Source organism: Alteromonas sp. 5NS40-0096, from assembly GCF_057544385.1.
This window is the reverse complement of the sequence record NZ_BAAJLQ010000011.1, coordinates 1-43,706: the sequence shown is the minus strand read 5'-3', so window position 1 is coordinate 43,706 and position 43,706 is coordinate 1. Positions and strand designations below refer to the sequence as shown.

Sequence of the window (43,706 nt, the reverse complement as noted above, 5' to 3'; positions counted from 1 at the left end):
TTCTATGTCCTCGACCGCAGTCGCACCGCCGGCGATAGTAAGTAATGACGAGGCCAAAAGGGATAAAGCGCCTCGTACTAAGATCCGTGAACTCATTGAAAGTTCTCCTTCTAGAAATGCGTTCATACAAATGCATGCGGAGAATAAAAGTGAAAGCTCAAATAGGTGATCAGCGCTTAAAACAGGAGCTCAAGAGGCTTAGCTGGCCCCCACCGCATGGGTTTTACTACGCTGTTAATGATTTAAGGAAACGGTAAAATCGACAACTGTACTCATTGCGGGAATTACTTCAAATTCTTAGTTATCCAAACGTAGGTCGATAGAAAACCTCCAAAACTAGGGCTAAGAAAAACAACAATTTCAGGTCAACGCGAGAAAGTGCACTTAGCCGCTTTAGATTTGTTTTTTGCTACGGATGAACTAGCATGGACGACTTGTTTTAAGTTTGGGCAAAGGAAAGGTATGAAACTCACTTTTTTGGATTTTCAGTTTGACTGTCAAAGCCAAGTATTGAGTAAAGGAGACACCATACAATCCATACCAGACAAAGCCACTCAATTGCTTGCAATGTTCCTAGCTCGTCCCAGTAAACTATTGAGTAAGGAAGATATTTTAGATGAAATCTGGCCAAACAAGGTTGTGTCAGAACAGGTGATTTTTCAAAACATCTCTCTGCTTCGAGGGCTTTTTGGCAAGGACGCTATACAAACATATTCTAAAAAAGGATATCAGTGGCAGATCCCAGTCTCGCAGTTGAATGATACGCAACCTTCTAGAGAAATAGTCCTTTCGGCAGCCCCGGCAGCTGACTCCACATCTATACGAAAAATCAAAAATTTACACTTTTTCCAAATGGCGCTACTTATCACTTTTGTTGCAGTCGTTTTGTGGCAGTTTGGAAAAACATTGCCGCAGAAAAAGGTCGTTCCCTCGACAAAGGTATCTGTCGTTTCGTATGACGAAGGCGGTGTAATACACTCTACTACAGAAACGCCAACGCAGAGCTTGTTCGACTCACCAGAATGGGCTTGGCAACATTTGAAGATTTCAGACGACACCATTTTAATGGGCTCTAAGTCCTACATATTAGAACAGGGTGTGGCTTTAAGGTTTCATTTTCAAAGTCAAAACCAAAGTTGGCAAGACTATATCTGGGCAAGCTCACTTACTGAAGCTCAGGCACTATTGCAAGCACTCACTCAACAGTTAATTGAACAGCAATACTTCCATGCGACCTCAGATTACCGCGCCTCTGCAATTTTGGCGAATGGCTCCGAGAATAAAACGCTATTGCCTGTAATCAATCGACAAAAGAGTCGTTTACACTTCGAGCTCAATCAATACGACCAAGCTAATGCACTTTTGGATACACAAACAAGAGAAACCAACAATCCAATTGACCACATACACGCACGACTTTTGCAGGTGAAAATCGCAATGTGGCAAGAACAATGGTCCAAAGCACGTACCCTTAGTCAGGACTTGCTAGTCAGAACCTCAAAGCTGGGTTTAAAACAAGTTTCTGCTGCTGCATTTATTGAATCAGCTTGGGTAGCGTTAGCTTTTCAACAATTTGAGCAAGGCATGCAGTATCTCAACAAAGCGGTAATCAATGCGCGGCTTACACAAGAACCATTACTTGAATATCAAAGCCACCTCATTCAGGCATTCATCGCTGACAAAATGGGAGAAAAAACGCTGGCTCGAGTGAAACTGGACATGGCAAGCGCAGTGATGAACTTACATAAACTGGACTCCAGTCATTCAGTTCATAAGTTGAGAGTTTCAGCTTGGATGGCAACGGACCAAAAAGAAAAGTTAAAATACAATGAGCAAATACTGGCGCAAACATACCGTCGCCAATATCGCTCGGACTTTTACAATGCGGCCAATTCGGTGCGTAACTACTATGTGGAACATCGTGACTGGGCCAAGGCCCTGGCTACAATTCAACCGTGGCAACCTGAATCTTTTAAATTACTGAGCCAAGCGAAGATAAGTTTTGGTGAACGGAAAGATGATGCCCCAGACTTAGCGTATCAAGCATTTTTACAGGCGCTTATTGAGCACAATAGCATTCAAGCACTGGACGCGGCTTTGTTTTCACTATTGCAATCACTGAACCGCACTAACACATCACGCGCTGGTGAACTTAAAGGCTATATTGAGCAACATGCCACGCCACGCTGGCTAAACCAAAACCGTGCAGGCGTGACGAAACTGTCAAAAACCGTGAGCTTACGTATCTCGGACAATACTACTTAGCGCCTGATAGATATTCGGTTTACCTCTAGTCAGCGGGTACAAACTCAATCCAATCGAGCGTCCATCTGTCAAATCCATTCCTCAGTGTGGTTAACTCAATGATGTGTTGACCTTGGGGAAGAAATACCATCTGCGCTGCCACATTTTTTTCGGCATCACTTTTATCATAAGCTAATGTCCCCAGGTGACGATTTCCCAACCACATTTCTAAAAAGTTAGGTTGCGTGAATAGACTCGAGCCCAAGAAGTTAACTCGATACCACCCCGAAGATGCCACCTCTGCGGCAATTTCCACTCTGACGAGATCATTGTTTTGTTCAATTTGGGTTTTATTTAGGTAATGGACTTGCTGTTTTTCGCTATAAAACAACTTTACGTTTTCTAGTGTCTCGAAGCTATCGGCAGTAATACGACCTGGGATCGGGTTCGCTTTGGTTACTGCCTGAGATATCACAATTTTACTGGGTAGGCTTTCATCGGTTTTTGATTTAGCGAGGACAATAAAACTGGTTGTCTCACTTGGGGCATCTATCTCAATGAACGACCGAGACTTGTCTACACTTTTGTAGATTCGATAGTGTTTTTTATAAAAGCCTCCGTAATGGTGGCTAAGAGAGGAAGTAGACCGCAGTACGTCGTAACTTGTAACTCGATTGTCATTACTTGGTTGCCAACTCAAAACCAGTAATTCAGGCTTGATTTGAACCAACTTTACCTGTTGTGGCGCTTTTAAAAGTCGTGCTCGTGCCGTTAAATACCGTTCTTGTGCTTGCTTCAGTTCGTGCTCAAACGCTACGCTACTGGGCGACGGTGATCTATGGTGTGCATCCAGTGCTAAACGAAAGCCGGTATTTGCACCAACATTCCACCCCTCACGCTTAAATCGTCCCCGGATATAATGTGGTGTTGAAGGATAATGCCACGTGCCTCCTCGATGACTAATAAATTCACATTGTTGGGCGGGAACACTCTGATCTGTATATCCTTTACTTGAGTAGCACCCATCGACGTAATCGCTGGTATTGCCTGCCATATCAAACAGACCAAAGGGGTTGGGCCGATACAAACCCACCATAGCCACATAAGCTTCACCGTCATCACAGTTCACTTTTCCTATCCAGCCAACATTAGTCAACCCATAGAGTTGGTTATTCGTGTGTTCTCCTGTGTCGTCGGCAAAGTTACCATAATGACAAGCTTGGCTGAGGTCGGCATCATGCCCCCAATAAAAACGGCTAGTCGAATTTCCTTTTGCGGCGTATTCATACTCTTCCTCCGTAGGCAATCGATAATGCTTACCCGTTTGTATGCTCAACCACTTAGCGTATGCTTTCGCATCTTGCCAAGAGATACAAGTAACTGGCTGGAAGTCACTATACGAGTGTTTGTGCTGTTTCCAATGCCCTTTTCCGATATGGGTAGGCCCCCTCAGTGCATTTTCATCAATATGATCATTACATGTCGAGGGCCGACTAAATCCGGTAGCTTCAGCAAATTTTTTAAACTCAGCCACTGTTACTGAGTATTTTCCAAGTTGAAACTCCGACAAAGCCACCTTTTTCACAGGCTGCGTTGTCAAAGTTTCGTCATTTCCCATAAAAAAGCTGCCAGCAGGTATGTTTTTCATCGGAGGTTCAATATAACCTCCAGCAATACAAGTCGAATTTATCGCACCGAGTAAAAGTAAAGCAACGGCTTGAACAAGCTTAGATTTTGGTTCTTGCATATTAAAAGAGACTCCCTGTTAAACGAGGGCCTAAGGTAATAGTATCGACGGGATTGCATCTTCAATTTATTCAAAAATTTTTCTATTGTTTTTCTTATGCGAGAAAAAACTACTTTTGCTGCTTGGCACAATCCGAAGCAGAGAATCACTTAATCGTGAAGTAGATGAAAATACCTCAGTTGGGAAAGCTATCTATTTGAACTCACGACATTTCATTGTGCAGGCAAGCAACCTGAGGTATCAAAAACCTACAAACAGTACTTTACATCAGCAAAATACTGTATATATTTACACGTACTGTATAAATATTGAGTATTACTATGTTAGTGCATCTGTCGGTTAAAAACTTTGCGGTGGTAAAACAAATTGATGTGAGCTTTGAAAAAGGGCTAACAGCGGTGACGGGTGAAACCGGTGCTGGTAAATCAATCGCAATCGATGCACTTAGTTTGTGTTTAGGTGAAAGAGCTGACGCAAATGCCGTAAGAAACGAGGCCAGCAAAGCCGAAATCATTGCACACTTTTCATTAGTGGATATCCCACTTGCAGCAAGTTGGTTGGCTAAGCATGAACTCACCCAAGATGACGATGAAGCTGCGTGTTTTATTCGAAGAGTTGTCTCTAAAGAGGGCCGTTCAAAAGCGTTCATTAATGGCACGCCTGTATCGCTGCAACAACTCAAAGACCTTGGGCAGTACCTATTGGCCATTCACGGCCAAAATACTCACTTGCAGCTACTGAAAGAGGATTATCAACGCCGTACGCTAGATACCGTTGCCAAACACCCGAAACTATTGAGCGATGTAAAAACAACCTTTGGCAATTGGAAAACGTTAACTTCAGAGCTACAAAGGCTAAAAGGTGAAGCACAACAAAGAGCCGACCGGCATCAGTTATTGTCTTATCAGGTCGCAGAACTGGATGAATTCGCTATTGCACAAGGGGAATTCGAGGAACTGGAAGCCGAACACAAGCGGTTGAGTCACGGGCAAACGCTGTTAGAGCAAGCACAAACCAGTTTCTATAATCTGTACGATAATGATGAATTTAACGCCGCTTCTGTAGTCAAGCAAAGTACGGATAGGTTGAGTGAACTGCAAGAGCATGATGAAAACCTGGCACCAATTGTCAGTATGCTCAGTGAAGCCGCTATTCAGATTGAAGAAGCAGCCCATGAACTCAGGAGCTATTGCGAGCAGTTGGAAATTGATCCATTACGGCTTCAACATGTTGAGCAGCGATATTCACAAGCCATGGACTTAGCCAGAAAGCATGGTGTGCAACCTGAATCATTGCATTTGCATCATCAAGAATTGGCAGACGAATTTGCATCATTGAATGCTGACGAAAGCAAATTAGAGACGTTAGAAGATGATGTGGCCTCAGCGTTGAACGATTACCGCGAAGCCAGTGAAAAACTGTCAAAATCGAGAATCAAAGCAGCGAACGTTCTCAGCCAGCAAATTGAAACCAAAGTACGCAAAATGAACCTACCCCATGCGCAAGTAAAAGTAATGGTAGCGTTTAATGAACAGTTACAACCTCAGTCTCTTGGACAAGATACCATCAGTATTTTAGTGTCGACTAACCCTGGGCAAACACCAGATAAACTCGATAAGGTGGTATCTGGTGGTGAACTCTCGCGTATAGGCCTTGCGGTTCAGGTAATCACCAAATCAGAAAGTGCCACGCCAACTATGATCTTTGACGAAGTAGATACGGGTATTAGTGGCCCAACTGCATCGGTAGTAGGCCAACTATTGCGGGAACTCGGCCAAGATAACCAAGTTATTTGTGTCACGCATTTGCCGCAAGTGGCTGCAAGAGCCCACAACCAGTTGTTTGTAACGAAACAAACCGATGGCAAGAGCACTGAAACTCAGATGTTAGCGTTGACTGAACAAGCTCGTGTGAATGAATTGGCAAGGTTACTTGCAGGTGATGAAATTACACATTCTGCTATTGCTAACGCTAAAGAATTATTGAAAAGCACGGAATCGAACTAATAAGCAGTTGATTGGTCATAGATGAGTAAGGTAGCATTCGCTGCCGATATAATAAAAATGTGAGCGTGTGGCTCACATAAGAAATACCGATCAACTGGATGTAAATTAGCTATGAAGCTGTACCAACTCTGTTTCCTTTTTGTATTTTCAATCACTGCCGCTGGCTGTTCAAACTGGATTTTCCGAATAGATGTGCCGCAAGGAAACTTTCTTGACGAGCGCGATGTAGAAAAATTGCGAATCGGTATGACAAAAGAACAAGTCATATTCGTACTTGGGCGCCCTGTTATCCAAGACTCTTTCGACCATGATACTTGGTATTATGTGTACAAAATGAAAAGAGGTATGGCAAAGCGTGGTCCAGATTTTGAGAAGCGCATGATCATTAATTTTGAAGAAGAGCAAATTGTCTCGATAGAAGGCGATTTTGAACTGTCTGAAGACTTTAACACTCCGTTAGATCAGTAATTCATCAAATTCAGCCCAATTCACTATTTTTTAGTGATTTGGGCTAACTCTCTATTTCCCCTTTCCTGACAAAAATAAAAATATCCATATTTTTCATATAGTTAAACTTTTGGCATAGTCTCTGCCTATTAAAGATAAGTTTTTTCCAACTTTGTTTTAAACCTTTCAGGGTTTAGTAACGACACAACTAATAACGATGAAAAAGGTCTCTTATGGATATCAACATGATTAAAAAAACAATTGTTCCACCTATGTTTATTGCAATGGCGTTAGGCTTATCGGGCTGTGTTATTCACGTTGGCGGTCACGCCGATGATGGCGATGTATCGAGTGTGTTTGGTGGCATCGATATTAGAGATGGTCGCAGTGTCGGCGAACTCTCCACCGTTAATGGCGGGATTGAACTGGGTAACAAGGTTACAGCAGAAGAAGTTTCTACTGTAAACGGTGGTATCGAGATGGGCGATGATGTCACCATCGATGAAGCAGAAGCGGTAAACGGTGATATCGAAGCTGGCAAAAACCTTTCCGTACGCGACAGCATTGAAACAGTGAACGGTGATATTAATCTTGGAAAAGGTGCAGACATTGGTGATGACGTAGAAACCGTTAATGGTGATATCTCGTTAGAGAGTGCCAAAGTCGGTGGCGACATTGAAACTATCAATGGCGATATAACCCTCGAAGATGATACCGAAGTAAATGGCAATATCGTCTACGAAGAACAGAGCAGTCGCTGGGGCGGTAAATCTAACCCACCGACTCTTCGCATTGAAGATGGCGTATCGGTAAACGGTAAAATCATTCTAAAACGTGAAGTCGAACTAGAAATCCCCAGCTACTTGGAAGAGAAAGTAGAGCGCGATTACGACAATTATTAATCGCGAGTTGCAATAAAAAAGGAGAGCGTCGCTCTCCTTTTTTCGTTCTACGCTTTAATGCGTTTGTACATTAAATCCAGCGCTTTTGGCACTGCATCAACATACATTTTCACATCTTCTATTTTCCCCATACTGACCCTAGACCACTGGTTATATGTTCTGTACTTACCTCTGATCATTACATTCTGTTCCGCCATGGCCTGCTGAAAGATATCCGTATCTGCGTCTTTTCCAAGGTTAACGTAAACAAAATTGGTACTACTTGGTAGTGCTGACAATCCGTTAGCTTTAACAGCATCCATAACCATCGATCGGGCCTCGACAATTTTATCTTTTGAGAACTGAATAAATGCCTCGTCATTGTAGCTCGCGATAGCCGCAGCTAACCCAGCTTGGTTCAGCGTATATGCTCCCATGCCAAAGCGGTTGATTTGTTCAATATTCGGCTCTGATGAGATTAAATAACCAACGCGCATTCCCGCCAGCCCGTATATTTTAGAAAACGTTCTCGCCACAACAATGTTGTGGCCCTGCTTCACCAACGGGATCATGCTGTGCTTAGGAGGATCGTCTGTTAGTTCATTGTATGCCTCGTCCACTAATACCAGCGTCTTTTTCGAAGCCTTAATACAAAATGCCTCCAACTTTTTGGGGTCCAGGATTTTACCAGTAGGGTTGTTCGGGTTGGTTACATGTACCATTGCTACAGAGTCATCAATCGCTCCGTACATGGCGTCGAGATCAATATCTAATTCGGCAGTGTTTGCCACCCTTACAATTTCACCTTTACCCTGTTTTTCTGGTGCTCTTGACGTGGTATCCCAAAACAAATCGGGGCCGAGGATTTTGCCTTTGTCGGAAGCAAACAATGCTGCATATGACAACACAGGGCTTGAGCCCGCACTGATCGCAATATTGGCTTTAGACAAGCCGTGCTTTTCAGCGATCATATCCCACAAATACATGGCCGCATTATAAGCGTAATAGGCTCCACCGTCGCTTGCCGCTTGAGCAACGGCTTTTAGCGCCAAGTCGCTCGGTCCGTAGGGGTTTTCATTGGCATTTAATTTGGCAATACCTGGTGCTGGACCAAATACAGGCATGGTTTTCATTGATGCTGCATTAGCAATACCAGCGTTAGCTAATATCCCTGAACCAGCAAGAGCAGATACCGCGACTCCGCCCTGCATAAAGTGCCTTCTTGAGACGTTTAGTGTCATTATTATTTCCTCATGTCGATTACGATGCAGCTTTGATGAACATTCCAATTGAAACGAGCACCAAATACATTCCGAATAAACGTTTAAGTTTGCGCTCGCTAAAGCTGTGCGCCATATTTGCGCCGATTGGCGCGGTGAAAATAGAGCCGATACTGATGGCGATGAGAGCGGGTAAATTGACATATCCTACGGTGCCAAACGGCAAGTTCGCTCCTTCCGTTTGGGTCATTACCAAAAAGCCTATTGCACCGGGTAGCCCTATCAAAAAACCGACACCTGCCGCAGTGGCTACGGCCTCTTGAATAGTGCGTCGGCACATTACCATCGCTATCACTGTTGGTGTACCGCCAGCAATACCGAGTAGAGCGGAGAAACCACCGAGAACAAAAGCCATGGTTGCTCTACCTGCTCCCGTTGGCATCGAAAAATACACTCCCGGACGAACTACTTTGTCAGGAAAAATAAAGTAAACGGAATAAACCAATACCCCAGCGGCAAATATTAAAATGAGGGAACTGCTGCTTGAATACTGGGCGATCAATACACCCACGATTGAGCCAGAAATCAGCCATATGGCCCAAGTTCTCAGCACATCAAAGTCCACCGCTCCTTTGGCGTTATGAGCAATAACAGAGCGAGTACTGGAGACAACAATAGAAGCTAGAGAAGTGCCTATCGCTACTCTAGCAAGTTCGTCAGAATACGGTGTGAAAATCGGAAAAACGGCCAGTAACGCAGGTACGACAACAAAGCCGCCACCATTGCCAAACAAGCCAGATGTAATACCAGCCGCCGCGCCGGCCAAACATAGTGTTATAACAAACAACACCAGTTCTAATTCCATGTGATACAACCTCTTTCTAGAAAATAAATACGCCATTACCCACTGTGCGATTCTTCACACAGTGGGTAAGGAAAAAGCAAAACGAGATTAGAACCGCGCGATGAACTTGGCGTAGTAGTAGCCACCTTGCCAACTCACAATAGAATCAGAGCGGTAGATACGGCCACAGCAGGTTTCACCTATCTCTCCAGGATCTGGGTAGTTATCGAATAAGTTGCGCACACCCGCTGTCAGTGAATAGGTTTCGCTGATGTGGTACGTGCCCTCGATGTCCACCATTACCTCGGGGTCGAACTCTTGAATTTGCGATACGCCGATGGCTTCCCCAGCATCATTGCGCTCGATACCATTTGAGTTTTCGTAGCCGCCGAAATAATTGAGCCTTAGTAGTACATCAAAGTCTTCAGCCGAGTGTTTGGCCGACAATACCGCTCGTAGGTTCGGGTCTTGATTTTCAAAATCAAACTGGTCTTCTAAATTGAAGAACTCGCTGGGATCTGAATCAAATTCATTGGTGTTGTAGTTGCCCGATGCAGTAAACGTCGTCACGCCGTAGTCACTTTTCAGTGTATACGTCGCCACCACGTCAACCCCTTCAGTAATGGTGTCGAACGCATTTTGGAAGAAGAAAACACCGCCAATCGACTCAGCGCCTACGACGCCAGCGCTCGATAACGCCAAGAAGTTTTGATAAGCCTGATAGCCAGACGCATCAGGGTCAGTAACCACCGTTGTCGACACATCCATTGTGGATACCGCATTCAGACGGTCTTCCAATGCAATGTGATAGTAATCCACCGTCAAATTGAAATCGCCATAACTGGCAGTTAAACCCAATGTAAAGTTAGTCGATTTTTCTGGTGCGAGTGGATTTGCCCCAAGCGCTTGTGCAATAGGCCCACCCGCCGGAAATAAGCCGGTAGCTACAGGGAAACCATTAGGCAATCGCGTCGATACATTCGTTGTACCTTGTTGCCCTGGCGTGGGTGCCCTGAAACCTGTACCAAACGAAGAACGAATACCCACATCGTCAGTGACTTGATAAAAACCCGCTACCTTGTAAACCAATTCTGAGCCAAAGTCAGAATAGTCCTCGTAGCGCAAAGCCGCTTGAGCAAATAACTCATCAGTGATGTCACCAGAGATATCAGTATAAAGTGCGTATGAATCACGGTTGTAGTCTTCAGAAAACGCAGGAGAAAACCCTGGGAAGCCATTGGAGCCTACACCTACAACTCTATAGACAGGGTCGCTTGAATCAGCGCAGTTTAGCGTAGAGCCGTTGGCGATAACCGTAGCACCTGCTGCGGTTGGCGTGTCACCATCGCAGAACCCCCATGGGTCTTGCGATGCGTAAGGGCCAGCGGTGTATGACGCAACATCACCTTCTTCAATTTCATAGGTTTCATCCATGTAACTTGCCCCCCAAGCGAGGGTGAAGTCATCAAAATCGTAAACAAAATCAGCTTGAAATTGCACTTCTTCGTTGGACAAGTCGCCTGGCTTAAACAACGTCGGTGACATGTTCCCCATTGAAGGGTTTATTGTGTTTTCAATGGTGTATGAAATTTCGTTGTAGCCATATCGGCCGCTAATGTCCCAAGACAGATCCCCAGACATGCCTTTCAAACCACCCACGAAAGAGTAATCGGTTACGTCACCTGAAAACCTGGGCGTGAAACCGCCAGGGAAAAACTCAAGGGGGCTCCAAATGGATCCATCCTCTAATCGCAAGTCTTCGATCGTGCCATTGCCGGGATAACGATAGAAGAATGAACCATCACCTTCGCTGTCTGAAAAGTTACCAAAACCATAGACTTCCAAGTCGTCGTTAATGTTGTAGCCCGCATTGAAAAATACCCGCGCGGCTTTAGCATTCGGTTGGCCCCAAGGTTGAACCACTTCGGAACCGTGGACGCTTCGAGACATGGCCAACGCGTCCGCAATAAATTGCTCTGATTGGTCGTCCACGCAGAACCAACTCTCGCAGTATTGTTCTCCACGGAACGTTGCCTCTGAATCAACATATTCTGCGGACAGGCTCAAAAAGCCATCATCCCCCAAAGCAAATCCCTTGTTGCCTGCTATGGTAAATTGTTCTCCGTCACCTTCGTAAAACTGGCCAACTTCCGCGGTAAAAATGCCGCCTTCCGTGTTTTCTTTAAGTTGAAAGTTCATTACACCCGCTATGGCATCCGAACCGTATTGAGCCGCCGCACCGTCTCTCAGTATTTCCACTGTACCAATCGCAACGATCGGAATTGTCGCTAAGTCGGGCCCCTGAGCACCGGAACCGCCAATTTGTACCAACGACGCTCTATGACGCCTTTTTGAGTTGACCAATACTAAGGTCTTGTCTGTTGGTAGGCCTCGCAATTGAGCCGGACGAATGAAGGTCGCGCCATCAGCAATCGGCTGACGGTTCAACGTGTAGGAAGGTACAAGAGTAGAAATTACATCGTTCATATCAGAAAAGGCCGTAGAGGTAATATCATCGGCTGACAGTACGTCCACTGGAACTGGTGAACTCGCCACAGAGCGTGGCGCGCCTCTAGCACCGACAACGGCAATTTTTTCTACCGTGTCTTCTTCTGTAAGTGCTTGTGCGTATACATTTTGAGTCGGTATGGATACGGCTGAGTAGCCTGCTAACGCCAAACAGACTGATTTACATAGTGTGCTAATTCTCATGTGTGGTTTCCCTGAATTTTTATTGATTGCTCAAACCTTAGAAATGGCTCTTTTTGGGAAGTCGTGTGCACTGCAATAAGGCAATGCATCAGGCGAAATGAAGAGTTATTGTTGTTTTCACGACTTCACCGATTCAAATTCAGGTTATTGAGAAGAAAATTGGCACGGAAGAAAAAAGAATATGGTGGGGTATAACAAAATCTTTTAACGCCTCTAAAGGCGTTGTGCTAAAAGGCTTTTTAAAATAAATAGCTGTCGAAAATTGTTTTTGCGATCCGGCCCGTTAACGTCAAATTAACCTACCTCCAGATGTCTTGGCTTGCATTGGCACAAGCCTTGCTCGATTTTAAATTAATTGTATTTAATTTCAGATGTTTACGTACGTTAATAATTTATTAACTCGCCCGTTTGGCATGACAAATTGTGTAGATTATGAACTCCAAGCAACTGTATTACTTCATCACTACCGTTAACAAAGGCAGCATCGCCGCTGCCGCACGTGAGCTTGATATCGCCCAGCCGGGTGTTAGCCAGCAATTGGCCAATCTTGAACGAGAAGTGGGAGTGACCTTGCTACAACGCAGTCATCAGGGCATCAAACTCACCCCAGCAGGAGACGTATTTTGGCCTCACGCTCTTGCGCTCGTTCAAAACATCAATCGCGCCAAAGAGGCAGTGCAAGAACATGTCTCCTTGCAACCCAAAATCGTGAAAATAGGTCTGTTGCCGTCTATCGGTAATGTGGTTTCATTACCACTGCTGGAGCTAGCGAGCGAAAAACACCCTCAAATCGAGGTCGTATTGAGTACCGGGCCGTCCTACTCTGTAAAAGGTTGGATTGAAAACGGCCAAGTGGATATTGGTTTGACCTATGAGCAGGGTGTAAACAGCAGAACCATGAGGCTCCAGCCGCTGTTGACTGAACAACTCTACCTGGTATCCAGTCCACAAAATCAAGCGCTCTTCAACCAAGACTCTGACACCATTCCGTTTTGGCAGCTTAGTCAATTTGAACTCTTGTCTCCTGGCGAAAAAGACGCATTGGGCCAACTCATTTTACAGTATGAAAAATTGACCGGTGTGGAGCTCAAGCACAGTAAGTCTTATTCCGGACAACTAATGACAGGCCTCAGACAAGTAATGAAAAACGAGGGGGTAATGATATTGCCATCGTCAGCGGTATTTCACTTAACGCTGCAGAACTTAGTCCGTGTGCACAAGATAACAATGCCAGACATGACGCGAACCGTATTTGCCGCCTACTCTAACTCAAGAACATTGAGTAGTGTTGAACTTGCGATTCTTCGTCTCATTCAACAAGTAGTGCGACAAGAAAACGAGTCAGGTCATTGGCAAGGCACACTGCCATAACCTCAGTACAAACTCCCACTTGACCAAAGTAATGATAATCATTATCATTTGCATAAAATTGTTATATTATCACGCACAGAGTTGAGTTATGAAACCAGGTATACATCCAGAATACAGAGACGTCGTTTTCCATGATACTAGCGTCGACGAATACATCATTGTTGGTTCTACTTTGAAAACCGACCGTACCATCGAATTAGAGGGTAAAACCTACCCTTACTACACGGTAGAAGTGTCGTCGAAGTCCCATCCGTTTTACACGGGTAAGCAACAAGTCGTTCAAGCTGAAGGACGCATTGCAAACTTTAACCGCCGATTTGGTCAATTATCAAAAGGCAAGAAATGAAAGTTGTCAGCTCTCTGAAAAGCGCCAAATGTCGCCACCCCGATTGCCAAATTGTTAGGCGTCGGGGACGTATCTACGTGATCAACAAAACCAACCCCAAATTCAAAGCGGTTCAGCGTTAAGAAATCGTGGCAGTGCTCTCACACTGCCCTATTCAAGCCAATAGCTAACGTGCGTGTAATTGTCTATCGACAAGCGATACCAGAATCTGAAGACGCTCATTCGTCAATTGCCGATAGTCGAAATATGGAGAGATAATAGTGCGACTAGATTGGCTTAGTGCAAAGTGAGCATCCAACCACACAAAGTCATTTGGCAACATGCCCTTTTCAACCAAATTCATGCCGTAGGTTTTACCCATGATGATGTTAACGCCACCTTCGTTTTGGCAGGGTAAAGAAAACAGTAGTGCATGTTCCGTATCACCCCAAAGGCATTGACGGTCCCTGAACATTTGCCATGTTTTACAATCTTTTGTACTAGTGACACGGGCACTTGTTAGCGAGAACATAAGTTTAGCCAAGAGGTTGAAAACTTTGCGCCAGCCATTTCCAAAGTCTTGCCCAATATCGTAAATCTCCCCTTGGTTTACCCCTCTTAACCTATCGAGTTGTAAATATTCTTCTCGGTTAGGTCTTTTATCAATGTAAACCCTTACAACGGCATTTTCCCCACCTAAACCGATATAGTCTTGCATAATATTCCGTCCAAAATTGTGCGAATTCACTCGCGTTCAGCACTCACTAGCCCTTTATTTTTGAAGGGATTTACTTGGCAAATGCTACTAATTTGTGCTTAGATACGTGACGCATTATATAGGGTCTGCGGTTTACGACCAGTAGCTCTAGATCTATCGAGTTTTGTTCTGGGGATGAGCATGGAATTCTCTTCGTGGATGAAATACCTGTCTGCGCTTGCCATTGTAGTGTCTAGCTACTGCACCGCTGCACCAAAATATACGGTTGGTGTAGAGGATGTTGCATACTACCCTTTTCACGATTTCTATCGCATCAAAAACAAAGGCATTTTGTTTGACGTACTCGACGCCTTCGCGAAACAACAGGATATAGAGTTTGAATATGTCATGCTGCCAGTCCAGCGCTTTGACATGTGGTATGAAGAAAATAACATCGACTTTCGCATTCCTGACAACCCGCTTTGGTCCTCAGACAACAACAAAAAGCTCGTCTATAGCGATACCCTGATTAGTGTGTGTCAAATGACAGTTGTGCTGGATAAAAACGCACAACTGCCTATGTCGGAATTTTCAAGCGTAGGTACTATCACAGGTTTTACTCCATCACAGAAATGGAAGCGCCAACTGTCGCGTAAGCAAGTCGAAATGACCTATCAGAATTCTGTGATGTCTCTGACCAAAATGTTGTTGTCAGGCATGGTGACAGGAGTAGATTTAGATATTGAGTCTATTCGTCATCAATTAGCGGTACTGGGCGAATCAAAAGATAAGGTGGCAATTGCCCAAAATGTCCCAGTTAGCGCGTTGGGAATGCGGTTGTCGACTCAAAAACATCGTGAACTCATCATGAAATTCAACACATTTTTGAACGACAACCCAGATTTGGTTGACTCGCTACTCGACAAGTATCAAGTCACCATTGAGGACTACTGTATCAGCCGCTAGGCGCAGTTACAGTTTTTTGCGGCGCTTGCTGGTATCTCTGCGCTGCTTGTGCTTTTTCACAGAACGTCGCATGCGGCTCAGTCTAGCGTGGTCAAGTTTGTTTTTACGCTCATCAACCAGACTTTCCGTCTCTGGCGGCAATTGAACATGTCCTCGAAGCTTATTAACGTCCTTTAACTCAAGTTCAACCCATGCGCCTTGTGGCAGACGCTTTTGCAATTCCAAAGGCCCGTACCGCACGCGCAGCAAGCGGCTCACTTGCACGTCTTGGCTTTCCCAAAGACGACGCACTTCTCGGTTTTTCCCCTCAGACAAGGTCACATTGTACCATTGGTTCATGGACTCATCTTCGTTTGCTCGCGCGCGAATTGTGGTGAATTTTGCCACGCCATCTTCAAGCTCAACGCCTTTCTTCAATACGTTGAGGGTTTGATTCGACACTTCACCGAATACGCGAACCGCATACTCTCTTTCCACTTCGCATCGAGGATGCATCAAGCGATTCGCCAACTCACCGTCATTGGTGAACAGCAATAAGCCACTCGTATTGATATCCAATCGGCCTACTGAAATCCAGCGACCTAAACTGATATTTGGCAGACGATCGAAAACGGTATCTCGCCCTTCTGGATCACTTCGGCTGCACAACTCCCCTTCGGGTTTATTGTACATCAACACTCGGCAAACAGGTTTTTCCTGCTTGCGTGTCAATAGCTTGCCGTCCACTCGAATTTGTGCGGTGTCACCAACGCGGTCTCCAATGGTAGCGACCGTCCCGTCGACTGATACTCGACCTTCTTCAATCCATCGCTCCATCTCTCGGCGAGAACCCAACCCTTGGTTAGCCAAGACTTTCTGTAGCTTTTCACTCATTAATGTAACTGCTCATTTTGTTCTGTGTTGTCATCACTGTCGCGCCCTTGCGGCTGAGCGTCATTGATAACGTCAATGGTTGTTTGTGTCGGCTCACTGATTTCAAGCATAGACGTAAACGCGTCTGTACTGGGCAGCTCAGCCAAAGATTTGAGAGAGAAGTAGTCTAAAAACTGTCTTGTCGTGGCATACAAAGCGGGCCTTCCCGGCACTTCTTTGTGGCCTACCACCCTCACCCATTCTCTCTCTGTTAGGGTTTTGATGATATTGCTACTCACTGCGACACCGCGGACTTGCTCAATTTCGCCCCGCGTAATTGGCTGGCGATAAGCGATTAACGCCAGTGTTTCGAGTAGTGCTCGTGAATAGCGAGGACTTTGTTCTCGCCACAACGCGCTTATCCACGGCCCCAAACTATCTAACGATTGAAAGCGGTAGCCACTCGCCACTTCAACGAGTTGGATACCTCTGGGCTGGTAGTCCAAGATCAACGCCTCAATGGTGTCGTTCAGCTTTTTGTCCGACACTTGAAATTCAGCCAGTACCGACTCTTTCATGTCCCTTTTAGACAGCGGTTTGTCCGCCACAAAAATGGCCGCCTCAACCAATTGTTTGAGCTGTTGGTCGTTAATCTTCTTCATGGTTTCCCAATTTTACATGAATTCTCTCATAAGGTCCTGCTTGGACCAACTTAAGTAACCCTTCTTTTATCAACTCTAACGTCGCCAGAAACGTTACCACAACACCGGCTTTGCCTTCTTCAACGGTAAACAACGCATCCAGAGGAGTAAACTCGTCACTTGATACGGCAGACAATATCATCGACATTCTCTCACGAGTACTGAGTGCTTCTGGCGCAATCTGATGGTGCTCGAATGCCTCTGCTCGTCGCATAGCATCGCAAAATGCCATGACCACATCCTGAAGGCTGACTTCGGGGTCAACCCTCACCGCTTGCACGTTGGGAGTGGTTTCCACACTCACTGGGAACACGTCTCGGTGTAATCTTGGCTGATTGTCCAAATCTTCAGCCGCTTGCTTAACGAGCTCGTATTCCTGTAAGCGACGAATCAATTCTGCTCGAGGATCTTCTTCTTCACCTTCATCGTTAACGCGTTTGGGCAGTAGTAACCGAGATTTGATCTCAGCTAATATTGCAGCCATCAAAAGGTATTCTGCCGCCAATTCGAGTTTGAGGTCCTTCATGACCTCCACATATTCCATGTATTGCGCAGTGATGGTCGCAATGGGCAAAGACGTAATATCGAATTTTTGCTTTCGAATTAGGTACAGTAACAGGTCGAGTGGACCTTCGAAACTTTCGAGGATGACTTCGAGTGCTTCAGGCGGTATGTACAAATCTTCCGGCCGCTCGATAACCGCTTCACCATTGACAAAAGCCAACGGAAGCGGCTGTTGAACCGGGTCCTGAGTTGTTGTATCAGGGGTTTTATCATTCATACGAATGGCGTCACATCCCCACTCCCTTCCCTGACGACGTTTGCCGTGCCTTCAGAGTAGTCTATGACTGATGTCGGGTGTTCGCCTAAGTAACCACCGTGTAAAATTACGCCCACCCTGTGCTCCAACTTATCGCGAATTTCGTCCGGATCCGATTCGGCAAACTCTTCACCCGGTAAAATCAACGTCGTTGACATCAGTGGCTCATCCAAGGTTTCAAGTAACTGCAATGCGATTACGTTGTTTGGAACCCGTATCCCGATGGTTTTCTTTTTAGGGTTTTGCAAGCGACGGGGCGTTTCTTTGGTCGCTTTAAAAATAAAAGTATAAGGCCCAGGCGTATTGTTTTTCACCTGTCGAAACGCGGCGTTGTCGACTTTGGCGTATATCGACAATTCCGACATGTCTCGGCACATCAATGTAAAATGATGGTCTTGTTCTATCTGACGAATACTGCACAGCTCATCGAGCGCGCGCTTATCTTCCATGCGGCAACCGATGGCATAGCCCGAGTCCGTCGGATACACGATGACTTCACCTCGTTTAATCATATCCACTGCTTGGTTAAGCAACCGCTGCTGAGGATTCTCTGGGTGTACATAAAAAAACTGGCTCATTATGGTGTCTCCATTTTACGCTGCGTGAAGATGGGACCATTGATGCCAAACTGGCGTCAAACGCGCATCGATATTGAGGTTTCGGCCTAGTTCTGTCCACCGGCTAGGAAAGTGAAAGTCAGAACCTGCCGAACCGAGTAAATCATTTTCTAGTGCGATATCAACCAATAATTGCCGTTTGGTCGGTTGTACGCCGGGAAAAGCAACCTCCATCGCATCGCCGCCTGCGGCAGAGAACTCACTCACCAATCGCCGAAGCCATTTTGTCGTCATGTCGTAATGGGCGGGATGCGCGAGTACCGCTTGGCCACCTGCCTTTTGAATCCATTCTATTGCTTCTTGAATCGCAGGCCATTGGGCCTTAACCTCGGCGCGCTTGCCTTTGCCCAAGTATTTGCGAAACGCCGCGTCCATATTGGTCACGCCGTGATGATTGATCAATACTCTTGCAAAATGAGCTCGGGTCACCTGCCCTACGCCCGCCAGCGCCTTTGCCTGCGCCAGCGTATCAGCGAAACCACACTTTTCGAGCTTTGCTGCAATTTTTTGTGCACGCTCAGCTCGCAACTCACTTTGTTGTTTAAGCATAGCTTGCAAAGTGTCAGATTGCCTATCGACATTCAATCCTACAATGTGGATATCGAATCCATGCCAACGCGTAGAAATTTCAACACCGTCAATTATTTGCAGTTTTCGTTTTTGTTGCGACTGGCATTGGTGAGCTTCTTCCAAGCCAGCGAGAGTATCGTGGTCAGTAATCGCCAATACATCGACTTGCATTTGATGCGCACGCAGTACCAATTCAGTTGGCGTTAGGTGTCCATCGGAGAATCGTGTGTGGCTGTGCAAATCAATTTTTAATGGATTTTGAGAGTTTTCAGTTGACACAGTAGCGTTTTTGTTTTCTTCTATAGGGCAAGTATACGGATTAATTAGTGACATGCCTACCGAATTGATAAGCATGTACATACAACAGACAGAAGCCAATGCAATTTACAACACACTCACAACTTAACACAGCTTGGTGGTGGCACTCCCTAACTTAACGGGCGGTGTGAGCGTTGGCGCGCATAATTTCGACAAAGGCCCGTTTATCAAACGGGCCTTTTTTTTATTTATTCGCAGGTGGAGACAGGCGATCATGAGTTTAGCGGAACTGGGGACTCTCCCAGGAAAAGTGGAAACCATAGAAAAAACAATTAGCTATATTACAGACCCCCTCGCGGCGTTTGTTGCGCTAAGAGAGGACAGTAAACATGCGTTGTTACTAGAGTCTGCGGAAATTGATAGTAAAGATCACTTGCAGAGCTTGCTGCTGGTTGATGCAGCCATCCGTTTCGAATGCAATGGCGACCAGATTGAATGTCACGCTTTAACTGGTAATGGGCAAGCGGTACTCAGCGTTATCGAACAAGCCATACCGCAAGGCGTGTCAGCCACCCTAACGTCCGCAAACCATCTGCATTTGCAATGTGCTCCGAGTGATAGCAATTTAGATGAAGACAGCCGTCTCAAATCAGCGAGCGTGTTTGACGTATTAAGAGTCGTCACACAAGCCGTGTCTCCTATACGTCAACATCCCCATGCTATTTTCCTGGGTGGCGTTTTCGCGTATGACTTATTAGCCACATTCGAAGCTTTGCCAGACGTTAATAATGGCGCAAATGACTGCCCCGATTATGTTTTCTATCTTGCCGAAACCATGCTAACGATAGATCATCAAACGCAACAAACGCAGCTATTGGGGAGCGTATTTAGTGGTGAGCAAGTAGCCAACAATTACTTTGCTGTTGCCCAACGGTTGGAGGCGTTAGAAAAGTCGCTCGCTAACCTCGAGCCTTTCCCCGTTGAGACATACGCGAATACGCAATTAGAAGTGAGTGTTGATAAAGACGACGCGACTTATATGCAAGACGTCGTCGACCTCAAAGAGAATATTCTGCAAGGGGATATTTTTCAGGTCGTACCTTCGCGCACGTTCTCTTTGCCTTGTGCTAATCCAATTCAGGCGTATGCCAACCTGAAAATTCAAAACCCCAGCCCTTATATGTTTTATATGCAGGATGAGAAGTTTGCGATTTTCGGTGCTTCGCCAGAGTCGGCATTAAAATACGATAGTCAAACCAACCAGGTGGAAATATACCCCATTGCAGGTACTCGCCCACGAGGCAAGCGACCAAATGGAGATATCGACCACGACTTAGACAGCCGTATCGAACTTAATTTACGAGAAGATACCAAGGAAAAGTCCGAGCATATCATGCTGGTCGATTTAGCTCGCAATGACGTAGCAAAAGTCAGTCGTCCTGGTACGCGACATGTGAAAGACTTGTTGAAAGTAGACCGCTATTCACACGTGATGCATTTGGTTTCTCGTGTTGTTGGTCAACTGCGCGATGACCTCGATGCCCTTCACGCATATCAAGCCTGTATGAACATGGGCACATTGGTCGGTGCACCAAAAGTCAGTGCAGCCAATTTAATTCGCAATGTCGAGAAACAACGTCGAGGAAGCTACGGTGGTGCGGTGGGCTATATCAATGGTCAAGGCGATATGGACACCTGTATCGTGATTCGCTCAGCTTATGTCAAAGATCAAACCGCCTACATACAAGCGGGTGCCGGTGTCGTTTATGATTCCGATCCCCTCTCTGAGGCAATGGAAACCAAGAGCAAAGCACAGGCAGTGATCAATGCTGTGAAATCCGCTCATATCGGCTCGGAGGGACAATAAATGAGTAACAAAACAACGGTATTCTTACTCGACAACGTTGACTCGTTTACCTACAACCTCGTTGATGAACTGCGCACGCTAGATTTGGATATTGTGGTGTATCGCAATACCGTGTCGCCAGAGTTACTGCTCGATAAGATGGTAGAAAAAGCGCAAACTCACCCTGTACTGTTGCTGCTGTCTCCGGGACCAGGTGCACCAGAAGATGCGGGTTGTATGCCGGCATTGCTAAAGTTAGTACAAGGCCAATTTCCCGTATTGGGGATTTGTTTGGGTCATCAGGCAATCGTTTCCCATTACGGCGGTGTTGTCGGCAAAGCGCCGCTTGTAATGCACGGCAAGTCATCGCCAGTCCATCACGATGGCACGGGTATTTTTGCCAACATTCAACAACCTTTGCACGTTGCCCGCTATCACTCGCTTGCCGCCACGACACTGCCAGCCTGTTTGAGTGTTCTGGCCAAAACCGACGATGCAACTATGGCGGTTTATCACAGCGAAGATAAAATGCTTGGCTTCCAGTTCCATCCTGAGTCAATACTCACGGAGTACGGTAGCCAACTATTAATACAAAGTATTGATTACCTCACTCGAGGGGAAAACGGACATGAATGATAAACAAGCGTTACTCGATATTGCATTTTCTGACAAACACTTGAGTCAACCGCAAGCCTATGCGCTATTCAATGGCGTAATGCGTGGCGAGTTATCAGAAGTTGAACTAACCGCGGTACTTATTGCGCTAAAAATGAAGCGGGAATCGCCAAATGAAATCGCAGGCGCTGCCAGTGCTATGATTGCCAACGCCAAACCGTTTGTGCGCCCCGACTATCACTTTTCAGATATCGTCGGCACTGGCGGTGATGGCCATAATACCATCAACATCTCAAGCTCTGCGGCTGTCGTTGCCGCAAGCTGCGGCGTAAAAGTGGCCAAACATGGCAATCGCAGCGTATCCAGTAAGTCCGGTTCAGCTGATTTATTTAGAGAGTTTGGTTTAAATTTAGAAACCTCCCCCGAGCAAGCTCGCGCATGCCTTGATCAAGCAAATTTTTGCTTCCTCTTTGCACCTGTCTATCACTCAGGTGTGCGCCATGCTATGCCAGTGAGGACCGCACTGAAAACACGCACTTTGTTCAACATCTTGGGTCCACTTGCTAATCCGGCTGGTCCAACGCATGGTGTTTTCGGTGTGTATACCCCTGAGCTTTTGGAGGCCTATGCGCAGACATTAATGTTGATGGGGCAACAACGTGCCTTAATCGTACACGGGGCAGGTCTTGATGAACTTGCTTTGCACGGTGAGTCACAAATCGTCGATTTAGAACATGGAGACTTAAAACGCTACACAGTGACGGCTGAAGATTTCGGTCTAAAACGTTACGATCTGGATAGCATCAAAGGTGGAGAGCCTGAAGAAAACCGCGCCTTTATCGCTGAAGCATTAGCAGGTAAAGGGCAAGAAGCGCATAGGGCAGCAATTGCGATGAACGCCAGCGCCCTACTTGTTATCAATGATGTTGCCGAGAACTTCGCACAAGGAACAGACATGGCAATGGCAGCAATGGCCGAAGGCAGCCCACTTAAGGTGCTAGAGAAGGCTGCAGAAATTAGTCACAAAGAGGCAAATCAATGAGCAATGTGTTAGAAAAAATAGTCGCTGATAAACGCGAAGAAGTTGCAGCGAGAAAACACAAGTTGCCACTCGATAGTTTTCAATCAGGCTTAGTGCCATCACAAAAAAGTTTGTTTGATAGTCTTAGCCAGCCCAATGCAGGGTTTATATTCGAATGCAAGAAAGCCTCTCCATCAAAGGGCCTTATCCGCCCCCATTTTGACTTGGATGAAATTCTTGCTGCCTATACGCCATTCGCGGCTGGGATTTCTGTGTTGACGGATGAGAAGTACTTTCAAGGTACATACGAGTACTTAGCCTATGTCACACAAAGGGTAGCTCAACCGGTACTCAACAAAGACTTTTTCGTTGATACCTATCAAGTGTACCTCGCTCGTCACTACAATGCTGATGCCGTACTCTTGATGCTCAGCGTGTTAAGCGATGACGAATACCGCGCGTTAGCTGAGGTGGCGGATGCGTTGTCATTAGACATTCTCACCGAAGTATCAAACGAAGAGGAGATGCAAAGAGCTATCGATCTAAAAGCGAAGATCATTGGTATTAACAACCGGAACTTACGGGATTTGAGCACGGACCTAGCGGCTACCGAGCGCTTGGTCCCCATGCTGGACAAGGCCGACCATGACTATGTTGTTATCTCTGAATCGGGAATTTATACCCATCAAGATGTGCAGCGTTTAGCACCGCTTTGCCAAGGTTTCTTAGTAGGAAGCTCGCTAATGGCCGAAGATGACGTTGCAGCGGCGGTGAAGCGATTATTGTTTGGACAAAACAAAGTGTGTGGACTGACGTCAGCGGAACAAGCCCGCATGGCATTTGAGGCTGGTGCGGTATACGGCGGACTCATATTTGCCGAAAAGTCACCCAGATTTGTTACACAAGAGCAGGCGCGACAAATCGTCACACAAACGCCAGGGCAATACGTCGGCGTATTCGTCAACAGTTCAGTCGACGCGATTTGCCAAAGCGTGAAAGCTTTATCGCTGAGCGCGGTTCAATTGCATGGTGGAGAAGACATTGCATTTAGGCAAAGCCTTCGCCAAGCCTTGCCGTCAGATGTCGCAATATGGCAGGCGTTAGGCGTTTCGGGTGCCCTACCCGCTGAACTCGATGCGTTATTGACCGACGAGCTTGTCGACACCGTGCTGCTGGACTGCAAAGTAGGCGAACAAAGCGGTGGTACAGGCCAACAATTTAATTGGGCACTGCTACAAGACGTGCCAAACAAATCAAAACTCGCACTCGCGGGGGGGATTGGGCCAGATAACGTTGTAGTCGCCGCAAAGACAGGTGTACCGCTAATTGATATCAACTCGGGTGTAGAATCTGCACCAGGGCAAAAATCACAAGATAAAATCTCCGCGCTCTTTGCTGCGCGTAGACAGTATTAACACAAGAATTGAGCAGGAAATAGAATGAACCAACTTGACCCAAAATTTGGCGACTACGGTGGTATGTATGTACCAGAGTTGCTGATTCCCGCCCTTGACCAGCTCGAGGCGGCATTTACTGAAGCGCAGCAAGATCCTGAATTCCAGAAAGAGTTCATGTCGTTGCTGACAGAATACGCCGGTCGCCCGACGGCGATGACATTAAGCCGCAACCTTGTCAGCAACCCTAAAGTCAAACTCTATCTTAAACGAGAAGACTTGCTGCACGGTGGTGCTCACAAAACCAATCAGGTACTTGGCCAAGCACTATTGACTAAACGTATGGGTAAAACTGAGGTCATCGCCGAAACCGGGGCTGGCCAGCATGGTGTTGCCACGGCGCTCGCCTGTGCATTACTAGGTTTGAAAGCGCGAATTTACATGGGCGCAAAAGACGTCGAACGCCAAGCGCCAAACGTATTCAGAATGCGCCTGATGGGAGCGGAAGTCATTCCTGTGGACGCAGGTTCTGGCACGCTTAAAGATGCCGTAAACGAAGCGATGCGCGACTGGTCAGCAAGTTATGACCGTGCTCATTACTTACTTGGAACAGCTGCCGGACCACACCCATTCCCAACGATTGTTCGTGAATTCCACAAAATGATTGGTGAAGAGACGAAAGCGCAAATCCTCGAGCGCGAAGGCCGCCTGCCTGATGCCGTTGTCGCTTGTGTCGGTGGTGGCTCAAACGCCATCGGTATGTTCGCAGACTTCATCGACGATGAAAGTGTGAAACTCGTTGGTGTCGAGCCAGCGGGTAAAGGTATTCATACACCTGATCACGGCGCGGCTATTTGTACCGGTTCAAAAGGTATTTTACACGGTGCCTATACGTATATTATGCAAGACAGTGATGGCCAGATAGAGGAAAGTTATTCGGTATCTGCAGGTTTGGACTATCCTGCGGTTGGCCCTCAACATGCTCATCTCGCAGACACAGGTCGTGCTCAGTACGTCGCTGTAACTGATGAAGAAGCATTGAACGCCTTCCAGTTACTTGCCCGCAAAGAGGGTATCATTCCCGCCCTAGAGTCATCTCATGCTCTAGCGCATGCGCTAAACATGGCAGACGAAGCAGAAGAAGAATCGATTATCGTCGTGAATTTATCCGGCCGTGGCGACAAAGACTTAGGTCATGTTATCAGTATTTTAGGAGATCAATTGTAATGGATAGATATGCAGACATGTTTGAAGGCTTAAAAGCCAAAAACCAAGGCGCGTTTGTTCCATTCGTTATGATTGGCGATCCAGATATCGAAACGTCTGAGCGCATTATCACACAATTGATTGAAAGTGGTGCTGATGCGTTAGAGTTAGGTATTCCTTACTCTGACCCTATCGCTGATGGCCCAACTATCCAAGCGGCCAGCATACGTGCTCTTGGCAATAAGGTAACGCCGGACCAGTGCTTTGACTTACTGGGCCGAATCCGTCAACGCTTCCCTAATGTACCTATTGGTCTGTTGCTCTACAGTAACTTGGTAATAGCGAAAGGTCTGGACGCTTTTTACGCTCAAGCTGCGCAAAGTGGTGTCGACTCTATTTTGATAGCTGACGTACCGCTACGCGAAGCCCAACGCTTTATCGCCGTTGCTGAAGCTAACCATATTAAACAAATTCTGATTGCACCGCCCAATGCATCTGACGAGACATTGAGTCAGATTGGCGAGCACTCAGCAGGTTACACTTACCTCCTTGGTCGTGCGGGTGTCACAGGCGCAGAAACCGCAGCAGAGATTCCTGCTTCTTCTTTGATTGAGCGTTTAAATCAATACCAAGCAGCGCCAGCATTGCTCGGTTTCGGTATTTCTAAGCCGGAGCAGGTAAAGGAGGCAATCACAGCAGGCGCTGCGGGTGCAATCTCTGGGTCGGCGACAGTGAACTTAATTGCGGCCAATTTAGACAACGTTGATGCTATGTGCCAATCGCTTGATAGCTTCGTTAGTGCCATGAAATCTGCCACGCAAAAGGATTAATGATGTATTACATGATTTGTGCGACAGACGTCGAAAACAGCTTGGAAAAGCGCCTTGCTGCAAGGCCAGATCATTTAGCGCGACTGAACGCACTAAAAGAACAAGACCGCTTATTAATTGCTGGCCCATTTCCAGCAATCGATGATGAAAACCCTGGCGAGGCAGGATTTACTGGTTCGCTTGTGGTCGCTCAATTTGACAACCTAGAAGCAGCAAAACAATGGGCATCCCAAGACCCTTACGTTGCTGCGGGCGTTTACGCAGACGTTGTAGTTAAGCCTTACAAAAAGGTCTTGCCCTAACCATGGATGACAGCCAGTCGCTGACTATCACAAGTTCAATCTCGCTCTCTTTGAGCGAGGTTGAGCTATCTGCTATCCGCGCACAGGGTGCCGGTGGCCAGAATGTCAACAAAGTATCATCTGCTATTCATTTGCGATTCAATATTGGCAACAGTGCGCTACCGGACTGGTTAAAATCCAAACTGTTAGAGAGTAAGGATAGCCGCATTACGAAAGACGGTGTGCTAATCATCAAAGCGCAGCAGTTTCGAACACAAGAGAAAAATCGAGAAGACGCTTTACAACGCTTAGTTCAAATCATTGCGAAAGCGACAGAAAAAAAAGCCTTCCGTATTCCTACCAAACCCAGTAAATCTGCCAAACGAAAACGTCTCGACGCCAAAGGCCGACGTGGAGAGGTGAAAAAATTACGAAGGGTTGACTACTGACTCGGGCAATAACCGTGCTTCGCGCATTTGCCGCATCCGAATAGACAAGGCTTTTTGCAGTTTGGCTTTCAGCCCCACATGTTTAATGTGAATAACGTGATACGTGTCGTATTCTGCAAGTTTTTTGCTTTGTAATCTTTGACTGACAACAGGCGGCAAACCCGATTCGTCAGAGTGATAAATCGCATAGACAATTCGCTTGTCCAACATCAAACTCAATAGTGTATCAACTTTGTCGTAAACGACTTGGTTTGCCAGTACGGGGGCGCCCACTTGATCCTCCAATAAATATGACGCTGCAAGATTGATGTAGATGTCGTTCCTCGTGTTGTTAAAAACCGAAGTGTCACACACAACATTCGGCTGGCATATAAGGTGAGTTTGGGCGATAGTCAGTGCTTCAGACGCGATAACAATATTTTCATAGGCATGTTGAGCATGCACGGCGCGAATCACATCGGCGTCCAATAACCCTTCATCAAGTGCAAGTAAGCCGCGCTCCATGGTGACCTCGACAAACTTTACGTCTATTCCGATATCGGCATAGGCCTGACCCACAAGGTGTTTGTATATTTCGATTTGAGGGTGGTTGAAATAACCAATATAAAATTCGGCGCGAATCTGAAGCGGCATCATCAATAGCAGAAATAAAATGGCCCTCTTCAACATCCCTTCCCTCCAAACAATCACTGGGATTCACTGGCTTAGTACGAATCATCATCGAGATAGTCGAGGCTGTTACACACTATACTAAAGTATAAGATTAACCTAATTTTCTCGGTTTACCAGCCGTTTGGGAAGAGTTCAGCGATGGTTCAGTTGATTTCAGTAATATGGGTTTCAAGGTAATCCAAGGCGTTTACCGTTCTCATGATAATGAGAAAGATGTAATTTCCGTAGCCGACTGATATTATTCAGGTACTAACGGCGACGTGACAGTTTTTGAGAGTGATATGATCAAATTTAAAGTTGTAATAGCATGTGCAGTAACTTGGCTTTTCCTAGCCATGCCCAGCTATGCAATGCAAGACGACCAAAAAAAGTCGCCGCCGATCAATAAATCGCAAGCCGCCGAACGAGCCAAGCAACAAGTCAATGGTAGAGTGTTGCGAGTAGAGCAAACCAAAAACAAATATCGCGTCAAAGTGCTGAAAAAATCCGGTCGAGTAGTTTCCGTCGATGTGGACAGAAACTCAGGAAGAGTGAATAAGCCTAAGTCAGAGGATAAATGACCGCAGATGAGAATCTTATTAGCAGAAGACGATAGCCGACTATTAACCCAACTCGACACCCTACTGCAACAGAATGGATACAGTGTCGATTTAGCAGATACCGGCACACATGCCTTATTTCAAATCACAGAGCATCCTTATGACCTCGCGATCATTGATGTGGGTTTACCCAAAATGGATGGATTTGATGTCATCAGGCAAGCTCGCAAGCAAGACGTAAAGTCTCCCGTCCTCATTTTGACAGCCAGAGATAGATGGCAAGAGAAGGTAGAGGGGCTTGACGCGGGGGCTGACGATTACTTGACTAAGCCTTTTCACAACGAAGAATTACTGGCGAGAATCAAAGCACTGATTCGTCGCTCGTCTGGACAAGCCAATCCAACAATTAGCTTGGGGCCGATCTCGCTCGATACCGTCAGTGAGCAAGTGAAGTTAAACGATGCGTTACTTGAGCTCACTGCGTACGAATATAAGGTGCTTGAATACTTATTGATGAACCCGAATAAGATCATCTCAAAGACGCAGTTAACAGAACATATTTACGACCAAGATTTCGATCTAGACAGTAATGTGATTGAAGTATTTGTCGGCCGCTTGCGTAAAAAACTCGATCCAGACGGCACACTCAAACCGATAGAGACACTGCGTGGTCGTGGTTACCGGATTAATCCGTCACTATGACCCGCTGGTCGTTGCGGCTGAGAAGCCTGCTGTTGGCATTGGCCGCTCTAATCGTTTTTATCCCCGTAACGGTATTCACGCTTGATGCGGCGTTCACCAATAGTTTAATTGAAGCCAAACAAAGCGAACTCAAGCTCATGAACCTGTCGCTGATCTCGGCTTTTGAGTTTGAAAATGACGAAATCAATATGCCCGATCTCCTGTTCGAAGAGCAGTTAAATCTGCCGGACTCTGGCTATGTTGGGCTAATCGTATTAAATGGCGAGATTGTATGGCGATCCCTATCTGCTTTAACCTACGGGATCACCCCTCCCGATGTTGCCCCATCACTCGGTGACGAAATTTTCGATACCGTCAACGGTATGAATATGGGCGAAGCAAGCCGTTATTTCTCTTTTTCGTATACCGCAGAATTTGAACGCGGCCAGGACTATGTCCCCGTCAATTTCTATATTTTAAATGACACCGCAATCTTCGAAGAAGAAAGAGAAATGTTTAAGAAAACGGTGTGGAAGTGGTTAATCATACTCGGATTAGGTCTACTTACCATGATGTTAATTGGCACTAGCTTGATATTATCGCCAGTGCGCAAACTCATCGTAGAAATCAAAGACACCGCAGATGGTCATCAGTATCAACTTGAGCAAGCTTATCCCCCTGAATTCGGCGCGCTAAAACAAAGTATTAATCGGCTAATTGACTCAGAAACCCAACAACGAGCACGTTATAAAAACAGTTTGGGTGACCTTGCTCACAGCTTAAAAACCCCTTTGGCAGTGGCGCTCGGAACGCCAGATTTACCAAGCGGTGCGAAAGAAGCCCTTCATGATGTAGACCAGTTAATCCAGCGCCAATTAAAAAGAGCATCAGCCGGCGCCACGGCTTGGTCCAAGGCAATTGCAGTATTACCTACGGCAGACCGTATTGTTAACGCACTTGACAAGGTGTATCGAGATAAGCAACTCGTGATCGCCATCGACGGTACCCTCGATGCTCAGTTTTATGGTGACGAAACTGATTTGATGGAGCTACTGGGTAATTTGCTCGATAACGCGTGCAAAGCGGCGCGTAAGCAAGTGTGTTTAAGCATCGAGCACACACCTCAATGGCAGGCTATCCATATCGACGATGATGGCCCAGGTGTAGATGAATCACTTAAACCTAAATTACTGACTAGAGGGACTCGATTGGATACGTATTCCGAGGGCCAAGGCATAGGTCTTTCGGTCGTCAGTGATTTGATTGATATCTACGAGGGCCGTCTGGAAATAAAAAGAGCGCCATTGGGAGGCGCTCGTTTTTCGGTGTGTTTACCCAATCGAGAAAAGGATTAAGACTCAGTTTGAGCCTTCGCTTCCTTCTCGATTTCACCTTCATCACTGGACAAGAGTACCGCCAACCAACGGCTTTCATCACGGGACTCCAGTGCAATTTTCACTATCATGGTTAGCGGTACGGATAACAACATCCCCACGCTACCAAGTAGCCATCCCCAAAACACTAGGCTTAAGAACACAACGAGCGTCGATAAACCCAAGCCTCGTCCCATAAATCTTGGCTCTATGACATTCCCCATGACCATGTTAACAATAACGAAGCCCAAACCTGCAATACCCGCTTCTGCTGCCCCCAGTTGTACAAAAGCCATCATTACCGCAGGCACAGCGGCAATAATTGAACCGATGTTAGGAATATAATTGAACAAAAACGCCAATGTTGCCCAGAGCAAGAAGTGATCCACTCCCATCACATACAGCCAAATGCCGATAAATGCCCCTGTCATTAAACTCACAACCGTTTTGATCACCAAGTAGCTGTTCACCGACTTAATAAACTTATCAATGTGAGCTAACTTCATGTCCGGATCGGCTAGTGCAATGTGCACACGTCTTGGGAAGCTGTCGGCTTCGAACAACATAAAAATAACGGTGAGGATAATTAAAAAGAGGTTCGACAATACACCGCCCATTCCACTTAAGAAGTTGCTTGCCATAGACATGGCTAAGCCGGGATCTAAATGGGACGTGATTAAGTCTTTATCGATATTGATATTAAATCGGGCCAGTTGTTCGATAACCCAGGCGAATTCTACACTGAGCTTGTCTCGATATTGCGGTATGTGCTCCCTGAATTCGGACATCGACTGCCCAACTAATCCAGCTAACATAAAACCAAATACCAATATCAACAGTATAACTAACGTAATTGACGCCCAACGAGGTACACTGTATCGAGAAGCCCAATTAATAACTGGGCTACAGGCAATCGCAATAAACACAGATAAAAACAATGGGACAACGATTGTGCTTGCGGCTTTAATACCCGCAAAAACCACAAATAGGCAAGCCAGTACTAAAAGTACCTTTGCTGTGGGAGATTTCAGTTCCATAAATATTCAGCGTTAACTATCCTTAGGTGGAAAGTAACAGATTTCACCATTAATGGATACTCAGGAAACCGTTAGGACAACTATGACCCTCAATCAAGCCACCATCCGCATCAAAAACCTTAGACTACGCACTTATATCGGTATCAACGAAGACGAAATCAAAAACAAACAAGATGTCGTTATCAATGTGAAGGTGCACTATGACGCGGTACAGGCTACCAACACAGACAATATGGACGATGCCCTTAACTACAAAACCATCACTAAGGCCATCATCAAGCTGGTAGAAGACAACCGTTTTTACCTGCTCGAAAAACTCACCTCTGACGTATTAGAAGTCGCAGCAGAGCACCCTTGGGTGACGTTTGCAGAAGTGGAAGTTGACAAACCTCATGCCTTGCGCTTTTCAGACTCTGTTTCACTCAGTTTATCTTGCACTAAACCTTAACAGAGCCTTTAAGCATGCATATATTAATGACAGGTGCGACAGGTTTGATTGGACGGCGCTTTATTGCGCATTACGCTGATTTACATACTTTTGTTGTACTTACGCGAGACACCGCAAAAGCCAAATCCGTGCTTGGTAGTCACATCGAATACCTTGAGTCATTAAGCTCATTACCAAATCTCAATGATTTTGACGCAGTAGTCAATCTCGCTGGTGAACCTATCGCTGATAAGCGTTGGACAGCTGACCAAAAATATCGCATTTGTCACAGTCGATGGGACATTACCCAATCGTTGGTTAACCTGATAAACAACAGCGATACCCCTCCGGCGCTTTTTGTATCGGGTTCAGCTATTGGGTTTTACGGCCGCCAAAATGACCAAGCAATCGACGAAACCTTCGACAAACCCAATCAGGAATTCACTCACGAGATATGCAGCCAATGGGAAACCATTGCGAAACGCGCAAATACCCAAGTAGCCCTGCTCAGAACAGGTGTTGTGCTAGATACCTCTGGCGGTGCGCTTGATAAAATGCTTTTGCCCTTCAAACTTGGACTTGGTGGTAGAATTGCATCCGGAGACCAGTACATGTCTTGGATACATATCGAAGACATGATCCACGGTATCCAATTTATTCTGGAAAACAACATTAGCGGCGCAGTGAATATGACAGCGCCCGGTGCGGTACGCAATAGTGCTTTTGTCAAAGCGCTAGGCAATGCATTAGGTCGACCAACACTATTCCCTATGCCCAAATTTGCTTTGCAGCTCATGATGGGAGAAGCAGCAGATTTGTTAACAACCGGGCAAAACGTGGTCCCGGCAAAGCTAAGGGATAATGGCTTTTCATTTCGTTATCCCGACATCGACAGCGCCTTTGCACAACTCATATCGGCATAAAAAAACGGCGCATACTGCGCCGTTTTTGTTGAAGTATTACACCATTCGTCTGAGCAATTGAGTAGTATTGAGCCTGAGTAAACGCCAACATCCAGCAGCTCCCAAAGCACCTACGACGGCTGCTCCAGCTGCAGGCGCTATGGCCCAATACTCAAAGTGCACACTGCCTTCCATTTCGAACACTTGAGACTGCAGTAAGTACAAGCTAAATTCATTAGCCATCGCAGCCATTAAGCCGGCTACGACTCCAATAATAATAAACTCAAAGACAACACTCATTCGAATCAAGCTACCTTTGGCGCCGAGTGTTCTGAGTATCGCCAGTTCTTGTTGACGCTCGTCCATGCTGGCTTGTACTTGGGCAACTAACACTAAACTGCCTGCCACCAGGACCAACACAAGAATAAACTCAACGGCCATTGACACTTGGTTTACGATATCTCGCAATTGATTTATCCGAGCATCGACATCGAACATAGTGATAGATGAGAAAGGTTGCATCAACGCTGTCAGTTCCGGCTTTCTTTCTTCTTCTAAGAAGAAGCTCGTAATATAGGTGCCTCTAAACCCTTCCATCACATCCGGGTGCAACACAAAGAAGAAATTGGGCTGCATGGTTTGCCAGTTCACTTCGCGAATACTCGTGACTTCTGTCTTAACCTCTTCACTGCCGATGTTGAACGTCAGGATATCGCCTAATTCAATGTTAAGCCGTTCGCCTACGCCTTGCTCAATGGATACCGGGTAGAGTTGGTCTTCGCTTTCGCGTTGCCAGTTATCGTGCCATTCTCCGGCAACCACTACGTTTTCTTTTTGTAGCTTGTTACTCCAAGTCAGATTGGCTTCTCGCCCTAAACCCTGGCGTCTGTCGGCAGTTTTATCTTGGTCTTCCTCTTTGGTTATTTCGTTATTCACCAGCTCGTCATTGACACCGACGAAACGGCCACGCACAACTGGATAAAATTCCTCAATCACGACATCGCGCTGTTTAAAGTGGCTATCAAGCGTGTTTTTTTCATCAAACGTAATATTGGCGAGGAAGTAGTTTGGCGTGCCTTCAGGCAACTGTGCTCGCCACTGGGCAATCATATCGTTGCGCATTACCAGAACGACCAGCAACAACATAATGGTGACAGAGAAGCTGATGAGCTGCACACTGTTGTCCATAGAGCGGCGGCGGATTCTAGCCCATGCCAACTGCCAAGGCCCCATTGACCCCTGACCTAATTTGCGACCCAACGCAATTAGGCCGAACGTGACACCAAGTAACGCTACAACTAACACAGCGCCGGACACAAACAATATTGCACTGACCTTTAAATCTTGGCTATATGCCAGCATCAACAAAAAGATTGCCGAGCCTGCCGCGCCATATTGTAAGCCTCGTGAACTCAAATTCGATTCCATCGAACGTCGTAATACGCGCAGCGGTGGCACCGTAAACAATCGCATCAACGGATAAAGCGAGAATAAAATCGCACAGGTTGCCCCTGTAAAAACCGAGATTAAAACAGGACGCCAATGCCAAACATCTAGGGAGACGTCTACGCGATCGGCCAGTGCCATGACTACCAATTGCTGCGCACCGATTCCTATGACGATACCGATAAAAATACCCAGTAGCGTGATAAACAATACTTGCATGACATAAACACGACGAATCATGTCGCGAGTTGCCCCGAGTGTTTTCATGATTGCCACAGGATCGAAGTGACGCTGACTGTAGCGCTGTGCAGCTACCGCGATAGATACTGCCGCTAGGATAATGGCGAGCAGACTGGCCAAAAGGAAATAACGTTCAGCTCTTGCGACAGACTCGCCGATTGGCGATTCGTCATCTTTCACCGATTGCCACCAATGCAAATCGTCCTGTAGTTGTGGCCTTAGCCAATCGTAGTAGTTATCGATGACGTCTACATCGCCTGCAAAATAGGTTTTATAGGCAACCCGGCTACCCGGCCCTGTGATATTCACGCTCTCGATATCATCTAGGGAAATAAGAACAAGCGGATCGGTGTTAAAGATACTGAATCCCGCATCGGGGATTTCGGCGAGTACTTTCGACACGGTAAAAGTTGCGTCACCGATATAAATAGATGAACCCAATCCCAGCTCTAGCACTTGAAACAACCGAGAATCTATCCACGCTTCGCCAGGCGCCGGTAGCGCGTCACTCTCAGATTCACTGCCAAATGGCGCATCAGCGACGAGCACTTTGCCTTTGAGTGGATAGGCATTGCTGACCGCTCTGAGGTCGACCAAGGTCATTTCTTCCTCACCAAAGGCCATAGAGCGCGTGGCGATTTGAGAAGCGGTTTGTATACCGGATTCTTGGGCTTTCTCTATCCATTCGACATCAACAGGTTGCGTTGCCCCTAATTGACTATCTGCAGCCAAGAAAGCGGCAGAACGCTCTGTAAGCGCGCCCTGTAAACGTTCACTGAACAGTGACAATGACAACACAGATGCTACCGACAACACGATAGCCAATAAAATAATGGTAAGCTCGCCCCGTTTGGCCTCGTGTTTAAACAAGCGCCACGCTAAGTTAGTTGAAAAGTTCATGACTAGCTGGCCTGTTTCGTATTCGTAACGGATTGGCCAGTCGTTTCTGTCAAAACGCCAGCATGCATGGTCAGTTGGCGACTACATTGCATGGCCAGTTCGTTGTCATGGGTGACCAATACTAGCGTGGTACCGAGCTCTTTGTTCATGGTGAACAACAGTTGTTCGATTTTTTCACTGTTTGCTGCGTCCAAATTACCTGTTGGTTCATCGGCAAACAAAATGCGCGGTTGACCGATAAAGGCACGAGCAATAGCTACCCGCTGTTGCTCACCTCCGGATAGCTGATTCGGGTAATGATGCGCGCGGTGGCCTAACCCAACTTGCTCCAAAATCATTTGTGCACGCTGTTTGGCGTCATTGAAACCAGAAATTTCAGCAGGCAACATGATATTCTCAAGCGCTGTTAGGCTTTGTACCAACATAAAGCTTTGGAAAATAAAGCCGACTTTTTCGCCCCGAAGCTGTGCGCGTTCTTCTTCGTTCATACTGTGAAGTGGCGCATCATCTAACCAAATTTCACCGTTGCTGGTTTCATCCAATCCAGCGAGCAAACTCAAAAGCGTTGATTTACCTGAACCCGACGCGCCTACTATGGCAATAGACTCACCCGCCTTGACATCGAAAGAAATTGGTTGAAGGATCTGGAGTTCTCCTTCACTCGTACTGACTGTTTTAGTGATTTGTGAAGTTCTTATCATCAAGGAGCCTGAGTTGTCGTGATTAGTCATCAAATTAGTCGCTTTATCAAAATTACACTGATCTGTTTACTTATACCATTGTCTGGCCTTTCAGATCATCTTCATGCGGCAGAAGATCAACAATCTAAGGTGAAGAGCGAATACCGCTTTTTAGTTCTAGGAGACAGCCTAAGTGCGGCCTATGGCCTAATGCAAGCCGAAGGTTGGGTCAAACTGTTACAAGATATGTGGCAAAACAATAATCAAGGCATTGCCGTGATAAATGCTGCGGTTAGTGGGGAAACGACCGATGGCGGACTAGCCCGCTTACCACGGCTGATTGAACAGCATGCGCCCACCCACATACTCATAGAATTGGGAGGCAACGATGGCCTGCAGGGGCACTCTGTGAAAAAAATGAAAGCCAACCTCAATGACATGGTGGCAATGGCAAAAGCAGCCGGAATCGAAGTGTATATACAGGATATGCAAATTCCGACGAATTACGGTCGTCGCTACAACAAGTTGTTTTCCGATAGTTTCTCATCAGTCGCTTCAGAAAATGACATTGTCCTTGTTCCTTTCTTTCTTGAGGACATTGCGCTGGACAAATCGTTGATGCAACGAGATGGTATTCACCCAAATGCCGATGCCCAGCCGCAGATAGCGCAGTTCATGTATAACGCATTAACTCCCATGATTGTGGACTAGCGTTGTCAGTAAAATTAGCTACACTTAATCGAGAAAAATGTTTAGCCAAAGGTAGGAGTGAGTAATGGAAGTCGGTTCATCAACAACAGCTAATGTTGCGATTCAAAATGAATCAGCACAACGCGCCCCCGCCCCACGTCAGGAAAATCCTGCGCCAAGAGAGCAAGCAGAATTAGCGACCTCGAGTGAACGCCCTGCTCCAGATCCCAATGCCCGAGTAGGCAGCCAGATAGACACCTTTGTTTAAAGGCACAAAAAAGGGGCTATATGCCCCTTTCTTTTTCACTACAATCGCGACCGCGTGCGATACAAATTGTCCACTGGGTCTTTCGTATTACCGCCAGAATTTTGTACTAAGCGACGATTTCTGTTCATCCAGTCAATGACTTCATCGTGTGGTGTTGCCGCCGACACGCCGTTCCAACTGTCGTTCGTCACGCCTGGCGACAAGTAGTCTATCGACCACAAATACAACCATATTGCCGCACCGTGTTTCTCATTTTGTTGAAACTGATTGAAAAAGCCTGTTGATTGCTCAACGAATGCCACTTGGTTTTGCAAGCCACGGTTTTCGTCACCAACAAAAGGTGAAGACGTGACCAGTGAAGTGCGATAGGAATCGATAGCCACACCAGAAGATTTTAAGCGCCCCACAATGTCACGTGCTACGGCGCCAACCCAACGCCATCCTAGGTAACGTTTTGGATAATTAGAATAAAAGGAGTCAAGTAGTGACACGCGAACTGGTACAAGGTTACTGGCTACTTGATTGTTGTTTTTCAATGCGAGCAACTCGTCCGCCAAGCGCAGGGCCACTTGATTACCTAAGCTGTGACCAGCAAGGCGGATGTCATTCCCTCGATATCCTTGCATCGCAGTGCGATAGTCTGCCAATAACAACTCAGTGACGTTCTGGCGAGGACCACTTTGATACTGTCCGCGACTGTTTCTCCAACGCATGTCTCGGTTAGCCGTCGCGCTCCAAATCTTAGCCTCGGCATCCCTGACTTCTGACTCATCGGCAAACTGATCCCAATACATGATACCGACGTTGTAACCGGCAGCAATCCAGCTGTTCGCGAAGTCCACACTCGGCCAACCACCACCCGATTCAAAATAAACGAAGCGATCTTGTTGCGAAACACGCCCAGATTGCCAACCGTGAATCAAAATTAATGTCGGTTTATTTCGGTCATAATACAGGCCACCATTAGCCGTTGCAGCAGACGCTTTTTCATATTGATTGTTAGCGCCAAACCAGTACAAACCATAACTTAAATTATCAAAAGTAGAACGCGGGAAAACGTTTACCTCTGCATGCGAAAAAAATGTTGTTAAGGCAAACAACATGAGTAACCATTTTTTGTACATAAGTCATACCCTATTGTGAATTGTTAGTTCCAGAGAGGTGCCATGACTTCATGTCATCTGACCTCAGACCACAAAATAACAACTTATTTACAAAATTAAAACCCATTGATTACAAAATAGTTTTATCCATTAGTCTAACAAGTTCATTAGCGCGAGCTTTTCGTTTGCCATAAAAAAGGGGGCGATTTCTCGCCCCCTGTAACGCTAAATACACTTGCTAAGGACGAACGTATTGACTCGTTTTGTTTTGCCCTTTCTCGTAAAACGCTTGATAACGATCGCGAAGTTTTGTTTGTCGCGAAGTCATATCCATCGCCTCACCTTCAATGAATACGGCTTCAGCCGCCTGAGTGACTTCCAATGGATCACCACTCCAAATCACCACATCGGCTCTCGCATTTTGATTTAACGTACCGATAGCGTCTTCCATATGAAAGATAGCGGCGACATTGGATGTGACACTTGCCAAGCCTTGCTCATAACTCAATCCATTTGCAACGGCGTTGCCGGCGTGCTGCGCCATAAGGCGGATATTGTGGGTATCCATGCCAATCGCAACCTTTACCCCCGCTTTTTCAAGACGCCCCGCATTAGCCAGCGTTGCACCGAGTTGTTCAAAACTGCCAGGCAAATTGTACTCAGGGTTAACAATGACCGGGATATCCGCTTTGGCGAGTTCATCGGCGACTCGCCACGCTTCTATACCGTGAAGTAGTACCACTTTAATGGATGGGTGGCGTTGCTTAAATTGTATAATTTGACGAATATCCGCCGCGCGATCAGCCATCATCAGCAAAGGAATGTCGCCCGCAATAACGCGCTTTAGTGCTACAACATCAGCTCTACTGCTCACCCCGTGCCATTCGTCATTTGCTGATAAATTAGTGGCGGCACTTTTCGCTTCATTCACGGCATTTTCTAACGTTACCCACAGTGCAGCTCGTGACTCACCATTGTGGTCAGCGCCTCGATTGGCCACATTAACTGCCATAAAGGCTCTGGGTTTTAGTACGGAATTACCACCTTGGCTTAAGGTAATCACAGAGCCTAGTCCACTGAACAGCTGTTCACTTGATGTTATCGTACTCGCCGCTGAAGTGACGCCTTCCAAGCGAGAAATGGCCAACAAGCTAGAGTCAGCGTTGATAGCATAACTGACATCATAGGCCGCGCCCGTTGTGGATACCGCAACCGGTTTAACCGATGCATCAACAGTGCCTGAGGATGACGACACTTCGACCAATCCTAGTGACGTATACGCACCAATAAACCCTGGTGTCACAACTTTACCTGTGGCGTCGATTCGCTCATAGCCGTCGGGGATGAACGCCCCTTCGATGACATCGACAATTTTACCGTCTTTCATCAACACAGTAGCACTATCCAAAGTGCCCTTATCGCCCATGGTATGCACCTTGCCACCGACAATCGCGATACTCGCGGCAACCGTGTTTGCAGACAATGCCAATAGACAAAAAAGAGAAGTTAACTTTTTCATTTGACGTCTCCTTCACCAACTTGACCCATTTCGAAATCTCCCACTGCCCAAGATTTGGGGTCATTGCGGTCATAGGCTAACCCACCGTCGATATAAACCAGCTCGGCTTGAGCGTAAGTGGAAAAAGGATTGTCACTCCACAGCACCAAATCGGCATTTTTTCCTGCCTCAAGGGACCCGGTTTTATCAAAAATCCCTAGTGATTTTGCGGGGTTGGCTGATAACCACTGCCAGGCATCTGCCTGACTAATATCAATGCCGGCTCGCTTGCCGTCAGACCAGGCTTTAGCGGCTTCTTGATTCAATCGTTGGATGCCTAAATCACTGTCTGAATGCACGATTGCACACGCACCATTTTGATGAACCATAGGAATGTTTTCGCGGATACCGTCGTAGGCTTCCATCTTAAAGCCCCACCAATCGGCCCACATTGCAGAGCAAACGTTATTCTCAGCGAGTTTATCGGCAATTTTGTATGACTCAACGGCGTGATGGAAGGTCCCAATTTGGTAATCAAACTCTTTCATCACATCCATCATTACGGTCATTTCGTCGGCGCGATAACAATGCATGTGCACTAAAATCTCTCCGTCTAATACTCCCATCAACGTTTCCAAGTTAAGATCTCGTTTCGGAGGATTAGGGTTCTTGCCAGCGGCGTAATCCGCCTCATATCGCTGCCATTTTCTTCGGTAATCCTGGGCATCCGACCAAGCTTGGCGGTAACCTGCCACATTGCCCATTCTCGTCATTGGCCCACCCTTTTGGCCATAAACTCGTTTGGGATTTTCTCCACACGCCATTTTCATGCCATAGGGCGCTTCGGGAAACTTCATATCTTGCATCGTTCGAGTTGGTACGTTTTTAAGTACTACCGAACGACCACCAAACAAGTTTGCTGAGCCCGGAAGAATTTGTAACACCGTCACGCCACCAGCAAGTGCACGGCCAAACCCAGGGTCCTGAGGCCATACCGCATGTTCAGCCCAAACTTGACCGGTAACCGGCTTGATCATTTCATTGCCATCGGCATGAGACTGCGTAGAAGGATTAGGATAAACTCCCAAATGGCTATGGTTGTCTATAATACCCGGTGTTACCCATTTCCCCGCGCCATCGATAACAGTAGCGCTTTCTGGAATATCGAGCGATTCGGCGACGGCTACAATTTTACCGTCTTTGAAATGCACCATTCCCTTCTCTATTTTTGAACCGACTCCATCCAAGATTGCGACGTTGTGTATTACTGTTTCTGCGCCGGGAATTGGCTGATAAGTACTGGGGTAAGGATTTTTATCAATGACGACTTTGGCATTTTGAGCTGTGTCACTATTTGTAGACTCGCCACAACCGGCGAGCCCCAATGCCACTGCACACGCTAGTGTCAATTCTGAGCACGAGAGCTTGATTTTCATGAGTTTCCTGTCTTGTTGTTATAACTTAACATTGCGATGTGTTTGTTATGTTTGGCTTTGCGCCAATCATTAAACTAGCTAAGTTTTTGACAACCGACAAGGTCAATTGCGGTTAGGCAACAGCCTGCGCTGAAGATTGACGGAGTACTGCAACAATTTCGTCTGAGTGTTTTAAGCGGCGGATGTTATCAAACAAGACTTGAGCTTGTGGATACTGACGTTTCAAATACCCGCACCACTGTTTAATGCGGTTCGGGTAGTAACGCCCTTTGTCACCGTAAATTTCGTAGCCCGAGTAATCAATCAAAAGCTGAGTGAGCTGAGACCACGGCATGGGTGCCTCACCGTATTTAATACAATTGCCCAAATTCGGCAGTGCCAAAGCACCGCGACCAATCATTAAATTCTCACATTGAGATTGCTGTTGGCAGTTAATTGCATCGGCTTGGCTCCAGATTTCTCCATTGGCGACAATAGGAATATCGGTGTGCTGCTTTATCTTGGCGATCCAATCCCAATATGCAGGAGGCTTATATCCTTCCGTTTTCGTCCGAGCATGGACAACCAGTTCAGAAGCCCCAGCTTGTGTAATAGCCAGCGCATTTTCGATAGCGAGAGATTTATCTTCATAACCCAAACGGACTTTCGCTGTCACAGGAAGGTGAGACGGTACAGCAGCCCTAACAGCACTGACTATTCGATACAAAGTTTCAGGTTCGCGCAGGAGTACCGCTCCGCCCTTGCTTTTATTTACCGTTTTAGCGGGACATCCGAAATTGAGATCGACGCCCGGAGAGCCAAGGTCAACGGCGACTTGTGCATTTTCAGCCAACCATTGTGGATGCTGTCCTAACAACTGTACTTTAACGGGCACTCCAGCCGGTGTAACAGATCCATGCTTGAGTTCCGGGCACAGTCGATAGAAAGTCTTGGGTGACAATTTTTGCTCTACAACGCGGACAAATTCAGTGACACATGCATCAATGCCACCAACTTGGGTCAACATGTCTCTCATCAGATGATCAACAACCCCTTCCATAGGTGCAAGAATGACTTTCACGAATTACCTCTTAAGAACAAACACTCAAAAATGGGGAGTCAACCCCGCTGAGGCGCGCGAGTGTATCAGAATGAAGAAGACTTGTCTCGGCGCTCTAGATAGGCTTGATGGCGAGCTTGAGATAATTCAATGATCTGGCGTTGCTCGGCTTCTGATTTGTCTGCCCAACCCACAATTTCATCTATTTTTCGGCCACACCCCAAACAGACATCCTCATCATCCAAACAGCAATTGCCTACACAGGGGGATCTCAACATAAAAAGCTACTCATTGGCGTGGTCGGGTTTAAGCATGGGCGAAGATTGCCATAAACAAACGTAAACAGGAAAGCGATTTTGCAGAATTTGTTCAAAAGTCTCGGCATCCACAGACATCTCGCTGACGAGCTGTTGTTTTTTACCATCAAAAATTAGCGCAGAAAATAGAAACACGGTCACCTCCTAACGAAGGCGACCAATATACATCTAGACGTCTAAACATTCAAACGTCTATACATCTTAATTCAAATCAGAGTTAACTATTCTTTACGCTCAGGTAATAATCGAGCGCCCCGCAAATTGCCGCGACTTGGGCGTCATTACAGTTTTGAGCTGTTGCCTTCGGACTATCGGGGTAAACTTCCGTCGTCGTGACATACTCGGCGTCGGTAAAACCACCGCAGAGGAACAAAGCTTTCTTGTCATAAGCGATAACCCCTTCACTCAATACTGGCGAGCCAATGATCTTGCCTTCTGCATCACTTGGCGCAATATGGGTGACTTGACGCACTCTCTCTATAATGGCTTTTTGAAATTCAGGTTGCGGTTTTGGCGTATCAGCAACGGTATAAAAACCATCAGGGATCTCCCAAATCGCTTGCTCTATACCATCTCTTGCACCTAATGCTGGCCTAAACTCACTATTGTCAGTGTCAGTGGTTTCATGCAAATCAATGTGAATATCTATCGCGATACCCAATCCATTTACGTAAGCCATGGCTAATTCGGGTTCTGGTGCGGGTGTATCAGGGTAAAACGAGCGATTGGGGTCCAATGCCAAGGGGTTCCAACGATTTATCGTTTCATAACCCCAAGGACTCAAACAGGGTAAAATGACAAAGTTAGCTTTACCTTGATACGTAGACAAGGCGTCCGTCATGAATTGAATAGCGCCATGCACACCACTTGTTTCGTAGCCGTGTACACCACCAGTAATCAGCATAGTTGGTAACGAAGAATCCATATTTGCGCTTTTGAATGCGATTAACGGATAGCGCAATTCATCGTAAGGCAATGCACCATACTGTTCTTTAATTAATCCTTCCGGTACATGATCAAGTTTAGCCAGCACGTCTTCTGCATAACTGCGTTTAACGACTTGAGCTTCAGCCCATTGTTGTTTCTCAGCCTCCCCCCAAGGGGTGCCTGGCGTGCCAATAGGGTATGCGGTAGTCATATTGTTTTTATCCTTGATTTATTATTTTTTGGCGAGGGCTATTTTTTCACAGCTCGGCGAATAAGCCTAAGAAAGCTTGTCTATTTCTTATGATTTTTTACACCTCTCTTCACTGGCTCAATCAACTATAGGGCAAGCATAGTTAAAGAAGTTGATAAGCGCATTTATGCGTAGATAAGAGTAATAAAATGACGGTGCTAAATACGAATTGATTGACGTGTAAAATGGCCTTCTCATCCCTTCGAGTACGCATAAAAAAACCAGCCCGTAGGCTGGTTTTTGTATTGGCGTCCCCTAGGGGATTACAGCATACCTCCTGTATGCTGCCCTTCGGGCCACACTTCGTGTGTTCTGTCGTGTTCCCGACACGACAGTCGAACCCCGCTAGTTCAAGATAGGT

Annotated in this window: 44 protein-coding genes; 23 read left to right on the top strand and 21 right to left on the bottom strand. The window is 46.3% G+C overall.

Annotated elements, in window-relative coordinates:
- The first annotated feature begins 462 nt into the window (after nucleotides 1-462).
- Entirely contained in the window at nucleotides 463-2,265 is a 1,803-nt protein-coding gene (locus AC27G9_RS20640; protein WP_487076427.1) for a winged helix-turn-helix domain-containing protein, read from the top strand.
- Between the two features lie 25 nt (nucleotides 2,266-2,290).
- Here AC27G9_RS20640 and AC27G9_RS20635 read toward each other — a convergent pair whose 3' ends face one another.
- Complete coding sequence (locus AC27G9_RS20635) at nucleotides 2,291-3,991, bottom strand: SUMF1/EgtB/PvdO family nonheme iron enzyme (RefSeq protein WP_487076425.1); 1,701 nt, start codon at nucleotides 3,989-3,991, stop codon at nucleotides 2,291-2,293.
- Nucleotides 3,992-4,311: 320 nt separating this feature from the next.
- Here AC27G9_RS20635 and recN point away from each other — a divergent pair, with 320 nt between their 5' ends.
- The 3 genes from recN to AC27G9_RS20620 all read left to right on the top strand — a co-directional run bounded on the left by recN (nucleotide 4,312) and on the right by AC27G9_RS20620 (nucleotide 7,346).
- A complete protein-coding gene (gene recN / locus AC27G9_RS20630) occupies nucleotides 4,312-5,997 on the top strand; it encodes a DNA repair protein RecN (protein ID WP_487076423.1) in 1,686 nt (561 codons plus the stop codon).
- A 111-nt stretch (nucleotides 5,998-6,108) separates the two neighbouring features.
- The gene (locus AC27G9_RS20625) at nucleotides 6,109-6,465 is read left to right on the top strand and encodes an outer membrane protein assembly factor BamE (RefSeq protein ID WP_487076421.1); all 357 of its coding nucleotides are present in this window, start codon (nucleotides 6,109-6,111) and stop codon (nucleotides 6,463-6,465) included.
- A 224-nt stretch (nucleotides 6,466-6,689) separates the two neighbouring features.
- Nucleotides 6,690-7,346 carry a DUF4097 family beta strand repeat-containing protein gene (locus AC27G9_RS20620; RefSeq protein WP_487076420.1) on the top strand — a complete coding sequence of 219 codons (657 nt, stop codon included), beginning with the start codon at nucleotides 6,690-6,692 and terminating at the stop codon, nucleotides 7,344-7,346.
- A gap of 47 nt (nucleotides 7,347-7,393) precedes the next feature.
- Here the strand turns inward: AC27G9_RS20620 and AC27G9_RS20615 are convergent, their stop codons facing one another.
- The 3 genes from AC27G9_RS20615 to AC27G9_RS20605 form a co-directional block, all read right to left on the bottom strand.
- Nucleotides 7,394-8,566, bottom strand: coding sequence for a pyridoxal phosphate-dependent aminotransferase (locus AC27G9_RS20615; RefSeq protein WP_487076419.1), 1,173 nt, complete (start codon nucleotides 8,564-8,566; stop codon nucleotides 7,394-7,396).
- A 19-nt stretch (nucleotides 8,567-8,585) separates the two neighbouring features.
- Nucleotides 8,586-9,410: a sulfite exporter TauE/SafE family protein gene (locus AC27G9_RS20610; RefSeq protein WP_487076418.1), complete on the bottom strand. Its 825-nt coding sequence runs from the start codon at nucleotides 9,408-9,410 to the stop codon at nucleotides 8,586-8,588.
- Between the two features lie 87 nt (nucleotides 9,411-9,497).
- The gene (locus AC27G9_RS20605) at nucleotides 9,498-12,101 is read right to left on the bottom strand and encodes a TonB-dependent receptor plug domain-containing protein (RefSeq protein ID WP_487076416.1); all 2,604 of its coding nucleotides are present in this window, start codon (nucleotides 12,099-12,101) and stop codon (nucleotides 9,498-9,500) included.
- 432 nt (nucleotides 12,102-12,533) lie between these two features.
- Here AC27G9_RS20605 and AC27G9_RS20600 point away from each other — a divergent pair, with 432 nt between their 5' ends.
- The 3 genes from AC27G9_RS20600 (at nucleotide 12,534) to ykgO (ending at nucleotide 13,940) form a co-directional block, all read left to right on the top strand.
- Nucleotides 12,534-13,472, top strand: a complete 939-nt coding sequence (locus tag AC27G9_RS20600; RefSeq protein WP_487076415.1) for a LysR family transcriptional regulator — start codon at nucleotides 12,534-12,536, stop codon at nucleotides 13,470-13,472.
- An 88-nt stretch (nucleotides 13,473-13,560) separates the two neighbouring features.
- Nucleotides 13,561-13,818, top strand: coding sequence for a type B 50S ribosomal protein L31 (locus AC27G9_RS20595; RefSeq protein WP_487076414.1), 258 nt, complete (start codon nucleotides 13,561-13,563; stop codon nucleotides 13,816-13,818).
- Complete coding sequence (ykgO, locus tag AC27G9_RS20590; RefSeq protein ID WP_487076413.1) at nucleotides 13,815-13,940, top strand: type B 50S ribosomal protein L36; 126 nt, start codon at nucleotides 13,815-13,817, stop codon at nucleotides 13,938-13,940. Before AC27G9_RS20595 ends, ykgO begins: the two co-directional genes overlap by 4 nt.
- 44 nt (nucleotides 13,941-13,984) lie before the next feature.
- On the opposite strand, the gene AC27G9_RS20585 is transcribed toward ykgO, so the two are convergent.
- Complete coding sequence (locus tag AC27G9_RS20585) at nucleotides 13,985-14,515, bottom strand: DUF6942 family protein (RefSeq protein WP_487076412.1); 531 nt, start codon at nucleotides 14,513-14,515, stop codon at nucleotides 13,985-13,987.
- A 180-nt stretch (nucleotides 14,516-14,695) separates the two neighbouring features.
- On the opposite strand from AC27G9_RS20585, the gene AC27G9_RS20580 reads away from it, so the two are divergent.
- Nucleotides 14,696-15,460 carry a hypothetical protein gene (locus AC27G9_RS20580; RefSeq protein ID WP_487076411.1) on the top strand — a complete coding sequence of 255 codons (765 nt, stop codon included), beginning with the start codon at nucleotides 14,696-14,698 and terminating at the stop codon, nucleotides 15,458-15,460.
- A 6-nt stretch (nucleotides 15,461-15,466) separates the two neighbouring features.
- Here AC27G9_RS20580 and rluB read toward each other — a convergent pair whose 3' ends face one another.
- The 5 genes from rluB to AC27G9_RS20555 are packed head-to-tail and all read right to left on the bottom strand — an operon-like array spanning nucleotide 15,467 to nucleotide 19,353.
- Nucleotides 15,467-16,333, bottom strand: a complete 867-nt coding sequence (rluB, locus tag AC27G9_RS20575) for a 23S rRNA pseudouridine(2605) synthase RluB (RefSeq protein WP_487076410.1) — start codon at nucleotides 16,331-16,333, stop codon at nucleotides 15,467-15,469.
- The gene (scpB, locus tag AC27G9_RS20570; RefSeq protein WP_487076408.1) at nucleotides 16,333-16,974 is read right to left on the bottom strand and encodes an SMC-Scp complex subunit ScpB; all 642 of its coding nucleotides are present in this window, start codon (nucleotides 16,972-16,974) and stop codon (nucleotides 16,333-16,335) included. Before scpB ends, rluB begins: the two co-directional genes overlap by 1 nt.
- Nucleotides 16,961-17,794 (bottom strand): segregation and condensation protein A, encoded by an 834-nt coding sequence (locus AC27G9_RS20565; protein ID WP_487076407.1) that lies wholly within the window; start codon nucleotides 17,792-17,794, stop codon nucleotides 16,961-16,963. The genes scpB and AC27G9_RS20565 overlap by 14 nt, the downstream gene beginning before the upstream one ends.
- A complete protein-coding gene (locus AC27G9_RS20560; protein ID WP_487076406.1) occupies nucleotides 17,791-18,411 on the bottom strand; it encodes an L-threonylcarbamoyladenylate synthase in 621 nt (206 codons plus the stop codon). Before AC27G9_RS20560 ends, AC27G9_RS20565 begins: the two co-directional genes overlap by 4 nt.
- A gap of 15 nt (nucleotides 18,412-18,426) precedes the next feature.
- The gene (locus AC27G9_RS20555; RefSeq protein WP_487076404.1) at nucleotides 18,427-19,353 is read right to left on the bottom strand and encodes a PHP domain-containing protein; all 927 of its coding nucleotides are present in this window, start codon (nucleotides 19,351-19,353) and stop codon (nucleotides 18,427-18,429) included.
- 199 nt (nucleotides 19,354-19,552) lie between these two features.
- Here AC27G9_RS20555 and AC27G9_RS20550 point away from each other — a divergent pair, with 199 nt between their 5' ends.
- The 8 genes from AC27G9_RS20550 to arfB are packed head-to-tail and all read left to right on the top strand — an operon-like array spanning nucleotide 19,553 to nucleotide 26,920.
- Nucleotides 19,553-21,145, top strand: coding sequence for an anthranilate synthase component 1 (locus AC27G9_RS20550; protein WP_487076403.1), 1,593 nt, complete (start codon nucleotides 19,553-19,555; stop codon nucleotides 21,143-21,145).
- Entirely contained in the window at nucleotides 21,146-21,760 is a 615-nt protein-coding gene (locus AC27G9_RS20545) for an aminodeoxychorismate/anthranilate synthase component II (RefSeq protein ID WP_487076402.1), read from the top strand.
- Nucleotides 21,753-22,781 (top strand): anthranilate phosphoribosyltransferase, encoded by a 1,029-nt coding sequence (trpD, locus tag AC27G9_RS20540; protein ID WP_487076401.1) that lies wholly within the window; start codon nucleotides 21,753-21,755, stop codon nucleotides 22,779-22,781. Before AC27G9_RS20545 ends, trpD begins: the two co-directional genes overlap by 8 nt.
- Complete coding sequence (trpCF, locus tag AC27G9_RS20535) at nucleotides 22,778-24,175, top strand: bifunctional indole-3-glycerol-phosphate synthase TrpC/phosphoribosylanthranilate isomerase TrpF (protein WP_487076400.1); 1,398 nt, start codon at nucleotides 22,778-22,780, stop codon at nucleotides 24,173-24,175. Before trpD ends, trpCF begins: the two co-directional genes overlap by 4 nt.
- 24 nt (nucleotides 24,176-24,199) lie before the next feature.
- Nucleotides 24,200-25,381 (top strand): tryptophan synthase subunit beta, encoded by a 1,182-nt coding sequence (gene trpB / locus AC27G9_RS20530; RefSeq protein WP_487076398.1) that lies wholly within the window; start codon nucleotides 24,200-24,202, stop codon nucleotides 25,379-25,381.
- The gene (gene trpA, locus AC27G9_RS20525) at nucleotides 25,381-26,190 is read left to right on the top strand and encodes a tryptophan synthase subunit alpha (protein ID WP_487076397.1); all 810 of its coding nucleotides are present in this window, start codon (nucleotides 25,381-25,383) and stop codon (nucleotides 26,188-26,190) included. The genes trpB and trpA overlap by 1 nt, the downstream gene beginning before the upstream one ends.
- 2 nt (nucleotides 26,191-26,192) lie before the next feature.
- A complete protein-coding gene (locus AC27G9_RS20520) occupies nucleotides 26,193-26,492 on the top strand; it encodes a YciI family protein (protein ID WP_487076396.1) in 300 nt (99 codons plus the stop codon).
- A gap of 2 nt (nucleotides 26,493-26,494) precedes the next feature.
- Nucleotides 26,495-26,920 carry an alternative ribosome rescue aminoacyl-tRNA hydrolase ArfB gene (gene arfB, locus AC27G9_RS20515; RefSeq protein WP_487076395.1) on the top strand — a complete coding sequence of 142 codons (426 nt, stop codon included), beginning with the start codon at nucleotides 26,495-26,497 and terminating at the stop codon, nucleotides 26,918-26,920.
- On the opposite strand, the gene AC27G9_RS20510 is transcribed toward arfB, so the two are convergent.
- Entirely contained in the window at nucleotides 26,900-27,589 is a 690-nt protein-coding gene (locus AC27G9_RS20510) for a hypothetical protein (protein ID WP_487076394.1), read from the bottom strand. The two genes, arfB and AC27G9_RS20510, sit on opposite strands and share 21 nt — an antisense overlap.
- Nucleotides 27,590-27,873: 284 nt before the next feature.
- Between AC27G9_RS20510 and AC27G9_RS20505 the strand changes: the two genes are divergently transcribed.
- From AC27G9_RS20505 to AC27G9_RS20495, 3 genes are read left to right on the top strand one after another with little or no spacing between them, the layout of a single operon-like run.
- A complete protein-coding gene (locus AC27G9_RS20505; protein WP_487076393.1) occupies nucleotides 27,874-28,152 on the top strand; it encodes a PepSY domain-containing protein in 279 nt (92 codons plus the stop codon).
- 6 nt (nucleotides 28,153-28,158) lie between these two features.
- Nucleotides 28,159-28,833: a response regulator transcription factor gene (locus tag AC27G9_RS20500; protein WP_487076392.1), complete on the top strand. Its 675-nt coding sequence runs from the start codon at nucleotides 28,159-28,161 to the stop codon at nucleotides 28,831-28,833.
- A complete protein-coding gene (locus tag AC27G9_RS20495; protein ID WP_487076391.1) occupies nucleotides 28,830-30,167 on the top strand; it encodes an ATP-binding protein in 1,338 nt (445 codons plus the stop codon). The genes AC27G9_RS20500 and AC27G9_RS20495 overlap by 4 nt, the downstream gene beginning before the upstream one ends.
- On the opposite strand, the gene AC27G9_RS20490 is transcribed toward AC27G9_RS20495, so the two are convergent.
- Nucleotides 30,164-31,222 carry an AI-2E family transporter gene (locus AC27G9_RS20490; protein WP_487076390.1) on the bottom strand — a complete coding sequence of 353 codons (1,059 nt, stop codon included), beginning with the start codon at nucleotides 31,220-31,222 and terminating at the stop codon, nucleotides 30,164-30,166. The two genes, AC27G9_RS20495 and AC27G9_RS20490, sit on opposite strands and share 4 nt — an antisense overlap.
- A gap of 82 nt (nucleotides 31,223-31,304) precedes the next feature.
- Between AC27G9_RS20490 and folX the strand changes: the two genes are divergently transcribed.
- Together folX and AC27G9_RS20480 are read left to right on the top strand one after the other, a co-directional pair.
- Complete coding sequence (folX, locus tag AC27G9_RS20485) at nucleotides 31,305-31,670, top strand: dihydroneopterin triphosphate 2'-epimerase (protein ID WP_487076389.1); 366 nt, start codon at nucleotides 31,305-31,307, stop codon at nucleotides 31,668-31,670.
- Nucleotides 31,671-31,684: 14 nt separating this feature from the next.
- Entirely contained in the window at nucleotides 31,685-32,572 is an 888-nt protein-coding gene (locus AC27G9_RS20480; RefSeq protein WP_487076388.1) for a TIGR01777 family oxidoreductase, read from the top strand.
- Between the two features lie 36 nt (nucleotides 32,573-32,608).
- On the opposite strand, the gene AC27G9_RS20475 is transcribed toward AC27G9_RS20480, so the two are convergent.
- Both AC27G9_RS20475 and AC27G9_RS20470 read right to left on the bottom strand, forming a co-directional pair.
- Nucleotides 32,609-35,137 (bottom strand): ABC transporter permease, encoded by a 2,529-nt coding sequence (locus AC27G9_RS20475; protein ID WP_487076387.1) that lies wholly within the window; start codon nucleotides 35,135-35,137, stop codon nucleotides 32,609-32,611.
- 2 nt (nucleotides 35,138-35,139) lie between these two features.
- Nucleotides 35,140-35,838, bottom strand: a complete 699-nt coding sequence (locus AC27G9_RS20470; RefSeq protein ID WP_487076386.1) for an ABC transporter ATP-binding protein — start codon at nucleotides 35,836-35,838, stop codon at nucleotides 35,140-35,142.
- A gap of 18 nt (nucleotides 35,839-35,856) precedes the next feature.
- Here AC27G9_RS20470 and AC27G9_RS20465 point away from each other — a divergent pair, with 18 nt between their 5' ends.
- On the top strand, nucleotides 35,857-36,528 hold the full coding sequence (locus AC27G9_RS20465) for an arylesterase (protein ID WP_487076385.1): 672 nt from the start codon (nucleotides 35,857-35,859) through the stop codon (nucleotides 36,526-36,528).
- 64 nt (nucleotides 36,529-36,592) lie between these two features.
- Complete coding sequence (locus tag AC27G9_RS20460) at nucleotides 36,593-36,775, top strand: hypothetical protein (RefSeq protein ID WP_487076384.1); 183 nt, start codon at nucleotides 36,593-36,595, stop codon at nucleotides 36,773-36,775.
- 38 nt (nucleotides 36,776-36,813) lie between these two features.
- Here the strand turns inward: AC27G9_RS20460 and AC27G9_RS20455 are convergent, their stop codons facing one another.
- From AC27G9_RS20455 to AC27G9_RS20425, 7 genes are all read right to left on the bottom strand, one after another.
- The gene (locus AC27G9_RS20455) at nucleotides 36,814-37,899 is read right to left on the bottom strand and encodes a hypothetical protein (protein WP_487076383.1); all 1,086 of its coding nucleotides are present in this window, start codon (nucleotides 37,897-37,899) and stop codon (nucleotides 36,814-36,816) included.
- 217 nt (nucleotides 37,900-38,116) lie between these two features.
- Complete coding sequence (locus AC27G9_RS20450; RefSeq protein WP_487076382.1) at nucleotides 38,117-39,397, bottom strand: amidohydrolase family protein; 1,281 nt, start codon at nucleotides 39,395-39,397, stop codon at nucleotides 38,117-38,119.
- Entirely contained in the window at nucleotides 39,394-40,812 is a 1,419-nt protein-coding gene (locus tag AC27G9_RS20445; protein WP_487076381.1) for an amidohydrolase, read from the bottom strand. Before AC27G9_RS20445 ends, AC27G9_RS20450 begins: the two co-directional genes overlap by 4 nt.
- 112 nt (nucleotides 40,813-40,924) lie before the next feature.
- Nucleotides 40,925-41,872 carry a tRNA dihydrouridine(16) synthase DusC gene (gene dusC, locus AC27G9_RS20440; protein ID WP_487076380.1) on the bottom strand — a complete coding sequence of 316 codons (948 nt, stop codon included), beginning with the start codon at nucleotides 41,870-41,872 and terminating at the stop codon, nucleotides 40,925-40,927.
- 65 nt (nucleotides 41,873-41,937) lie between these two features.
- The gene (locus AC27G9_RS20435; protein WP_487076378.1) at nucleotides 41,938-42,129 is read right to left on the bottom strand and encodes a DUF1289 domain-containing protein; all 192 of its coding nucleotides are present in this window, start codon (nucleotides 42,127-42,129) and stop codon (nucleotides 41,938-41,940) included.
- A 6-nt stretch (nucleotides 42,130-42,135) separates the two neighbouring features.
- Entirely contained in the window at nucleotides 42,136-42,303 is a 168-nt protein-coding gene (locus AC27G9_RS20430; protein ID WP_487076377.1) for a hypothetical protein, read from the bottom strand.
- A gap of 82 nt (nucleotides 42,304-42,385) precedes the next feature.
- Complete coding sequence (locus AC27G9_RS20425; RefSeq protein WP_487076376.1) at nucleotides 42,386-43,306, bottom strand: M14 family metallopeptidase; 921 nt, start codon at nucleotides 43,304-43,306, stop codon at nucleotides 42,386-42,388.
- Nucleotides 43,307-43,706 lie beyond the last annotated feature (400 nt).

Coding starts and splice junctions, on each gene's coding strand:
- AC27G9_RS20640 (WP_487076427.1), top strand. CDS start 463: ATGAAACTCACTTTTTTGGATTTTCAGTTTGACTGTCAAAGCCAAGTA.
- AC27G9_RS20635 (WP_487076425.1), bottom strand. CDS start 3,991: ATGCAAGAACCAAAATCTAAGCTTGTTCAAGCCGTTGCTTTACTTTTA.
- recN (WP_487076423.1), top strand. CDS start 4,312: ATGTTAGTGCATCTGTCGGTTAAAAACTTTGCGGTGGTAAAACAAATT.
- AC27G9_RS20625 (WP_487076421.1), top strand. CDS start 6,109: ATGAAGCTGTACCAACTCTGTTTCCTTTTTGTATTTTCAATCACTGCC.
- AC27G9_RS20620 (WP_487076420.1), top strand. CDS start 6,690: ATGATTAAAAAAACAATTGTTCCACCTATGTTTATTGCAATGGCGTTA.
- AC27G9_RS20615 (WP_487076419.1), bottom strand. CDS start 8,566: ATGACACTAAACGTCTCAAGAAGGCACTTTATGCAGGGCGGAGTCGCG.
- AC27G9_RS20610 (WP_487076418.1), bottom strand. CDS start 9,410: ATGGAATTAGAACTGGTGTTGTTTGTTATAACACTATGTTTGGCCGGC.
- AC27G9_RS20605 (WP_487076416.1), bottom strand. CDS start 12,101: ATGAGAATTAGCACACTATGTAAATCAGTCTGTTTGGCGTTAGCAGGC.
- AC27G9_RS20600 (WP_487076415.1), top strand. CDS start 12,534: ATGAACTCCAAGCAACTGTATTACTTCATCACTACCGTTAACAAAGGC.
- AC27G9_RS20595 (WP_487076414.1), top strand. CDS start 13,561: ATGAAACCAGGTATACATCCAGAATACAGAGACGTCGTTTTCCATGAT.
- ykgO (WP_487076413.1), top strand. CDS start 13,815: ATGAAAGTTGTCAGCTCTCTGAAAAGCGCCAAATGTCGCCACCCCGAT.
- AC27G9_RS20585 (WP_487076412.1), bottom strand. CDS start 14,515: ATGCAAGACTATATCGGTTTAGGTGGGGAAAATGCCGTTGTAAGGGTT.
- AC27G9_RS20580 (WP_487076411.1), top strand. CDS start 14,696: ATGGAATTCTCTTCGTGGATGAAATACCTGTCTGCGCTTGCCATTGTA.
- rluB (WP_487076410.1), bottom strand. CDS start 16,333: ATGAGTGAAAAGCTACAGAAAGTCTTGGCTAACCAAGGGTTGGGTTCT.
- scpB (WP_487076408.1), bottom strand. CDS start 16,974: ATGAAGAAGATTAACGACCAACAGCTCAAACAATTGGTTGAGGCGGCC.
- AC27G9_RS20565 (WP_487076407.1), bottom strand. CDS start 17,794: ATGAATGATAAAACCCCTGATACAACAACTCAGGACCCGGTTCAACAG.
- AC27G9_RS20560 (WP_487076406.1), bottom strand. CDS start 18,411: ATGAGCCAGTTTTTTTATGTACACCCAGAGAATCCTCAGCAGCGGTTG.
- AC27G9_RS20555 (WP_487076404.1), bottom strand. CDS start 19,353: ATGTCACTAATTAATCCGTATACTTGCCCTATAGAAGAAAACAAAAAC.
- AC27G9_RS20550 (WP_487076403.1), top strand. CDS start 19,553: ATGAGTTTAGCGGAACTGGGGACTCTCCCAGGAAAAGTGGAAACCATA.
- AC27G9_RS20545 (WP_487076402.1), top strand. CDS start 21,146: ATGAGTAACAAAACAACGGTATTCTTACTCGACAACGTTGACTCGTTT.
- trpD (WP_487076401.1), top strand. CDS start 21,753: ATGAATGATAAACAAGCGTTACTCGATATTGCATTTTCTGACAAACAC.
- trpCF (WP_487076400.1), top strand. CDS start 22,778: ATGAGCAATGTGTTAGAAAAAATAGTCGCTGATAAACGCGAAGAAGTT.
- trpB (WP_487076398.1), top strand. CDS start 24,200: ATGAACCAACTTGACCCAAAATTTGGCGACTACGGTGGTATGTATGTA.
- trpA (WP_487076397.1), top strand. CDS start 25,381: ATGGATAGATATGCAGACATGTTTGAAGGCTTAAAAGCCAAAAACCAA.
- AC27G9_RS20520 (WP_487076396.1), top strand. CDS start 26,193: ATGTATTACATGATTTGTGCGACAGACGTCGAAAACAGCTTGGAAAAG.
- arfB (WP_487076395.1), top strand. CDS start 26,495: ATGGATGACAGCCAGTCGCTGACTATCACAAGTTCAATCTCGCTCTCT.
- AC27G9_RS20510 (WP_487076394.1), bottom strand. CDS start 27,589: ATGTTGAAGAGGGCCATTTTATTTCTGCTATTGATGATGCCGCTTCAG.
- AC27G9_RS20505 (WP_487076393.1), top strand. CDS start 27,874: ATGATCAAATTTAAAGTTGTAATAGCATGTGCAGTAACTTGGCTTTTC.
- AC27G9_RS20500 (WP_487076392.1), top strand. CDS start 28,159: ATGAGAATCTTATTAGCAGAAGACGATAGCCGACTATTAACCCAACTC.
- AC27G9_RS20495 (WP_487076391.1), top strand. CDS start 28,830: ATGACCCGCTGGTCGTTGCGGCTGAGAAGCCTGCTGTTGGCATTGGCC.
- AC27G9_RS20490 (WP_487076390.1), bottom strand. CDS start 31,222: ATGGAACTGAAATCTCCCACAGCAAAGGTACTTTTAGTACTGGCTTGC.
- folX (WP_487076389.1), top strand. CDS start 31,305: ATGACCCTCAATCAAGCCACCATCCGCATCAAAAACCTTAGACTACGC.
- AC27G9_RS20480 (WP_487076388.1), top strand. CDS start 31,685: ATGCATATATTAATGACAGGTGCGACAGGTTTGATTGGACGGCGCTTT.
- AC27G9_RS20475 (WP_487076387.1), bottom strand. CDS start 35,137: ATGAACTTTTCAACTAACTTAGCGTGGCGCTTGTTTAAACACGAGGCC.
- AC27G9_RS20470 (WP_487076386.1), bottom strand. CDS start 35,838: ATGATAAGAACTTCACAAATCACTAAAACAGTCAGTACGAGTGAAGGA.
- AC27G9_RS20460 (WP_487076384.1), top strand. CDS start 36,593: ATGGAAGTCGGTTCATCAACAACAGCTAATGTTGCGATTCAAAATGAA.
- AC27G9_RS20455 (WP_487076383.1), bottom strand. CDS start 37,899: ATGTACAAAAAATGGTTACTCATGTTGTTTGCCTTAACAACATTTTTT.
- AC27G9_RS20450 (WP_487076382.1), bottom strand. CDS start 39,397: ATGAAAAAGTTAACTTCTCTTTTTTGTCTATTGGCATTGTCTGCAAAC.
- AC27G9_RS20445 (WP_487076381.1), bottom strand. CDS start 40,812: ATGAAAATCAAGCTCTCGTGCTCAGAATTGACACTAGCGTGTGCAGTG.
- AC27G9_RS20435 (WP_487076378.1), bottom strand. CDS start 42,129: ATGTTGAGATCCCCCTGTGTAGGCAATTGCTGTTTGGATGATGAGGAT.
- AC27G9_RS20425 (WP_487076376.1), bottom strand. CDS start 43,306: ATGACTACCGCATACCCTATTGGCACGCCAGGCACCCCTTGGGGGGAG.